Source organism: Psychromonas sp. SR45-3, assembly GCF_014163575.1.
Classification (GTDB): Bacteria; Pseudomonadota; Gammaproteobacteria; order Enterobacterales; family Psychromonadaceae; genus Psychromonas; species Psychromonas arctica.
Window position 1 is genome coordinate 1 of record NZ_JACJDP010000004.1, and the last position, 57,671, is coordinate 57,671.

56 protein-coding genes (1 of these 56 running past the window's edge) are annotated in these 57,671 nt (G+C 37.8%); 26 read left to right on the forward strand and 30 right to left on the reverse strand.

What is annotated here, in order from left to right; all coding sequences use genetic code 11:
* A partial coding sequence (locus tag H5084_RS03510) for a hypothetical protein (protein WP_182689558.1) occupies positions 1-317 on the forward strand: 317 nt, incomplete at its 5' end.
* Between the two features lie 658 nt (positions 318-975).
* Positions 976-1,524: a hypothetical protein gene (locus H5084_RS03515; RefSeq protein ID WP_028869932.1), complete on the forward strand. Its 549-nt coding sequence runs from the start codon at positions 976-978 to the stop codon at positions 1,522-1,524.
* A gap of 436 nt (positions 1,525-1,960) precedes the next feature.
* On the opposite strand, the gene H5084_RS03520 is transcribed toward H5084_RS03515, so the two are convergent.
* Positions 1,961-3,253 (reverse strand): alpha/beta fold hydrolase, encoded by a 1,293-nt coding sequence (locus H5084_RS03520; protein WP_182689559.1) that lies wholly within the window; start codon positions 3,251-3,253, stop codon positions 1,961-1,963.
* Between the two features lie 398 nt (positions 3,254-3,651).
* Here H5084_RS03520 and leuE point away from each other — a divergent pair, with 398 nt between their 5' ends.
* On the forward strand, positions 3,652-4,323 hold the full coding sequence (gene leuE, locus H5084_RS03525) for a leucine efflux protein LeuE (RefSeq protein WP_182689560.1): 672 nt from the start codon (positions 3,652-3,654) through the stop codon (positions 4,321-4,323).
* A gap of 289 nt (positions 4,324-4,612) precedes the next feature.
* Here leuE and H5084_RS03530 read toward each other — a convergent pair whose 3' ends face one another.
* Positions 4,613-6,346 carry a hypothetical protein gene (locus tag H5084_RS03530; RefSeq protein WP_182689561.1) on the reverse strand — a complete coding sequence of 578 codons (1,734 nt, stop codon included), beginning with the start codon at positions 6,344-6,346 and terminating at the stop codon, positions 4,613-4,615.
* Between the two features lie 453 nt (positions 6,347-6,799).
* Here H5084_RS03530 and H5084_RS03535 point away from each other — a divergent pair, with 453 nt between their 5' ends.
* A complete protein-coding gene (locus H5084_RS03535) occupies positions 6,800-7,711 on the forward strand; it encodes a ZIP family metal transporter (protein ID WP_182689562.1) in 912 nt (303 codons plus the stop codon).
* A gap of 251 nt (positions 7,712-7,962) precedes the next feature.
* On the opposite strand, the gene grcA is transcribed toward H5084_RS03535, so the two are convergent.
* Entirely contained in the window at positions 7,963-8,343 is a 381-nt protein-coding gene (gene grcA, locus H5084_RS03540) for an autonomous glycyl radical cofactor GrcA (RefSeq protein WP_028869937.1), read from the reverse strand.
* Positions 8,344-8,716: 373 nt separating this feature from the next.
* Between grcA and ung the strand changes: the two genes are divergently transcribed.
* The 3 genes from ung (at position 8,717) to H5084_RS03555 (ending at position 11,108) form a co-directional block, all read left to right on the forward strand.
* Positions 8,717-9,376 carry a uracil-DNA glycosylase gene (gene ung, locus H5084_RS03545; protein WP_182689563.1) on the forward strand — a complete coding sequence of 220 codons (660 nt, stop codon included), beginning with the start codon at positions 8,717-8,719 and terminating at the stop codon, positions 9,374-9,376.
* A gap of 138 nt (positions 9,377-9,514) precedes the next feature.
* Complete coding sequence (locus H5084_RS03550) at positions 9,515-10,054, forward strand: hemerythrin domain-containing protein (RefSeq protein ID WP_182689564.1); 540 nt, start codon at positions 9,515-9,517, stop codon at positions 10,052-10,054.
* A 304-nt stretch (positions 10,055-10,358) separates the two neighbouring features.
* A complete protein-coding gene (locus tag H5084_RS03555) occupies positions 10,359-11,108 on the forward strand; it encodes a 2OG-Fe(II) oxygenase (protein WP_182689565.1) in 750 nt (249 codons plus the stop codon).
* 175 nt (positions 11,109-11,283) lie between these two features.
* Here the strand turns inward: H5084_RS03555 and H5084_RS03560 are convergent, their stop codons facing one another.
* Positions 11,284-12,195: a 2OG-Fe(II) oxygenase family protein gene (locus H5084_RS03560; protein ID WP_182689566.1), complete on the reverse strand. Its 912-nt coding sequence runs from the start codon at positions 12,193-12,195 to the stop codon at positions 11,284-11,286.
* A gap of 518 nt (positions 12,196-12,713) precedes the next feature.
* On the opposite strand from H5084_RS03560, the gene H5084_RS03565 reads away from it, so the two are divergent.
* A complete protein-coding gene (locus H5084_RS03565) occupies positions 12,714-13,787 on the forward strand; it encodes a Preprotein translocase subunit SecY (RefSeq protein ID WP_259396672.1) in 1,074 nt (357 codons plus the stop codon).
* 14 nt (positions 13,788-13,801) lie between these two features.
* Here H5084_RS03565 and H5084_RS20020 read toward each other — a convergent pair whose 3' ends face one another.
* The 10 genes from H5084_RS20020 to rsmE form a co-directional block, all read right to left on the reverse strand.
* Positions 13,802-14,029, reverse strand: a complete 228-nt coding sequence (locus tag H5084_RS20020) for an alpha-ketoglutarate-dependent dioxygenase AlkB (protein WP_409077626.1) — start codon at positions 14,027-14,029, stop codon at positions 13,802-13,804.
* Positions 14,030-14,350: 321 nt separating this feature from the next.
* Positions 14,351-14,998 carry a peroxiredoxin-like family protein gene (locus H5084_RS03575; protein WP_182689567.1) on the reverse strand — a complete coding sequence of 216 codons (648 nt, stop codon included), beginning with the start codon at positions 14,996-14,998 and terminating at the stop codon, positions 14,351-14,353.
* A gap of 70 nt (positions 14,999-15,068) precedes the next feature.
* Positions 15,069-15,392: a N(4)-acetylcytidine aminohydrolase gene (yqfB, locus tag H5084_RS03580; RefSeq protein ID WP_037072119.1), complete on the reverse strand. Its 324-nt coding sequence runs from the start codon at positions 15,390-15,392 to the stop codon at positions 15,069-15,071.
* A 56-nt stretch (positions 15,393-15,448) separates the two neighbouring features.
* Complete coding sequence (locus H5084_RS03585) at positions 15,449-16,327, reverse strand: DMT family transporter (protein ID WP_182689568.1); 879 nt, start codon at positions 16,325-16,327, stop codon at positions 15,449-15,451.
* A gap of 472 nt (positions 16,328-16,799) precedes the next feature.
* On the reverse strand, positions 16,800-17,429 hold the full coding sequence (locus H5084_RS03590) for a LysE family translocator (RefSeq protein WP_028869944.1): 630 nt from the start codon (positions 17,427-17,429) through the stop codon (positions 16,800-16,802).
* Positions 17,429-17,935 (reverse strand): DUF3087 domain-containing protein, encoded by a 507-nt coding sequence (locus H5084_RS03595; protein WP_028869945.1) that lies wholly within the window; start codon positions 17,933-17,935, stop codon positions 17,429-17,431. The genes H5084_RS03590 and H5084_RS03595 overlap by 1 nt, the downstream gene beginning before the upstream one ends.
* Before the next feature lie 267 nt (positions 17,936-18,202).
* A complete protein-coding gene (ruvX, locus tag H5084_RS03600) occupies positions 18,203-18,676 on the reverse strand; it encodes a Holliday junction resolvase RuvX (RefSeq protein ID WP_037072122.1) in 474 nt (157 codons plus the stop codon).
* Positions 18,676-19,233, reverse strand: coding sequence for a YqgE/AlgH family protein (locus H5084_RS03605; RefSeq protein ID WP_028869947.1), 558 nt, complete (start codon positions 19,231-19,233; stop codon positions 18,676-18,678). Before H5084_RS03605 ends, ruvX begins: the two co-directional genes overlap by 1 nt.
* Positions 19,234-19,605: 372 nt before the next feature.
* Positions 19,606-20,559 (reverse strand): glutathione synthase, encoded by a 954-nt coding sequence (gene gshB, locus H5084_RS03610; protein WP_028869948.1) that lies wholly within the window; start codon positions 20,557-20,559, stop codon positions 19,606-19,608.
* A gap of 36 nt (positions 20,560-20,595) precedes the next feature.
* Positions 20,596-21,324, reverse strand: a complete 729-nt coding sequence (gene rsmE / locus H5084_RS03615; RefSeq protein WP_028869949.1) for a 16S rRNA (uracil(1498)-N(3))-methyltransferase — start codon at positions 21,322-21,324, stop codon at positions 20,596-20,598.
* A 254-nt stretch (positions 21,325-21,578) separates the two neighbouring features.
* Between rsmE and H5084_RS03620 the strand changes: the two genes are divergently transcribed.
* From H5084_RS03620 to H5084_RS03635, 4 genes are all read left to right on the forward strand, one after another.
* Complete coding sequence (locus H5084_RS03620) at positions 21,579-22,535, forward strand: methylenetetrahydrofolate reductase (protein WP_182689569.1); 957 nt, start codon at positions 21,579-21,581, stop codon at positions 22,533-22,535.
* Between the two features lie 12 nt (positions 22,536-22,547).
* On the forward strand, positions 22,548-23,324 hold the full coding sequence (locus H5084_RS03625) for a threonine/serine exporter ThrE family protein (protein ID WP_037072124.1): 777 nt from the start codon (positions 22,548-22,550) through the stop codon (positions 23,322-23,324).
* Positions 23,324-23,800 (forward strand): threonine/serine exporter family protein, encoded by a 477-nt coding sequence (locus H5084_RS03630; RefSeq protein WP_028869952.1) that lies wholly within the window; start codon positions 23,324-23,326, stop codon positions 23,798-23,800. The genes H5084_RS03625 and H5084_RS03630 overlap by 1 nt, the downstream gene beginning before the upstream one ends.
* A gap of 179 nt (positions 23,801-23,979) precedes the next feature.
* Positions 23,980-24,315, forward strand: coding sequence for a PBPRA1643 family SWIM/SEC-C metal-binding motif protein (locus tag H5084_RS03635; protein ID WP_028869953.1), 336 nt, complete (start codon positions 23,980-23,982; stop codon positions 24,313-24,315).
* Positions 24,316-24,460: 145 nt separating this feature from the next.
* Here H5084_RS03635 and H5084_RS03640 read toward each other — a convergent pair whose 3' ends face one another.
* Positions 24,461-25,450 (reverse strand): DUF2333 family protein, encoded by a 990-nt coding sequence (locus H5084_RS03640; protein WP_028869954.1) that lies wholly within the window; start codon positions 25,448-25,450, stop codon positions 24,461-24,463.
* Between the two features lie 402 nt (positions 25,451-25,852).
* Here H5084_RS03640 and folA point away from each other — a divergent pair, with 402 nt between their 5' ends.
* Positions 25,853-26,344, forward strand: coding sequence for a type 3 dihydrofolate reductase (folA, locus tag H5084_RS03645; RefSeq protein WP_182689570.1), 492 nt, complete (start codon positions 25,853-25,855; stop codon positions 26,342-26,344).
* A 170-nt stretch (positions 26,345-26,514) separates the two neighbouring features.
* Here the strand turns inward: folA and H5084_RS03650 are convergent, their stop codons facing one another.
* The 5 genes from H5084_RS03650 to lptD are packed head-to-tail and all read right to left on the reverse strand — an operon-like array spanning position 26,515 to position 32,907.
* Complete coding sequence (locus H5084_RS03650) at positions 26,515-27,327, reverse strand: symmetrical bis(5'-nucleosyl)-tetraphosphatase (RefSeq protein ID WP_028869956.1); 813 nt, start codon at positions 27,325-27,327, stop codon at positions 26,515-26,517.
* 35 nt (positions 27,328-27,362) lie between these two features.
* Positions 27,363-28,178, reverse strand: coding sequence for a 16S rRNA (adenine(1518)-N(6)/adenine(1519)-N(6))-dimethyltransferase RsmA (rsmA, locus tag H5084_RS03655; protein ID WP_028869957.1), 816 nt, complete (start codon positions 28,176-28,178; stop codon positions 27,363-27,365).
* A 1-nt stretch (position 28,179) separates the two neighbouring features.
* Positions 28,180-29,178 carry a 4-hydroxythreonine-4-phosphate dehydrogenase PdxA gene (pdxA, locus tag H5084_RS03660; protein WP_182689572.1) on the reverse strand — a complete coding sequence of 333 codons (999 nt, stop codon included), beginning with the start codon at positions 29,176-29,178 and terminating at the stop codon, positions 28,180-28,182.
* On the reverse strand, positions 29,178-30,494 hold the full coding sequence (gene surA / locus H5084_RS03665; protein WP_028869959.1) for a peptidylprolyl isomerase SurA: 1,317 nt from the start codon (positions 30,492-30,494) through the stop codon (positions 29,178-29,180). Before surA ends, pdxA begins: the two co-directional genes overlap by 1 nt.
* Before the next feature lie 10 nt (positions 30,495-30,504).
* A complete protein-coding gene (gene lptD / locus H5084_RS03670; protein WP_028869960.1) occupies positions 30,505-32,907 on the reverse strand; it encodes an LPS assembly protein LptD in 2,403 nt (800 codons plus the stop codon).
* A 221-nt stretch (positions 32,908-33,128) separates the two neighbouring features.
* Here lptD and djlA point away from each other — a divergent pair, with 221 nt between their 5' ends.
* The 5 genes from djlA (at position 33,129) to H5084_RS03695 (ending at position 38,893) form a co-directional block, all read left to right on the forward strand.
* Complete coding sequence (gene djlA / locus H5084_RS03675; RefSeq protein WP_182689573.1) at positions 33,129-33,944, forward strand: co-chaperone DjlA; 816 nt, start codon at positions 33,129-33,131, stop codon at positions 33,942-33,944.
* 1 nt (position 33,945) lies between these two features.
* Complete coding sequence (locus H5084_RS03680; RefSeq protein WP_182689574.1) at positions 33,946-34,497, forward strand: DUF2937 family protein; 552 nt, start codon at positions 33,946-33,948, stop codon at positions 34,495-34,497.
* A 637-nt stretch (positions 34,498-35,134) separates the two neighbouring features.
* A complete protein-coding gene (gene dapD, locus H5084_RS03685) occupies positions 35,135-36,163 on the forward strand; it encodes a 2,3,4,5-tetrahydropyridine-2,6-dicarboxylate N-succinyltransferase (protein WP_028869962.1) in 1,029 nt (342 codons plus the stop codon).
* A 261-nt stretch (positions 36,164-36,424) separates the two neighbouring features.
* On the forward strand, positions 36,425-38,206 hold the full coding sequence (locus H5084_RS03690; protein ID WP_182689575.1) for a substrate-binding domain-containing protein: 1,782 nt from the start codon (positions 36,425-36,427) through the stop codon (positions 38,204-38,206).
* Positions 38,207-38,230: 24 nt separating this feature from the next.
* Positions 38,231-38,893, forward strand: a complete 663-nt coding sequence (locus H5084_RS03695) for a hypothetical protein (protein ID WP_182689576.1) — start codon at positions 38,231-38,233, stop codon at positions 38,891-38,893.
* Between the two features lie 272 nt (positions 38,894-39,165).
* Here H5084_RS03695 and H5084_RS03700 read toward each other — a convergent pair whose 3' ends face one another.
* From H5084_RS03700 to H5084_RS03730, 7 genes are read right to left on the reverse strand one after another with little or no spacing between them, the layout of a single operon-like run.
* Entirely contained in the window at positions 39,166-39,735 is a 570-nt protein-coding gene (locus tag H5084_RS03700; protein WP_028869965.1) for a septation protein A, read from the reverse strand.
* 39 nt (positions 39,736-39,774) lie between these two features.
* Positions 39,775-40,584, reverse strand: a complete 810-nt coding sequence (gene trpA / locus H5084_RS03705) for a tryptophan synthase subunit alpha (RefSeq protein WP_182689644.1) — start codon at positions 40,582-40,584, stop codon at positions 39,775-39,777.
* Positions 40,585-40,598: 14 nt separating this feature from the next.
* On the reverse strand, positions 40,599-41,786 hold the full coding sequence (gene trpB / locus H5084_RS03710; protein ID WP_028869967.1) for a tryptophan synthase subunit beta: 1,188 nt from the start codon (positions 41,784-41,786) through the stop codon (positions 40,599-40,601).
* A 20-nt stretch (positions 41,787-41,806) separates the two neighbouring features.
* Positions 41,807-43,228, reverse strand: a complete 1,422-nt coding sequence (gene trpCF / locus H5084_RS03715; protein ID WP_037072127.1) for a bifunctional indole-3-glycerol-phosphate synthase TrpC/phosphoribosylanthranilate isomerase TrpF — start codon at positions 43,226-43,228, stop codon at positions 41,807-41,809.
* Positions 43,221-44,243: an anthranilate phosphoribosyltransferase gene (trpD, locus tag H5084_RS03720; protein WP_182689577.1), complete on the reverse strand. Its 1,023-nt coding sequence runs from the start codon at positions 44,241-44,243 to the stop codon at positions 43,221-43,223. Before trpD ends, trpCF begins: the two co-directional genes overlap by 8 nt.
* On the reverse strand, positions 44,244-44,867 hold the full coding sequence (locus tag H5084_RS03725) for an aminodeoxychorismate/anthranilate synthase component II (protein ID WP_182689578.1): 624 nt from the start codon (positions 44,865-44,867) through the stop codon (positions 44,244-44,246).
* Between the two features lie 4 nt (positions 44,868-44,871).
* A complete protein-coding gene (locus H5084_RS03730; RefSeq protein WP_182689579.1) occupies positions 44,872-46,488 on the reverse strand; it encodes an anthranilate synthase component 1 in 1,617 nt (538 codons plus the stop codon).
* 336 nt (positions 46,489-46,824) lie between these two features.
* On the opposite strand from H5084_RS03730, the gene rnm reads away from it, so the two are divergent.
* The 4 genes from rnm (at position 46,825) to galU (ending at position 50,390) form a co-directional block, all read left to right on the forward strand.
* Positions 46,825-47,673, forward strand: a complete 849-nt coding sequence (gene rnm, locus H5084_RS03735) for an RNase RNM (RefSeq protein ID WP_182689580.1) — start codon at positions 46,825-46,827, stop codon at positions 47,671-47,673.
* 67 nt (positions 47,674-47,740) lie between these two features.
* On the forward strand, positions 47,741-48,361 hold the full coding sequence (locus H5084_RS03740) for an L-threonylcarbamoyladenylate synthase (RefSeq protein ID WP_028869973.1): 621 nt from the start codon (positions 47,741-47,743) through the stop codon (positions 48,359-48,361).
* 230 nt (positions 48,362-48,591) lie between these two features.
* Positions 48,592-49,464 (forward strand): 23S rRNA pseudouridine(2605) synthase RluB, encoded by an 873-nt coding sequence (gene rluB / locus H5084_RS03745; protein WP_028869974.1) that lies wholly within the window; start codon positions 48,592-48,594, stop codon positions 49,462-49,464.
* A 98-nt stretch (positions 49,465-49,562) separates the two neighbouring features.
* Positions 49,563-50,390, forward strand: coding sequence for a UTP--glucose-1-phosphate uridylyltransferase GalU (gene galU, locus H5084_RS03750; protein ID WP_037072129.1), 828 nt, complete (start codon positions 49,563-49,565; stop codon positions 50,388-50,390).
* 682 nt (positions 50,391-51,072) lie between these two features.
* Here the strand turns inward: galU and murQ are convergent.
* Entirely contained in the window at positions 51,073-51,966 is an 894-nt protein-coding gene (gene murQ / locus H5084_RS03755; protein ID WP_182689581.1) for an N-acetylmuramic acid 6-phosphate etherase, read from the reverse strand.
* 86 nt (positions 51,967-52,052) lie between these two features.
* Between murQ and H5084_RS03760 the strand changes: the two genes are divergently transcribed.
* A complete protein-coding gene (locus tag H5084_RS03760) occupies positions 52,053-52,529 on the forward strand; it encodes a CidA/LrgA family protein (protein ID WP_182689582.1) in 477 nt (158 codons plus the stop codon).
* Positions 52,529-53,209 (forward strand): LrgB family protein, encoded by a 681-nt coding sequence (locus tag H5084_RS03765; RefSeq protein ID WP_182689583.1) that lies wholly within the window; start codon positions 52,529-52,531, stop codon positions 53,207-53,209. Before H5084_RS03760 ends, H5084_RS03765 begins: the two co-directional genes overlap by 1 nt.
* A gap of 737 nt (positions 53,210-53,946) precedes the next feature.
* Here the strand turns inward: H5084_RS03765 and purN are convergent.
* Positions 53,947-54,600, reverse strand: coding sequence for a phosphoribosylglycinamide formyltransferase (gene purN / locus H5084_RS03770; RefSeq protein WP_182689584.1), 654 nt, complete (start codon positions 54,598-54,600; stop codon positions 53,947-53,949).
* A gap of 4 nt (positions 54,601-54,604) precedes the next feature.
* Positions 54,605-55,645 (reverse strand): phosphoribosylformylglycinamidine cyclo-ligase, encoded by a 1,041-nt coding sequence (gene purM, locus H5084_RS03775; RefSeq protein WP_166372778.1) that lies wholly within the window; start codon positions 55,643-55,645, stop codon positions 54,605-54,607.
* A 275-nt stretch (positions 55,646-55,920) separates the two neighbouring features.
* On the opposite strand from purM, the gene H5084_RS03780 reads away from it, so the two are divergent.
* Both H5084_RS03780 and hda read left to right on the forward strand, forming a co-directional pair.
* Positions 55,921-56,970: a DUF2066 domain-containing protein gene (locus H5084_RS03780; protein WP_182689585.1), complete on the forward strand. Its 1,050-nt coding sequence runs from the start codon at positions 55,921-55,923 to the stop codon at positions 56,968-56,970.
* An 8-nt stretch (positions 56,971-56,978) separates the two neighbouring features.
* Positions 56,979-57,671 carry the 5' portion of a DnaA inactivator Hda gene (hda, locus tag H5084_RS03785; protein ID WP_182689586.1) on the forward strand. 36 nt of this gene lie beyond the right edge of the window, so only the first 693 of its 729 coding nucleotides appear in the window; the start codon lies at positions 56,979-56,981; its stop codon lies beyond the right edge, outside the window.

The following is a 57,671-nucleotide window of genomic DNA, read 5'->3' on the forward strand; positions in this document are numbered from 1 at the left end:
TTACTGCGTGTATGCTCGCAGGTTTAATTGTGGCCGTACCGCCAATGGCAAAAGGTTGTCCTCGACCTATTCGCCTTAGTGTTGGTGTTATTTTACTCGCCGCGGGGTTGTGGAATATCTTTTGGTACGCGAGCCAACACTTTAGAGAGTTTTGGGGGCTGGCAGCCTTTTGTTCCGGTGTATTAATGGTACTGACTTCAATCTACATTATTAAATCAAGCTGGCTACCATTGTTTTTGCGTCGTGCAAAACCTGTTGTGTTATTAATGTTATTAGGCTTTGCTGCACTCTATGCAATAACAATATACCGGCTGTAAGCTATTGTTTTTAAATAAGTTAAATCTTGGGTGAAAACAATAAATCTCTGGGACAAAGTCCTGCGTTTTGCATCAAAAATACAAAGTGCTGTTATATGAACGCCATAATATTAATTCGCGAACGATTAAACCGAATTTCAATATGGCTACATCAACTTCCCATTTTTCTGAATTAATCACCGTCGTTAGCAAGCTTTTAGGTCGAGAGCTATTTATGCGAGAGCATAGTTATATGAGCGAGCTAAGCTCTGTATGCCCTTTGCCGTACTGGTTCAGCTCTGTACTGGGATGTGGCATATAAACGGTGCGTCTAAGAAGGCTGCTATTTATTCAGATGAAGAAACGATATGGGCTATTTTTTAGTGATGTTGTTTGGGCTTATTGTGTTGAGTTATTGTTATAGATTGTTGGTTTGGGTTATCGGTATCTGTTGTTGGTATTCGTTATTGGTATTCGTTATTGGTATAGTGTAGCTCAATACATATAAAACAGTGGATGTCCTATTTTTATCGTTGTTGGCATATTCTTCTGAACACATGTTGTGGGTATTTTGTACATGGTACCGTCCATATTTCTAGACTCTTTGCCTTGGTAAGATACACTGCGTTTAATTCGTGAAAACATACATTAATGAGATGTTATTAAATAGGTAGACTCAATGAGCTCAGCGTTAAAAGAACAGCAAGATATAATTTTACAATACTTAGATACCACCCATTATATCGATACTAATGCGCCAACAGCGCAAGATAAACAAGAAGCAAAGTATAAAATCGGTAAAGCCTGTAACAAGGTAAGAGAAATTCTCTGTAGTGATGAAGTTTTTCTTGATTGGGTTTGGGCAAACGTTATCGATGAATGTCCAATTGATATTGAAGAGGTGACGCCTAATACGCTGAACGCTTGGCGCATGCTGCCTAAATTCGGCACTTTAGAGCAATGTGAAATCGTGGGGTTCACACATATTGCTAAGTTATTACTTGAAAAAAATGCAACCATGAAAGCAGAAGTATTAACGATTATTGAGAATAATGATCCGGATACTGCGAAGAAATTGATCAAAGCGGTATTGAAACCCGTCGTTGACTTCACGCCTATTGTTGCTAATAAAAAGGATCTGGCTGAGACCGTTGCTAAAGCTGATAAGTTATCAAAAGAAGCACTGGTTGCCTTAGTAAAAGCCATGCATCAAAAAATGATTAAGTAGCTGCTAGGTAAAAAATTGCTGGGGAAAACTGCTTTGTAAATAATTTCTAGTAAACAATTGCTAGTAAACAATTGCTTGGCAAACAATTACTAGATAAATAAGCCACACTAAGTTGCAGATACACATTTTTAATCTTAACCCTCTCAATGCGTGAAGCATTAAACTTCACTCAGTGTGTCTGCAATTTTCTCCGCCTTGAACTTTCCTCATTGATGAATTGGAGCAGATAGTTCAACGGTGTTAGTCTTTTTCCTTTCTCAGAATATCTGGGGGTCTTCTACCTAAGAAAAAGGGAAGTCGCGGATAGGTGAAATCCCCGTATTAAATACTCAGCAATGACTGTAGGAGCCCATATCAAAAAGCAGCCTCAAACAAGCTTAGCTCTAAACTCTAAGTCCTAAATCCTAAACTCATGCATTGGTATTAATACAAAAGACTACTTGGGTAAGTTATCTAATGCATTCGCCATTGTAATCAATCGACTGAGAATTTTTTCACCCTCAACCCCAATACCATTATGTTCATATTCATTCGTGATCCAAACGTTAGACATCGGAATGTTGGCCAAAGTCTCGCGCGTATAATCAAACTCAACAAACATATCATCCGCATACGCTACACATGCTAGTGGTACTTTGTTTTGGCTTAATACATTCGTGTCGTACAACTTACTCCAATCGTATTTTTCCGCTAACAAGTTTGCAGCTTCAGATAATGGCTTTAAGGTTGCTAACTGCTCAAACATCCACGGGTAAACCATCTCCCCAGTAAACATAAAGGCCTTACCCGTTTGATAATTAAACTGTGGATATTGTTCACGTACACGATGTGCAGACCAATTTGAAGCAGTGCCTTGGCAATAAATAGATTCATGTAAAATGGCATACAGGGGGTTAGTGAGATAGCCTTGCTCTTGCTGCATCTGATTCAAGAAATTGTAACTCAGTTGTTTGCATCCATTAACGGTTATAAATGCACTTTCTAGTTGATAATAAAGAGCTAAATTTGCATTACAGCGACCCAAATTAATGCCGATTAATTGAAGCTGTTCAACGGTAAATGGCTGCCCGTTAGGTAAAAATACCTCATTATTTGATAGATATTCTGCGATATCACAACACATCTGTTGTGCCGCTGGAAACTGTGCAAAGAACGCATTATTTTTATCAGTTGTACGCTTATAGGTCGCCTGATAAACATCATCAGCAGGTCGAGTAGTCGACGGGATCCCTCCTGTTACATAGCAACGTGATAGGCTTTGTGGGAATAATGACAGGTAAGTTAATATACAAAAACCACCAAAGCTCTGCCCGAAGGTTGCCCATTGTATGATATTTAATTTAACGCGAATCGCTTCAGCATCACGCACAATACTATCTGCTCTAAAGTGTGCCAGATACGCCGCTTGTTCAGTTGCAGAGAGGTGCGCTAAGGTGTCTTGGCTGATTTCTGTGCTTTGACCTGTACCACGTTGGTCTAAGAGCAATACACGATACTCTTGTAGTAAACGCTTTAACCATCCAGATTCACCGCTTACACGTGGTGATTGGAAACCTGGACCACCTTGAAAGAATACCAACCAGGGTAAGTCTTGTTTATCTTTTGTTACATCTACCAATTCACGCGCAAAAACAGCAATTGTCTGTCCATTAGGGTTGTTATGATCGAGCGGTAATTTAAAGTGGTGTTGACGATATAAGGTTGTTCCATCAATAAAACTTGTTTGCAAAGTACGATCCTTTTTATGAATTTTTTATTCACGGTGCCTAACAATAGCCATTTGCTATTAATACATGTATCAACACCCGCCATCAATCTTTCGCTAGCCATGATACTTCAAGATCAAAAAGTCGCAAACAGTCGTTATTTGCTTTTGATGTGAATTTAAGCTCGATGATAGGTGCAAAATTTAACAATGATAGATGTTATTTGCTGGCCTTACTTACCTTACGGTCTTCGGGAAAACCTTCAGTTTAAGTGGTCTAGCTTATACTTTAAAAAGCATCTTGAAATAACATGGGAAAGTTACCTTGAGTAAGGTTGTTTGCTTTACATTTTTATTATACTTTACAGATCAAATGGGTAGTAAATAATTAGTCGTCATTGACATTGGGAGGCGTAAGTTAAATGTTAAATTTAGAGAACCTAGGCGTGTTGAATTATGCGACCTATTTTGTGGGGACGTTATTTATTGTGCTATTACCTGGCCCTAATTCACTTTATGTTCTGGCACTTTCTGCTCGACAAGGAGCACGCCTAGGTTGGTCTGCATTATTGGGCATTTTAGTTGGTGACTCATTATTGATGCTAGCAACCGCACTTGGTGCTGTATCTATTCTGGTGACTTATCCGGCTTTATTTATGGTCATTAAATACGCCGGAGCAGCTTACCTTATCTATATCGGCTATAACTTAATTAAAGATGCCATTACAACGTGGCGCAAAGTCGATACCAGTGATTTACAAAGTTCAATCACTGAGAAGCGGACTACGGGAGCAAAAGCGTTTAAAAAGTCGTTATTAGTGAGTTTATTAAACCCTAAAGCTATTTTGTTTTTCCTATCATTCTTTGCGCAGTTTGTTGACCCTAGCTATCCACAACCCGCGGTACCATTTTTGATATTGGCGCTGACTCTGCAAACATTGAGCCTCACTTATTTAGTGATTTTAGTTTATGCGGGTCAAAAATTGGCAGAAGGGTTTAGAAAACGTCAAAAAGTAAGTTCAATTTCTGCTGGTGGTGTTGGTGTTGGTTTTGTTGGCTTTGCAATTAAGTTGGCATTAGCGAGTGCGAGTTAGTTATATAAAGTTAATTTGAGCTTATTGATCTGGAATAGACAATTGTGAGGCTATTGATTTTTTAATTTTTCAATATGTTAGCTAGCTTGAATTTTGCTAGTTTGTGAATTAGTTATTTATAGCTGCTTCCCCTTGATATAAATCTTTAAATGAAGTCTGTTAATGAATGTTGAGTTACATTAACAGACTTTTAATATTGCATTAATAGGCGTAATTACAAGCCATTAGTATCATTACTTGAATGCAAGGTATAGTTACTGAAGCTACTTAGCATAATTAATCACAATAGCTACTTAGCGTAATACTTATTAATTAACAAAGAAGATGCAGTATTTGATTGCTCTACAATGTTACTGGTTGTTATTTTTTTACTTTCAATAGTATTTATTAATGATCTCGTTGATTGCATAGAAATCGACGATAGTTGAGCAGTTGATGCTTGCTGTAAACTATTTTCATCATTAGATTCAAACTCTTCTTCATCATCTGTTTCTTCAGGCGCGGAGTTTGACCATTCATTAACTGTTGTAACTGTTTTTGTGCCATCTTCAAATACTTCAACTTCGAAAACATGCCACCAACGTTTAGCTTCGCCTGCAGGTGGAACAAAAAGAGTTCTTTGCTCATCAAGAATAAGTTCTACTCGTGTTTCTGATGGCTTAATTGCTGTTTCGTTTGAGAAATTATAAATAGCATATTTATATATCCCGGGTAAGCTGTATTGAGGTACGGTAATTATTTCTGGTCCGTAACTGTCGGTATCATCTACATCGAGGTAAATATTTGAACCATTCACTACTACTGTTTGATTATAATAAGCAATATGAAAACGATTATTTTCATCGCTTGGACCGAAGAAATGACTATCTAGATCATCAGGGTTTAAACCCCATTTAAGCTCTATTTTAGAGGTCGCGTTATCTAGTATTAAACACTCATCGATCGTGGTATTTTGATCCTCAGTGTTAATCGTCAGTGTTCTACTTTGTTGACCTGTATTTGCAGATACAAATACTTGGCTATCCATTTTTGCTGCAATTGAAAAGTAACCATCGGCATCTGAATAAGCAGATGAACGACCATTATAATCTTGCCCTTCGGTGCTAATACGTGCACTACTTATAGCTTCACCTTCCGTGTCAACAACACAACCTCCAATCATAATTGTTTCGTATACTCTATCGGCATTCCAAGTTGTAAAGTGTGATACGGTACCAACATAATAATAAACTGAGTCCATGTCCGTTAATGTCGCTACTCCTTCCTCTACCCAGATCCCATTAATATTATCGTAATAATACAAAGGCATTGTTTCCGGAAGTGGCGACCCTGAAGCTGGAATGCGTACTTCTGCTGTTTTTCCGTCTGCTAATCTTACTGCTTCACCTGAATCATCGGTGAACGTTGCAGTGATTGCGCCAAATGATTCAATTGGCACTTCTGCTGAAGGATCTGTTGCACTGGCTGTGACCATTTCACCTGGCATTAAATCGATATCATTGGTTGGGTCTATAATAAATAGTTCGGATGTAATATTGCCGGTAACAGTCTCACCATTAGCATTAACAAAACTGTCTGCCTCGATCTTCACTAAAGTATTACCATCCACTTGAAGTTCACTGCTTTCAGAAGCTGAAAATACTACTTGAGCATGTATTGGGGGTAAATATAGATTGTTTTCTAAATCAATTTCTGTGCTAGCCACTCTTTTTGATACTTCCGTATAACCCTCTGCATCGGAAGAAAGGATGGCATTATCAAAGATTAAGGTATCTAAAAATTGTAGCTCGAATGAGCCATCATCATTACTCATTGTGCTATCAACTACGACTCCGTTAATAGAAAGTTGTACTGATTTTTGAGCGATAGCTGCATTCGTATAGTAATCTTTTAAATTACCGGTCACGGATGATTTTCCCTCTTCCTGCTGCACTATTTCTTGATTATTAGATGTATCATTACAGGCAACTAAAGTACTAGATAGTGCCAACAACATAGCGACTTTTGAGTATTTAAACTTCATGTATTTTAAATTCCTTTTTTAATTTATTGTTGTATCTCAATGAAGGTACTATTTTTTGATTTGGCATTATATTGTAAATTAAATGTATTTAATATATTGAAGGTCATGTTTTTATCATGATTTTTAATTCTAAGTGCATTATTTAGAAAGGAAAAAATTTATTTTGTAAATACTTTTTTTTGACTGTGATGTGTCGTATGTTTTTACATATAAAAATATAAGTAAAGAATATGTAAAATTAGTGAATGTAATTATTGCTGTTAGCTTTATATTAAGTGATGCAATGCCAACGCTATATTTTCAGTTTAAAATAAACTTCTGGTAACAAAAAAGGTATAACTTCAATTTTCTAGCTGTGATCCAGCAAAGATCAATATTGAGGTGTGATATTATTTGGTTTGATTTAATCATTTATCTCAGACCGCAAAAACTAATATCATATGGGGAACAAATATGGATGTCATTGCACCTTCAAGTTGGAATTCTGAGGTTAAAAAACATTGTAAAAAACATCCTTATTTAACCTTAATTCTCATTACCTCTATTATCTTTATTACCTTGATGATATTGAATTCGGTCTACTCGGATCAGCAAGTATTTATTAAGTATGCCTTAATAGGCGGAACTGCTGGTTTTTTAGCGACGGCAATAGGTACGTTACCTGCTTTGTTTATCAAAGAGATCCCAAGAAAACTATCAGACGCTATGTTAGGTTTTGCAGCGGGGATGATGTTAGCTGCTGCTGCTTTTTCATTATTATTACCGGGTATTGAAGCAGCCATTGATATTTCTGGAAGTGCTTTCTTGGGAGGAATGATTGTGCTGTTTGGCATGATCATGGGTGTTGCTTTGATGATTGGTTTAGATGAATTTGTACCTCATGAACATATAGATTCAGGTCCATGTGGTGCAGGACATGAAGCCTATAGTCGAGCATGGCTTTTTGTCTTTGCGATTGCATTACATAATTTTCCTGAAGGCATGGCGATTGGTGTTGGTTATGCACAAGGAGATTTATCGGTTGGTATCCCATTAACGACCGCTATTGCTTTACAAGATATTCCAGAAGGTTTAGCGGTGGCGGTGACACTTCGTGCAACGGGATTTCAACCGGGATTTTCGGTATTAATTGCAGCAGCAACCGGGTTACTTGAGCCACTGGGTGCATTACTGGGAGTGAGTCTGGCTGGCGGTTATCTTGTTGCTTATCCGATCGGTTTAGGTTTAGCCGGTGCAGCGATGTTATTTGTAGTGTCTCATGAAGTGATCCCTGAAACCCATAGTAATGGTAATAAGACGGTAGCCACCATTGGTTTGATGATTGGCTTTGCTCTGATGATGTTATTGGATACGACTCTAGGATAAATACTAACGGTGTTTATTGACGGTTTATAACTAATAAGGCTTTGTATTCGTTTTACACTTTATAGGAAACCAGGCCATTGGTGATCCAAGTGTAGTTGTAGTGATACAAGTGAATATCTATGCGGGCTAGCGAGCAGGTTAGGGGATCACAGAGCAGGAAAGATGATGAATACTGACTGAATGGTTGTGCTAAAAAGCGTTCTTAATACTATTCAGAACGCTTTTATTTTAAACAAAAAATAACGCTGTAATTATAAGCTTTCAGTGAAAGTACGCGTTAATACATCTTGTTGTTGTTCTGGTGTTAATGAGTTAAAACGTACTGCATATCCTGATACTCGAATGGTTAATTGCGGGTATTTTTCAGGGTGTTTAACTGCATCTTCTAGTGTTTCACGACGTAGCACATTTACATTTAAGTGCTGTCCGCCTTCCTGTGCAGCAGGTGCTTGAACAGGGATTTCTTTATATTCAATATCACCCAACTCAGCTAAAGAAATCACTTGATCTTCAGCGTATGCATTGTCCTTTACACATAAACAACGTGCTTGAGCGTTTTTTTGATCTAATAACCAGAAAGAATTTAATAATGCTGCGTTATCTGATTTAGTAATCTGGATGCCTAAAGCCATGATATTTCCTTAATATTGGTTGAAATACTTAATGTTAATTAAAACGATTAATAGTTATCTTATTTCGTAATAAAATTACGATACTGTATATAAACTATATTTAATATAACGTTTTAATGAATCTACGTCAGATTATATGACTGGATTAGATTGATGTAAATCAATATTCACTTATTTTTTGTATGGTTTTTTTGTATTAAAATTGAGCGATATCAAGGTGATTTTATAACTTGCTGTTTTTAATGAGATCTTAAATGAAATATTATTGGTGTTTCTTTTCAATCTTAATTGTTAAATAAATGTGATTTAAAAGTTAATATTTAACAATTGCTTATGTGTTATTGTGTATTGAAAGTCTTAAAGGGAGGATGCCATGTGCTGGCAAATGTTTATAAAGCAAGAGCAACAAAAAGCGTATTTTAAGAAACTGCAACAATTTATCGATAATGAAGGTGCATTGGGTAAAAGTATCTACCCAGCAGAAAAAGATCGTTTTAATGCTTTTTCATTAACTGATTTAAAAAATACGAAAGTGGTTATTTTAGGTCAAGATCCTTACCACGGAGAAGGGCAAGCTCATGGCTTAAGTTTTTCTGTGCCCAAAGGTATTAAATTACCTCCTTCCTTACGCAATATATATAAAGAATTAACTGATGATTTATCGTGGTCCACTGTGCCTGAAAATGGTGATTTGACTAACTGGGCGAAACAAGGTGTATTATTGATTAATGCCGTTTTAACCGTTGAAAAGAGTAATGCGGGCAGCCATGCAAAACAAGGTTGGGAACAATTTACGAATAATGTAATTCAATATATTAATGACAATAAAGAAGGGGTTGTATTTCTATTGTGGGGCAGTTATGCAATTAAAAAATCGACTTTGATAGATTCAAATAAACATCATATTTTAAGTGCCGTACATCCTTCTCCATTATCTGCTTATCGAGGGTTTTTTGGCTGCCAGCACTTTTCTAAAGTGAATAATTTATTGATTGCGCAAAATAAAACACCGATAGATTGGAAAGTAGAATAATCATGAGAACTTATAGATATTAAGTGGTTTCTTGATTTACTACAGGTATTTAAATTGTCACTTTGATTATAATTTGACCTTGTTATGAGTGATCAAATACCATCCATATGTTGTTCTATTACATTCGAGGCTTAACAAATGATTGCAAAAATTCAACAAGATCACCGCAATATGATGCAGTTATTGCAGGTTCTAGAGGCTAAAGTCAATTTGTTAAAAGAAGACAAAGAAATTGACTATCGACTTATTAAATCCATTATCAGTTATCTGAAAAATTATGCGGACAAGTACCATCATCCGATGGAAGATCTTATTTATGCTTACTATTTAAAATATCGCGTAGTAAAAGACCAAGTTGCTAATCGTTTAGCTGATGATCATCAACATTTAAAAGTGCTGACATGTGAGTTAGATGATATGTTAGATATGATTTTGTTAGATGCAATTATTCCTAAAGCGCTTTTCACTGAAAAGTTGGCTCAATTCGTCAGTAATCAAAAGTCGCATTTGAATTATGAAGAGCAAGATATTCTACCTGCTATCAAAAAAAGTTTAACGGCCGATGATTGGATCCACCTCAGTTTAGAATGGAAGCACAAAGAATATGTTGATCCACTATTCGGGGCTAATATTAGCGATGAGTTTAAATCCTTAGCGACACGTATTAACTTGGCTTAACTTAGAGGGACCATTCTTTTAAGGCTAATTCTTTTAAACCGCTATCTGTAACACTACAATCTTAAGCTCATGGCTAAACATAGATATAAATGTTAGCTTAGATTTAAATGGGAAGTGCTTAGATAACGGTTTTTTACCTCAATTTTATATTTTTCCAATTTCCATCTTAGATGCGCATAATAAAGCTTTTCTTCTGATATAAAACTGGCACTATGCGCTCCCGTTACAAGTGGTTAAAGAGCAGTCAATAATTGCCTAATAGCTTCATGGAAAAGGTGATTTATCACCCCATTTAATGGGGTAAATGCCCTACAACTTATACATTCGTTACTTTTTAGTTAATTTATTATCCATTCATATTTATATTAAGGCCACTACTTTGCTAGCAGCAAAAAAGATTAGAGAAATCGGCAGAAATAAAATAATTGATGAATCTTTATTTGCATTGATTGCAAAAGATATTCATCAACAAGGTTACAGTATTAGGCCAACAGCTTTGCCTGAACACTTAACTGAAACCCTATTTATACATCAACAAGCAATGGAAGCCGATAAGTTTAAAAATGCTGGTATTGGTAGGGGTAAAGAATATTTAAAAAATGAGTTTGTTAGAACCGATGCCATTAGTTGGATAACGGGTGAAAGCCAAGCTGGAAAGGAATGGCTTGAATGGACGGCTAGCTTTCAACGTTATTTAAATCGACATTTATTCTTAGGATTATTTTCATTCGAAAGTCATTTTGCTCATTACGGCCCTGGCGATTATTACAAACGTCATTACGATGCTTTTAAAGGTGAATCGAATCGTATATTGTCGCTAGTGGTTTATTTTAATAGTCATTGGTTACCAACGGATGGTGGTGAATTAGTATTATATAAAAATGATCATGATAGAGAAGGCATTAAGGTTGTGCCATTAATGGGCACTGTAGTGGCTTTTTTGAGTGAAGAGTTTCCACATGAAGTATTAGCAGCAAACCGAGATCGTTATTCTATTGCAGGATGGTTTAGGGTTAATACATCCGTCACTGATCGCGTTGACCCACCACGCTAGCTTTTATTATTCAACGACGTTCTGATAACGCTACTTATTCTTGATATCTAACACCTTAAGTGAGTTAAGGTGTTGTTTTATTTTTTCTCATTTTTGTCTGAATAATATATTTATCTCACCACCTTTGACTCATTGAGGCAGTGAGATAAATAAAGAAAATGAACAAAACATAACCTTAAAATGGCGCATAATTATCGATTGCTGCTGTTGGTTGTGTCCAACGTTGCTGTGCATCAATCTGTGTCGATTTAATGTCTTGCGGTGGCAATTGTCCTTGATTACCAAACAACCAAAATACAAAGTTAGTACGTTGGCCACTGGTGATCGGTTGCGCAGCATGTATCACGTTACCACGATGCAGCATCGCGCTACCTGGTTTAAAAGTAAGTCCTTTCATTTTTCCTGTACCCGAGTTTAAAAAATCAACTGTTGAACCGGTAAATTCCTCACCGGGCAAGTTTAAATTGATATTCAAGGTGACTGACGATGCATCCGTGTGTGGGCGGATTGAATTATCTGTATTAGCTTGGTAATGAATTGAAAAAGCAAATGATTGCGTATCGTACCCCATGACTTCTGGGAAAACGAGACGAGCAATAGGGCGCATATAAGCATTAATTAATTCTTTGTAAAAAGCTTGGAAGTTTGGCGCTGCAAGGTATCCCTCAGAACGACTATCTAACATTGCTCCTCGACGATTAAGTACGATTCCGTAGGGTGGACGCAATGGGATTTTTGCATTCCAAGCACTTTCTAAGTAATCACGTAATACTGATAAACGCTCTGGATTGAAAAACTGTAACTGGTAAACACCTGGTCCCACTTCTTCTAACAAATCATGGATTGCTAACTCTTTTGTTGGATCTTGCCATGCTTCCATTATCGCTTTGTGTAAACGTTTATCCAGTAATGAACTGTCTAGAGGAGACGTATTAGCTTGCACGTTATTATCCCACTCTTGCCATGCATTACTCAGTAAGTCGATATTGTTGTTCCAAAATTGTTGTACCGATGGACTACGGTAAAGCATTGCTTCTCGCGAAGGTAGCGTTAAGGCTTGTGCTTGTTGTAATTGATTAAGTGCCATTGTGTTATTTACTCCAAATATATTACTAAATAATCGCGCTTACCTTGGCGAAAAATGCATTCTATTACACCTGTTTTTCTAAATAAACGGTACTAATAAGGAAACAGAATCAAGTTTTTGTAGATAATCAATAACGGTTAATTATTCATTCGTCATCTCAGGTTTTATAATGTAAATAACATTGCTTGCTATAATGGCACTACCGGCGCTAATGGCATTATTAACGTTAATAATCAAACGGGAAAAATACTTAAGAGAGCGGTGAGCACTTATCATTACTCAAATAATGTCACGGCTGCTCATACTTTTAGAAACTCTGTTGTTTTAAATTGGTATAAAAAATAAACAAATCATTGATAATTTACTTATTTATTCATCTACTGCTTGTCATTGCTGGCTTTTCGATAAAAGCCCCTCTACAATTCGCGCCAATTTCTGTCCTTATTGATCGGCTTTGTTAGCTATTACCAAGGCTTTCACGATTTGAGCAACGATCAACAATCATAAGTAGATAATTCATGACCAATATATCGACCCTATCTAAAAAACGCATTCGCCATGCAAAAGGCCCTTTTGCTATGACCGTTGTTTATGGCTTCACCGGTGCCTCTATATTGGCATCAATCATCTTTTCCTTATTATTGTTTTTATCAATTGATAATGGATTGTGGATGCAGTTTTTATTTGGCTTATTGGCAGTCATCTTTGAACTAGGAAAGTTTTTTGCTTGGTATGAGTTTGGGGAACGTTTAGCAAGGCATAATATTAGTGGTGCATTTTCAGCGTTTATTTTTTACAGTATTTTAGCCATTATTTCCGTTGGTGGCAGTATCGGTGGTATTAATAGTGCAACCAACACCGCACAGAGCCATCTTGATCTACAAAATAATAAAAAAGCTGCATTTGATTTTCAAATCGCCGCCATTGATAAACAGATTGCACTTAATAATGTTGCTGCAGAAAAGTATATAGAATTGAATCGTATTGTTACGGGTGTCGCACGTCTTCAAAAAGAGAACACTGAATTACGTCAACAACAGTTAGCGCTTGCGATTGAACGCGATAAACAACCTGTTGCAAGTCAAGGTTCGGTATTAGGGTTAATTGGTAGTGTGGCGACGGCATTGAATATTGAGACTAAGACTGCGCAATTATCATTGGTCATTTTTCTGTCGGTATTATTAGATTTATTTGCAGCTTTCTTTGTGGGATTAATTGGCGAAGAGTTACGTTTTACTCGCACCTTAAAATTACAGCAAGTTGAGCAAGATAAGCACTCGTCACCTGCCCCCCATTTACTTGATAATGGTCCTAACCTGAAAGCGAGCAACTTGTCCCGCAGTGAAGAGTTATTACAACAAGCCATTCCATTATTAAGTTCTGGTAGTATCCGCTGTTCTAAAAAGGCATTATCCGACAAGCTAACATTGAATGTTGAAGATACGGATCAAGTGTTTAGTGTTCTATTAGCAAAGGGATTGATTAGACAAAAACCGAATCGTCATTTCATTTGGCAAGGTGAAGGTGAGCAAAATAATAATAAACCAAGCGTATCTGACAAACTGTCATCGATGCTTGAGCAGGCAGCCTAATCGATAGCGTGGTTTTAAATAAAAGCCGGTGAGGCTTGCTCAATGATGCGAAAAGTTAGGTTGATCCTTGGCTCGAATACTTTCTTTGCTGGTGGTAAGCAATACCACCAGTGAATTTGAGTGGTATTTTGCATGACTAAAAGGCCTGCGTACTCTAAGACTAATGAGATGGTTTGGTTTGGTTTGTTTTGTTTATGTTTAAAAGAAAACTTCCTTTCTGCGCCTAAACGAATTAATGCAATCGCAGCGTTCTTCTTTAAGTCTTTTTCTGCATCATTATGTCAAGTCATCCCTTCGCTGCCAACGTGATGTAATACCAATCTAAGTAATTATCTAGTCATTTGTGCTTGTTAAAATGAATCCTAGCTGCGTTGTTTATTTTGTAATGAGAATACTCTTTTTGCAAAATGTTTAACGCGGAAATAGTTCCTTTTAACCAGTAAGACTGTTCAGTTAGTTAACGGAGTTGGTATTATTACTCATTTTGATGATAGCGATATTAGATCACCTTTATCCTATTTAATTTAGGATAAAGGTTTTTTTATTTTTCTTAATTGTTTAGCCTATAACTTTTGCAATGCTTCAATAATATCTGCAGGCTCAGAACGAATGCGGTAATCAACATCCACAAAACGCCATGTCACTTCACCGTCACTGTTAAGGATAAAAGTGGCGGGAATAGGAATGATATTAGCATTGCCATTATTGATGGCCTCTAGGTCGAGTTGGCGGTCGGTACGCATATGATCCAGTAAAAACTCTGGCACCTGCCATGCTACGCCATATTCAGCAGCCACTTGTGCATCTTGATCCGACAACACAGTAAAGTCCATATTATGTATTTCATCGGCAGTTAACGACCCATCGGGTACCTGTGGGCTAATTGCGACTAAGGTTGCCCCTAATGCTTGAATATCTGCTAATCGTGCCTGCAATGCTTTTAGTTGTAAATTACAGTAAGGGCACCAACTGCCTCGATAAAAAGTGATCACGACAGGCCCTTTTGTTAGTAAATCTGTTAGTGAAGTGGACTTACCCTGCGCATCAGGAAGTTCAAAATGAGGCGCATTTTTACCCACTTCGAGTGCATCGTTACCTTGTTGAAAAGATTTTGCTTGAGCAATAACCTGATCGACACCTGCCATAAAATCAGGATTTCCTTTACGTCCAGCTTCTACTTTTGCTTCGGTTTGTTGTTTTAAAGTTGTCATATTTGATTCCTGAATAGTAGATATTTGGCTGTGGTATTATCAATTACATTAAGGTTGTTGTATAGAGATCTTAAGGTAATAGGCTGTAAGTGATCATGAATAACTGGTTAGTATTTGGATAGATTTTTTGGATTAAATCTTTAAGCGGTTGTAATTCCATGGCTTCTTGTTGAGCATGAAATTCATTAATATCCTCAAACTTTAATGGTGTCACTGATTCAATTTGTATATTACATACCTTTTGATCTGTTTCTAAGGTAAAGACTTCTACTTCAGAGCCAACGATATAGTGACTCTCAGATTTGTCTCGAATGGTAATAGTTTTTTCACCCGATGCGACAGATGGCGTTAAAAACTCAAAAAACGTAATTTTATTCGTTATCGGGATTGTCATATATATATATCCAGTTTTGCTACGCCTATTGTAAGGGCAGACATTGGTTGTTTTAATTAGCGTTTAAACAGTTTTCTTATTTGCGACCAACGGCTAATGAGCATTGCCATAAAAATGAGGAAACACCCAAAAATTTGCCCTAATGTCATCACTTCTCCAAACCATAACACAGCAAAAATAGCAGCCCATACTGGCTCTAAATTCATGATCACTGCCGCATGACTAACGGGCGTTAAGCTCATGGCGTACATCTGAAGTAGGTAGCGCAAACTGGTTGCGATTAAAGTACTGGCTAGAAACCAAAGGGTAATACTAAACGTAATCCCCTGAGGCATTGCTTCAGTGAATAATGACATGATTAATAATAAGATACCTGCACTAGTTAGTTGAATACTGGTGATCACTAAAGCATGCATACGCATTAAAAAACGAGATAGTAGATTCAGTTGGAATGCCACACCGATGGCAGTTCCTAAGAAATATAAGTGTGCGATTTCAAAACTCATACCATTACTCAGAGCTAAAAAAATTAAACCTGTTACAGCAACGGGTAGCGCAACCCAAATGCTGGTGGCGGGCCTATCACCAAACATAAAGCGCCCAATAATAGGAACAAATACAACTCCAAGGCAGGTAATGAATGCGCCAACACCAAGATTAGAGGCTTGATCTAATCCTAATACCCAGCACATCATCGCTAACCCCATAACGCCACCAATTAATATAATGGGTTTAACATCATCCCATTTCAGGTTTCGAAAATAGCGGGGGCCAATTAAAAATAATACAACGCCACCCACTAGAAAACGCATGGAAACAAAAAATAAAGGTGTCATTCCAGCTAAGGACTCTTTAGAAAAAATCCAGCCAAGGCCCGCTAAAATAGTCACCAGTATTAAAATTAGTTCTGCTCTGAATGCAAATTTTTGTTGCAAAATATACCCTTACTTTTAAGGTTAGACAGTGTTTGAGTATTGATAAGGAAGCACAGTAGAGTAAACTATTTTTTGCAATAATTCAGTAATAAAAACACGGTTTTATTTTTTTAATTTAATAATGTTAATTATGGTAATGGAAGGTCTGTTGCCAATTAAATCATTTAGTTAATTGATCTCATAACCAATCAATATGCATTATTCAGTCATTAATTGGATTTCAAGACAAGGTGTAAGATAACCATCTTCGACCCTGCTTACCTCACTGCTTGCTGATTTTATCTATTGAATAGTAGGGGTTATATACCACATAAATCGCATCAATTCAGTTGAGTAATAACCAGCATAAGAAAGAAAGTAATAACAGAGTGAGGCATTGCAAAGGCTTTGATGAGTTGGTCGTTACAGGTGCAAGTAAGGAAATAAAGGGTTGTCACATTAAAAATGAAAACCCTTTACATTTTAAATGAAATTATTTTTCTAATAATAATTTAACCGCTAATCCAATTAACACCACACCAGTTAAACGTTCCATTATTACTTGTGTTTTACCACCATCAAATCGTTTTTGTGCGGTGACAATCATGCGGCTGATGAATGCTTGCCAACACATTGCAATTGCGAAGTGAATGGTTGCCATCAACAATGATTGCATAAATGCAGAATATTCAGGATTGATGAATTGTGGTAAAAAAGCCAGATAAAAGATAGCCGTTTTAGGGTTTAAAACATTTGAGAGTAAACCTTCTCTAAAACTTTTTGTAAACTTGAAATTACCTTGTGCTGATAGCTTGGCTGGGCCTTTAGTTGAAGCGAAGAAACTGTGTCTTAGCCCTTGAACCCCTAAATATAAAATATACAGTGCACCAATCATTTTGACTGCTTGGAACAACTGCGGTGATTGTGACAACAACAGAGAGATACCTACTGCAGATAAAGAGGCATGGAAAAACAACCCTGTACATATGCCCAGGCTAGTAATGAAACCATCTTTTTCGCCGCCACGACTAGTATTTCGAATCACTAAGGTAGTATCTAAGCCTGGTGTCATGGTTAAAATAGTAATCGCAATCAAAAATGCTTCAATGTGTAAAATAGGCATCAGTAGTCCGTTAATTGTTGTTGGTTATAAAGGCTTACATCTAATGTGACTTGATGTGTTTCAGCAAGCTCATTAAGTTTATTTTCAAGATGAGTTAAGTGATTTATGGTTAGTGTATTATTGTCTAATTGCCAAAGCTGGCGAGAACCTGCGTAACTGAAATGTAAAATTTGCATCGCAATGGGCTCGCCTTGCTGCGCAGCTGATTCTATTTTTTTCATGCGTCGATTAATTTTATTTAAGGCTTGCTTTAAATTCCAAACATAACTGACTTCGTGGAAATAGGCATGGCTTTTAAGTTTATTTAATATAAATAGAAGTGTCGCAGCGATAACAATGACACCCAATAAATTCCAGTGGAAATGACTACCATCGGGTGAAGGCATTAGTAAAATAAGCAATTGACTAATGCCTAAACTGCCAACAGTAAGTATACCAATGCAAGCAAAAATAACTTTGTTTAAGCGTTTACGATAGCGCTCTGGATCTATTTCAATAAGTTGCATTCTGGTTATTTATTCCTTTAACAAAATGGGCAAACATGGCTATCGAATGTTAATCCTAATGTGATGAGGGGATTGACATCGATTATCGACATAGATTACTAGCATAGGTTATTCATAGTGTGAATAATCGCTCATAGATTATGTAATGTAAATAATTGATAGTCTTTTATCGACAACGACTTATAAGTAATTATTAATTGTTAGCCAGTGATTGCGTTTTATTTATTGCTATTTATTGATTGTTATTTATTCATTCATTGCTATTTATTAATAGTAGCTTTCCATCCAGCTCTCTAAAATAAGGGCAGCAGAAACACTATCCACTTTTCCTTTTTCAAGTGCTTTAAATCCACCGCGTTCAAAAATAAATTCTTTCGCACTTGCTGTTGTTAAGCGTTCGTCTTGAAAAGCTACTTTTACGCCAAAACGGCCGTTTAAACGATTACCAAATTTTTTCGCTCTTTGTGTGATGGCTTGCTCAGTGCCATCCATATTTAATGGCAATCCTACGACGACTAAATCCGGGGCCCACTCTTTAATGACAGCGGCAACCGTATCCCAATTAGGAATACCATCATTTGCTTTAATAGCTGCTAATGGCTGCGCAGTCGCGGTGATCATTTGCCCTGTTGCAACACCAATACTTTTTGTACCAAAGTCAAAACCTAATAAAGTACTTGGCGCTTTAGACTCGTTTGATGAAGTCTTCTTTTCTTGTTCTGAATCGTTTTCTGATGTCATTATGCGTGGCCTACGTCGCTACTTAATTGTGATGGGTCGACGCCTAAGCGTTGTAATGAAGTATTCCAACGTTGTTCGACCGGTGTGTTAAAAATAATGTCATTTTCACAATGAATGATTAACCATTGATTCTGGTTTATCTCTTCTTCTAACTGCCCAGAATCCCAACTTGAATAGCCCAAGGCAACCATATAGTGCTCAGGTGCATTATCTGTCCCTAAGCTGGATAGGATTTTATTCGAGTTAGACATCATTAGCTGTTCATTAAGCATGGTACTTTGTGAAATGTCAGGGGTGGGGCTGTGTAATACAAACCCTCTGTCCATGTCTAATGGGCCACCTAAAAAGACGGGGTCAATCAAAGGTGGACTAGGTTCATGGTCAATGCTTTCTGCATTTTCTAATAACTCTTGTAGTGTTAACTTAACTGGGTAGTTAATAATAAAGCCCATCGCACCTTGATCATCGTGCTCACATAAATAAACAACAGATTTTTTAAAGTATGGGTCTGTTAATGAAGGCATCGCGATTAAAAAATGATTCTTTAATGAACTCACTACTTCAGCTTGAGTATTCATTTCCGATGCTTTTTCTTGAACTGTTGATAGAGGAACTGAACGTTCATCGCTAATATCAGAATCAGCAAAAGGGTTTTTAGTTTTATCTATTGTCATTTGATTCTCCATTAGGAATGAATATGTAACGTCACTATTTAAGAGGCAAAAACAGTAAGCCAAGAAGTGAATAGACTTTAGGTATTAAGACTTGTATTTACACCTACCGATACAGGATTAACCTATTAAACCGCTCAAAAGGTCATCATGTTAAATCTTATCTTGATTCGTCAGGTTTATATTACCCGCGATGATTGCGGGTAATATATTCAATCAAATAGCATTCAGTTTTGTTGCTCTTAAATACAATATCTTTTAAGCGCCTTTGATACGTTTTTCAATTGCATCCATTAATTTTCCGCTGATATTAGTACCATAAGCATTATCAATTTCTTGGATGCAAGTTGGGCTAGTCACATTGATTTCTGTAACCTTGTCACCAATAACATCTAAGCCAACAAAAATCAGGCCCTTTTCTTTTAACTTTGGACCTATGGTATTAGCAATATGCCAATCAGACTCAGAAAGAGGTTGAGCAACACCTGTGCCGCCAGCCGCTAGATTACCACGTGTTTCACCTTTTGCAGGAATACGGGCTAATGCATAAGGCATTGGCTCTCCATCCACAATCAGAATACGCTTATCACCGTCTTTAATTTCTGGGATAAAAGCTTGTGCCATGCAGTAACGTTGCTGATGCTCTGTTAATGTTTCAATGATCACACCAACATTGCTGTCATTTTCTTTAATACGGAAGATAGATGCGCCGCCCATGCCGTCTAATGGTTTTAAAATCACATCTTTATGTTGTTGATGGAAAGCACGAATTTTTTCTGCGCTTCTTGTTACTAAGGTGATAGGAGTGAATTCACTAAACCAAGCTGTGAATAGTTTTTCATTTGCATCACGTAAACTTTGTGGTTTATTAACGATTAAACAACCTTCGTCTTCAGCCCGCTCTAATAGATAAGTGGCGTAGATATATTCTGTGTCAAAAGGGGGATCTTTACGCATTAATACCGCATCAAGGTCTGAAAGAGGGTGATCAACTGCATCTTCTAATTGATAAAAATTGCCTGCTTCGCGTTGTACGGTTAATTTTTTGCTGGTTGCAAAACAACGACCATTTTCTAGATATAAATCTTTCATTTCTAAATAATAAAGTTCCCAACCACGAGATTGAGCTTCTAATAACATTGCAAAGCTTGAGTCTTTTTTAATGTTGATGTCTGCGATGGGATCCATCACGATGCCAATTTTTATGGTCATATCTATTCCTGTCATTAATCTATTAAGTAATAAAAGTTATGCTAAATCGCCAAAGCGACATTGCAATGCAGTGATTGCAGTTAATGCTGCTGTTTCTGTGCGTAATACGCGAGGGCCTAATAATGTTTCAGTAAAGTCCAAGTTTTCAGTGAGGCTGATTTCATCATCGCTTAAGCCTCCTTCCGGACCAATTAATAAACGCACATGCTTGATATCGTTGGGTAATGTATTAATTGAATATTTTGCGCGAGGATGCAAGGTTAATTTACAGCAATCAACCTCATATTCACACCATTGTGTTAAAGCTTGTGTTGTATGTATTGTTGGTACAATATTTCTACCCGATTGCTCACAGGCTGCAATGGCTATTTTTTGCCACTGTTGTTGCTTTTTTGCCATCCGTTCAGCATTTAGTTTTACACCACAACGCTCACTGATCAAGGGAGTAATTTCATTCACACCTAATTCGACTGCTTTTTGGATCACAAATTCCATGCGATCACCACGTGAAATAACTTGCCCTAAATGTAAATGAAGCGGGCTTTCATTGTCCGTTTCTTGGAATGAAAGAATATTCGCTTGGCAAGTTCTTTTTTGAACTTCATTCAATTGTGCTAAATACTGCCCACCTTGACCATTAAATAAGGTAATACTATCGCCTACATTTAAACGTAACACGCGAATATGCTGAGTAGCGTCGTCTGATAACGTGATACAGGTGTTTTCGGTCAATAATTGCGGTTCATAAAAACGAGGATTACGCATAAGGTTACTTTTGATTGAAAATAAAAGCTTAGTATAACGCGAAAATTTTTAATATCACTATTGCTAAAGATTGAATTATTACACTGAGTTAGCATAACTTATGTTAATCCGTGAGCATTGATAGCCTTGAAGGGGAACGGGTATAAACTATCGCTAAAGGATATATTGAATTATTGCTTCCTTAATACCAATTAAGCCCAACATATGGGATAATTGTTGCTTTTATTTTTTGTGTGATGTTTCAGGAATTTAATATGTACAGTTCTAAGTTAAAAAGTATAACTACCGACGCTAAGCGTGGCGTTTATTTCATTGGTACCACGCCTCCAAAACATGACACCGATCTTGAACTTGTTTCCGGTATTGCCGATAAATTAGTAGGGCGATTAGAAGAAATTGATTATGACGGTTTTATCGTTTATGACATTCAAGATGAAACCTCTCGTATTGATAAGCCGCGTCCTTTTCCATTTAGATATACTCATGATTCACGTTTATACTCAAAAATATTACATGATAAAGTCGGTAAGCCGGTAATCACTTATAAAAGTGTTTCACAACGTGATGAAGCTGACTTTTCTCGTTGGTTATCCGATGCTTGGCATCAATTTTCAGTGCGAGATATAGTGTTGGTAGGCTCGCCATCATCGGAAGGTGAAATTAAACTCTCACTCTCTGACGCTTATAAAAGCTTAGCGGCACACCCTCAAGATTTTTACCTAGGTGGTGTGACAATTGCAGAGCGGCATGTTGCTAAAGGGGATGAGCATGTCCGTTTACGTGCTAAGCAAGAGCAGGGCTGTGAATATTTTATTACGCAAGCTGTTTATAATGCACAGGCCACTATTGATTTATTAACTCGCTATGCCAGTGAATGTCGACAACAGGGTATACAACCTAAGCGGGTGATTTTAACTTTTTCTCCATGTGGTAGTGCGAAAACATTAGAATTTATTGAGTGGTTGGGGATTTCTGTTCCGGAAGCGACGTCGTTGCGTATTCTTGAGTCTGAAAATCCACTCAAAGAGTCTTTGCAAATTAGTCGAAATAACTTCGAACAGATTTTGCTAGCTGTATTACCGCTAAATATTCCATTAGGTTTAAATATAGAAAGTTTAACCAATCGCAAAGAAGAGATAGATGCTGCTATATTATTATTTAAACTCCTTAAAGCCACGTTGGATTTAAAACTGGCTGAATCACAACTATAAGTCGATGAAATAATGATCTTGTCAAAGGAACAACAAACAGAAATTACACGGATAGCAGTATTTGCTGGGCAAATTTTACATCAACATGGTGCTGAAAGCCGTTTAGTAGAGCAAACAACACAGCGTTTAGGGATTGCACTAGGGGCTGACAACATAGAACTAGCAATCAGCCCCGATGCGATGGTGATCACCAGTTTAGTGAACGGTCACTGTGTTACCACTACTAGACGTTGTCATGACCGCGGCATTAATATGCAAATGGTCTGTGAAGTGCAGCGTATCTGTGTGATGTTGGAAAAAAAACTACTTGACGCTAAAGATGTTAAAAAGCGCTTACAGCGATTAAAACCCTATAAATATAACCGTTGGTTGGTGGTGCTAATGATTGGTTTTGCCTGTGCCAGTTTCAGTCACTTTTTTGGCGGCGATAGAGCTGTGTATTGGACGACTTTTGTTGCTTCTAGTTTAACCATGATCGTACGACAAGAATTAGGGCATCGTCAGCACAATCCCTTTGTGAATTTTGCCATCGCTGCTTTTGTCGCTACAACTATAACCAGTATCGGCGCAATTCTTGAGATTGGGGAAAACCCACAAATAGCAATGGCGGCCAGTGTGTTGTTACTGGTACCGGGTTTTCCGTTAATTAATGCGGTGTCAGATATGCTTAAAGGATACGTCAATATGGGGATCGCACGTTGGGTATTTGCAACGTTACTTGCGGTCAGTGTGTCAATTGGGATTGTAGCAGCCATTAAGGTCACTGGCGTATCAGGGTGGGCAATCTAATGAGCGCATTTTTTGATTTATTAGGCTTGTTAATTATCGATGCATGGTTTGCGTGGATACCAGCGGTTGGTTTTGCCATGGTATTTAATGTGCCGCGTAAAATGTTGATTTATTGTGCTGCGGGCGGTGCATTTGCTCACAGCTTACGATTTTTGTTAATGCATTTTGATTTACCCATTGAATGGGCAACCTTAATTGCTTCAGCAAGTATGGGGTTTTTAGGTTTATATTGGTCTCGTAAACATTTGATTCCGCGTCCTGTTTTTACCGTCGCATCAGTAATACCTATGATCCCTGGTAGTTATGCTTTTTCTGCAATGATTGGATTGGTTGAGATTAATACGACGGGTTATAGCTTAGCGTTAATGCAGGTGGTCATGGAAAATGGTTTGCGCACTTTATTTATTTTAACGGCATTAAGTTTTGGATTAGCGATACCGTCAATTTTAATTTATCGTGGCCGTCCGATTGTTTGATCGTAATTTAATACTAACAGTGAGCATATAATTAGATAGATTAGTTTAATCACACTGTGTAGGTAAATGGAACAGCGAATATTACGCTAGATTGGTCTAAGGAATACTGTACACTGTGCGAAAAATGCTAAGTACAATAAGTGTGCAGAACAAAGTGTGTGGAATAAAAAAGGTCCAATATGTCAGATAAATTTTTCTTTAAAGGTAAAAAAGAGAAAAAACCAAAACATTCAAGTTATGGTTTTAATACAAAGCGTGCTGTAAAAATTGGTACTGAAGAGCTACCTTTACAGGTTGTTGTTAATACCGATGCCCGTGCTGAAGCAGTACAAACATTAGCTGAAGAACATAACTTAGTTATCGCTATTACCGTTGATGCTGAACAAGCAGAGAATACTACCGAATTAGATGTGTTGATTAATAAACCAGTCACTACTCGTTTTGAAAAAATGCCTGCTCGTAACGAACCTTGTGTTTGTGGTAGTGGTAAAAAATATAAAAAGTGCTGTGGTTAATTCGTACTATTAATTTTTAATAGAACAAGAGTAAAGCACACATTAAAAAGCCCCGATAAAGTAATATTTATCGGGGCTTTTTTGTGCCTGATATTTTTGTATTGTTTATTTTAATAAGCGTAACCTTACTCAGTCATCACTTATTTTAACCTTGTTCTAATAAACGCCTTAAATCAATCAGGGCTGCATTGGCTCGAGAAACGTAGTTTGCCATCACCAAGGAATGATTTGCTAAGAAACCAAAGCCATTACCATTTAATACCATTGGGCTCCATACTGCTTGTTGTGTTGCTTCTAAATCACGAATAATTTGTTTTAAACTAACTTGTGCATTTTTCTTTTCGAGCACATCTTGAAAGTCAATTTCTACTGCTTTTAAAAAATGCAGAATAGCCCATGTTGAACCACGGCTTTGATAAAAAACATCATCAATCTTAAACCAATTTGTTTTGATCTCAATTTCGTCAGCGCTGGCCGTTGATTGTTTTGCTGAAGTATCACCTGCTAGGTTCGTATCAAATATATCATTACCGACACTGGCGCTTAAGTTTTGTGAAATAGAGCCTAATCGTTTTTCAATCTCACGTAACCAATCACTTAGATTATCCGCACGCGTATAAAATTGTGCTTCTGTTTGGTCTGTTGCAGAGAGACGAGCACGATAGCGTTTGAATGCTTTAATTGCATCTTTATATTCACTTTCTGCACTAGGCAAAACCCAGTTAGTATGCGAAATATTCATTTTATTCTGTGCTATTTCTAAGTCTTTATCACCCGTCGATTGTGATTGTGAACGGCTGAAGTCTAAACGCATCACTAAAGCTAAATCTCTTACTTGCTCTAATACACCGTATTCAAAGGCAGGCATATTATCCATAAAAAATCCTGGTGGAGTGACATCGTTAGATAAGAAGCCCCCGCGTTTATCTACTAACCAACTAGTTACGTCAATAAGCGTTGTTGTGGTTGCATAACCAGGTACTATTTCACTATTGGATGCAGTTGCTGCTTCTTGTGTTTTTGCTTTCACATCAAATGTTGATGGCATCCAGCCAGACCAAATTGACATTATCCATAATAAGAAAACAATGATCAGCAGTATGGGAATGATGCTTTTTTTAGGTAAAGTAGCCATGATCTGTTCCTTAATATCATGTTGAATGGGTATCAACTTTACCATAACCCTGTTTATTATTTCACCTCAATTGTCGTTAATGGAGGTGTAAAATCATAAAGTTATAAATATTATTCTATTTCACTATATTTCATGGTTGTAGGTGCGTTTAGTTGTGTAAATTGTAAAGAAAATATTGTCGTTACTGCTCGACTACAAATAACGAACACTTATTATGTGGTTAAGATTAAACGTTAACGGGTTAAAGGTTTAAAAAACGTCATTACAAAATCTACAAATATAGCGCTATCCACTTGATTGCCCATCAATAGGGGTATTTCAGGAGAAGGTAGTAATTAAATAGATGAATTTTAAAACGTAATTGATAAACTTATGCTCATTATGTAAAAATTTGGAAAATAAATGAAAATTTCAATGATAGTAGCCATGGCAAATCATCGTGTAATTGGTTTAGAAAACAAAATGCCATGGCATTTGCCAGCAGATTTGCAATATTTTAAAAACACAACACTAGGTAAACCAGTGATCATGGGCCGTAAAACCTATGACTCAATTGGTAGAGCATTACCAGGACGTTTAAATATTGTAGTTTCTCGCGATCCTAATTTAAACATTGCAGGCGTTACTTGTGTGACCTCCGTTGAGCAAGCATTACAAGCTGCTGCGGGGGTTGAGGAAGTGATGATTATCGGCGGAGCCACTATTTATGAACATTTTTTACCTGTTGCTAATCGCCTGTATTTAACATTCATTGATTTGGAAACTAAAGGCGATACGCACTTTCCTGATTATCTTACTCAAGGAAAATGGGAAAAAGTAAGTAGTGAGCATTATTTAGCAGATGAAAAAAATGTGCACAATTTAGAGTTTGTGACCTTAGATAGAATGAGTTAAGCGTTAGTTATACCAATCTAAGTAATTATCTAGTCATTTCTGTTTGTTAAAATGAGTTCTAGCTTCGTTGTTGATTTTGTAATGAGAATAATTAGTTACTGCAATCAACGCCTTGCTATCATCCATTTTCCCTAACGCCTAAATAGACCATTTATTTATCCAGATTGGTATTAACCGTATGCGGGGCAGGATAATGAAAATAGTTTCTTATCTTGCCAACGTATCATGGTAAGACTGTTTCCCCAGACACAACCCGTATCTAATGCATACAAGTTTGGTTGATTTGTTTGGCCTAATAATGCAGCCCAGTGACCAAATAAGATAGGTTGAGTATGATCTCTTGGCGTTATTTCGAACCAAGGTTTTAATACATTGCTATCTGTTTCTGCTGGCGATAGTTTGTTATAAAACTCCAACTCGCCATTTAAAGTGCAATAACGCATACGTGTGAACACATTGATAATGTAGCGTATTCGTTCAATGCCTGAAAGTGAAGGGTGCCATTTAGTCGGGTGGTTACCGTACATGTTTTTAAGCAGTGATTGGTAATCTTCCCCATGCAATTGTTGTTCAACTTCTTTGGCGAATTGTTTTGCTTGTGGAATTGTCCAAGAAGGTAATATACCTGCATGCACCATAATAAACTTATGTTCAGGATGCTCTAATAACAAAGGCTGATTACGTAACCATGTTAGAAGCTGCTGACTGTCATCCGCTTCTAAAATAGGGGATATTTTGTCTTTTTCTTTGGGTTTATGAATGCCCAAAGCCGTCGCTAATAAGTGCAAATCATGATTACCTAGAATCACTTTTGCCTTTAACTTTTTAAGGTAGCGTAATGTTTGCAATGATTTAGGGCCACGAGCGACTAAATCGCCAGCAACCCATAACTCATCATTTTTTGGATCAAAATTGGCCAAAGATAGAAGCTGTATCAATTCGTCATAACAACCTTGAATGTCACCAACTATATAAGTTGCCATCGTTATTTGATCCTATTAAAAATTGTTATTGAGCTCTAAACTTCTTTTTGTAGGCGGTCATAAACATAGTTTGCAACACGCACATACTCTTCAACAGAGATGTTTTCTGCGCGGTGGCCAATATTAATACCAAGGTCAGTTAATTCTTCAGCAGTTAATAGATCTCTCCAACCATTACGAACTGTTTTACGGCGTTGGTTAAAGGCCATCGAACAAACTTGGTTTAATACTTTCATGCTCTTAGCAACAAAAGGTGGTGTATCGTAAGGCTCTAACCTTACTACTGCAGAATCAACTTTAGGTGCGGGTTTAAAAGCCGTAGGCGGCACTTCTAATACAGGAATAACATTACAGTAGTATTGTGCCATTACACTTAAACGTCCGTAAGCTTTACAATCTGGACCTGCACATAAACGGTTAACTACTTCTTTTTGCAGCATGAAGTGCATGTCAGAAATTTTGTCTGCAAACTCAAATAGGTGGAACATTAAAGGCGTTGATATGTTGTACGGTAAGTTACCAAACACTCGTAATTGTTTGTCACCTTGCACTAATTGTCCAAAGTCAAAACGCATGGCATCAGCTTGGGTTATTTTTAATTTATCACGTAACGTAGGGTGCTGTTCTAAACGCGCTGCTAAATCACGGTCTAATTCCACTACATTTAAGCAGTTTACTTTACGTGCCACAGGCTCTGTTAATGCGCCTAAACCGGGACCAATTTCTACAATGTTATCGTCAGGTTGTGGCGCTATTGCTGCCACAATTGAATCGATAATGTAATCGTCGTGTAAGAAATTTTGTCCAAATCGTTTACGAGCGGTATGGCCTAGGTGGGTTTTATCATTCATTTTATTCATTAACCTTGTTGATGTTACTTTGGACCATGGTAATAGCTTCGTTGACTGCACATAATAAACTACCTGAGTCAGCTTTGCCTGTTCCTGCTAGATCTAATGCGGTGCCATGGTCAACCGATGTGCGTATAAATGGTAAGCCTAATGTGATATTAACGGAGCGACCAAAACCTTTATATTTTAAAACAGGTAGACCTTGGTCGTGATACATGGCTAATACCGCATCGGCATGTTGTAAGTATTTATCTTGAAATAAAGTGTCAGCAGGCAGTGGGCCCACTAACTGAATACCTTGTGCGCGAAGGTTGTCTAGTGCAGGTTCAATGGTATCTATTTCTTCTCTGCCCATATGACCTCCTTCCCCTGCGTGTGGGTTTAAGCCACACACATAGATAGTCGGCTGTTTAATACCGTATTTTTCTTTTAATTCAGCATTTAAAATTGTAATAATATTCGCTAATAAGGGTTCTGTTATTGCGCTGGGCACGGCAGAAAGTGGTAAATGCGTGGTTGCTAAGGCAACACGTAAACCCGTTGTTGCAAGCATCATTACTACTAAATCTACGTTAGCTTGCTCAGCAAAAAATTCAGTATGGCCGCTAAAGGTAACACCGGCGTCATTGATAATGCCTTTATGTACTGGTGCTGTAACCACCGCAGAAAACTCACCATTTAAACAGCCTTGGCTTGCAAAACGTAAGGTTTCTAAAACGTATTCACCATTGCGAGCATCAAGTTGTCCCATTTTCACGGGGACGTCAGTCGCAATATGAGCTACGGTTAATTGACCTAAGAGCGGTTCCGCTTGAGGCTTTTCGACATCATATTCAATAAAAGTAATATTTTTATTTAAATGCTGTGCTCGCTCTTTTAATAGTGTTAAGTCTGCACAAATAACCAGTTCAGCGGGCCAAGTCTGTTCCGCTAATTGTAAAACTAAATCAGGACCAATTCCGCTCGGTTCACCAGCGGTGACAATAATACGAGGTAACATTATTCTTCCTCAATAATATAAGCAGGGTTATTAATCTTGATATACGCTTCTTGGCGTATCTCATTTAACCAAGCGTAAGCCTCAGCAGGAAAGCGTTGTCTAAATAACATACTGTAAGCTTTTTGCTTAGTGGCATTTTCAGTCGTATCAGATTCGCGTTTATCAAGTACTTGAAGAATATGCCAGCCATGCATTGTATGGAAGGGTTGACTGATTTCACCGATTGCTTGTTCTTGTGCTAAATCACGAAATTCAGGCACATACATGTTTGGATCTGCCCAACCTAGTTCACCACCTTTTACGGCAGAACCAGGATCTTGAGAATACTCTTTGGCTAATTCATCAAAGGTTTTTGTGCCTGATAATATTTGCTGACGTAAAGTTGTTAACAATAACTTGGCTTTTTCATCACTCAAAATGATAGTGGGTTTAACCAGAATATGACGTGCATTCACTTCTTCTGTGATCACGTTATCATTCCCTTTTTTATCTAGCACTTGAATGATATGTACTCCCATTCTGGTATTGAAAGGGCCAATGATATCGCCTTTTTTATTGCTCTCTTGTAAATTTTCTACAAATAAACTTGGAATTGAATCTAGCTTACGCCATCCCCAATCGCCGCCTTCTAAGGCCTTTGGGCCTTCAGAATTGGCAATCGCTAGCTGTTTGATATCAGCACCATTCTCTATTTTTTGTACTAACGAGTTCGCTTCATTGGTTACCGCAGTTCGTTTCTCTTCAGACGCTTCCGGTGATAACTTAAGTAAAATATGTGCAAAATGAAACTCAGTCGTTTGCTCACCTTGCTCTTTAATACGATCAACAACTTGTTGAACTTCTTGATCAGAGATATTGATACGGCGGCGAACCTGCACTTGACGCACTTCATTAATCGTCAATTCATCACGAATGTTAGCAACGAATGCCTTATAGTTGATGCCCGATGCCTCTATATCGGCACGTAATTCGTTTAATGTTTTATTTTGCTTTTTCGCCATTTCGGTAATGGTTTGATCAAGTTGTGCATCACTGATGCGCAAGCCTATACGTTCTGCAATTTGTAACTGTAATTTATCACTGATTAATTTATCAAGAATTTGCTTATCAATATTTTTTGGATCCGGCAGCGTTTGACCACTCTCTTGATAGCGAGTAATTAAGTCACGCTTAAGGTTACTCATATCACTGCTTAAGATTAGTTCTTTGTTTACTACTGCTTCAATCTTATCTAGTTGTACTTCCGCAGCCGTTGCCAATTGAGGTAAAGTACTCGCTAAGATTAATACACTTAAAAATTGTTTTGTTAATTTCATTTTTTACCCATTACTTTAAATAAAATGGACGACCGTAGTCGAATAAACCATCTTCACTATCTGAATAACCGACACCACCTAACCCCATTAATTCAATCGTTAAGTTAATGCTATTTTCTGTTTCCATATCATCGTTAAAATCAGACTCTGTTCCATAATAAGACTGCATATGTTTATCGTAACTTAAACCAAGAGCCCAACAACAAGACTGGTATTTAATACCGATGATACTTTCATAACTATTTTCAAATTCAAGGTCATAATAATAACTCGCATAGGCTGACCATTGCGTGTTGATTGACCAGTTTACTTTACTACCAAGTTGGTTAACAATTTCATCCCATTCTGCATCTTCATCTTCTTTATAATAACGGTAGCTTAACTGCATAAATGTATTGTAAGCCCAACGTTTCTCAAACGTAGTATTCGCACGTTTAAGGAGGTTTTCATCACTGTCCCACTCTACACCTGCATGCAGGAAATAATCATTTTCAAAGTTAACATCAAACTCAGCAATAATTGAAGAACGGCTGACAGATTGACTGTCATCATCGTCATCGGTTGGTAATACGGTACGAGATTTCGATAAATAATAATTTTGTCCAATAGCAAAACGTAATTTTTCTTCACCTTGTTCATTTAAGAAGCTACTTGAAACCCCCACTGTGATTTGATTCGCTTCGGCAATGCGGTCATACCCAGAATAACGATTATCTCGAAATAAGCCGTAATAATCTTGTTGTAATGTTGTTGTATCGTATAAACCAATATCTGATTGATTTTGGTATGGCACATATAAATACTGCATTTGCGGTACTAATGTTTGTCGGTAATCATTACCAAATACTGAAAAGTCGCGTTCTAAGTTGATACCTGAATGTATTTTAAATGACGGAAGGTAGCGAACAACAGACTCATCTAACTCATCATACCAACTGTACTTTGTTGCGTTTTCTAGATCCTGTTGATAGACGCTAAGCATGTATTTTAGTTCAGTATTGATAAATAGAGAATCGTAATACAGGGGTAAAGATAGCTTTGGTTCAGCATGGATACGCGTACCGGTATACACCTCACTATCACTGTGTTCAAAACGCGTGACTTCTGAATACCAATCAAACTGTAGACTTTTCCAGTTAAGCGGCTGGTATGCATTTATGGCTAATTTAGGTAATACAATATGTGGGGTATCGTCATCGCCTAATATTTGAAAGTCGCGTACTTCCAGCTCACTATTCCAATTACTTTTTGTATAACTTAATTTAGCGGTTTGTAATAATTGGTTATCTGTACTGGTACCGTATTCGGTATCAATATCGGTGAAATAATAATCATCACTGACTTTGTTGTAATCTGCCTCAAAAGCCCAGTCTTGTGAAAAATTAACTTGATGTTCAAAATGAAATAAATAGCGTTTTCCAATTAAATCGCCATCATCGTCTTCGCGTATTCGATCATCCGCAAGATATTCAGTTTGAATTTGACCTGAACCAATATCAAATAAATAACGATATTCAGTCGCTACTAATAGACCCCGGTTTTCCATATAAGTCGGTGTGATGGTTGCATCTTGATTGGATGTTAAATTTAGGTACAGAGGTTGGCTGTAAGAAAATCCATTCACTGATGAAAACTCATATTTTGGAAATAAAAGTCCGGTTTTTCGCGTGTCGGATAAAGGGTAGCTGATATAAGGGAAGTAAAATACTGGCACATCCTTTATTCTTAATACTGCGTTGTAAGCTGTCCCCATATCATTTTCTTTGTCAATGTATAAGGTCGAAGAATCGATGCTCCAAGTAATATCACCCGGTGGGCACGCTGTGTAACTAGAAGAATTTAACTCATAAAAACCTTGACCATTATCATACACGCGATCTGCATTACCACGACCAGACTGCCCGTGAAACTGATACTGTGTCTGTAATAACGATGCTTCATCGGTTTTTAAATTAGTATCTATTTGGTCGGCTAAAAGGGTGATTTGTCCATCAACATAGCGCGCATTGCCGATTGCATTTGCTTGTTCAGTATTGCGGTTATAAATTAATCGGTCTGCATCGAGGCTCTTTTCACCTTGAACCACATTGACATCACCTTGATAAATTATCTCGCCATTAACACCGCGTAATGAATTGGCATTGATGCTGATTGGAATTTGGTTTTTATCTAGATTATTATTACGTGTCGTGACGGGAGGGACTTGGCTATAGCACTGCCTAAAGAACACTTGTACGTCACGTGGCGCTGATTTTTCTTCTAAGCTGGCAATCTTAGTTATTGCATCGCTCTTGGTGCTAGCACTACTATCAGTATTACTTTGCGTTGCAGAGGTGTTTTTATTTTCAATTTCCTGCGCAACGGCACTAGCAACTGGAGATAAGACAAATAATAAGGGGATTAGTTTTAACATTAATAACTCACTACAAGGGCTTAGAAAGAAAAAGGAAACGCTAAGCAGAAACAACAATATAACCCCTTATAATAAAGTAATCTTTTGCTGTCTCCAATCTTTGATTGGCTAATACACGAGTATTTTGGCTATTTATTACAAATAATTGGTAAATCTTCACATAGTTAGTCAAAATAATAGAAAAATTCAATATTTTCTTAATTTAAAGGTAATGATTAATTATGCGCATATGGGGCAAGTTATTAGGTGGTTTTTTTGGATTTATGTTTGGTCACTTCTTTGGCCTGCTGTTAGGCGTTTGGTTAGGGCATCGTTTTGATGTGGCCGTCGGACGTAACTTTAATATGCGCGATGGCATGTTAGGTGGACGAACCAACAGTGCGGATAAACAAAAAGCGTTTTTTGAAACCGCTTTTTCGGTGATGGGACACGTTGCCAAAGCAAAGGGACAAGTCACTCAAACCGATATTCAAGTCGCCAATGCATATATGGACCAAATGAATTTGCACGGTGATGCAAGATCGCAAGCTCAACATGCCTTCACCAGTGGTAAAAGTGCTGACTTTGCACTAGTAGAAACATTGCAAGAATTTGTACGTAAATTGCACGGTGAACGTAATGTCCTACAAATGTTTTTAGCGATTCAAGTACAAGTTGCTTATTCAGATGGTGTGATTGATGATAACGAAAAAGCCTTGTTGTACACCATTGCCGAAAATCTAAATTTTTCACGTTTCGAATTAGACCGTTTGATTCAAATGATTCAAGGGCAGCAACACTTCCATCAGGGTAAGCAGGGTGGTCAGCAATATAATAAAGCAGAAGTTGAAGATGATGCTTATCAAGTACTAGGGGTTGAAAGTACAGCCACGGACAAAGAAGTGAAACGAGCCTATCGCAAGTTAATGAGTCAAAACCATCCTGATAAACTCGCTTCCAAGGGGCTACCGGAAGAGATGATGCAATTAGCTAAAGAGAAAGCGCAAGATATTCAAAAAGCCTATGAAGTACTGCGTAGCAGCCGAGGCTTTAAATAACATGCTATCGGTATTAAAACGTTATAGTTTACAGCTAGTATTTACTATTAGCTTACTATTAGGTTTACAGTTACCGAACTTTTTACAACAATATGAATTGCGTTTGCAGGGGCATTTTGTTGAAGCGCAACAGCAGTTAGCTGAATTTCAATCGCTTGCAGATAAATATTTTGCTAGTGATTTGAACGCACTCATTACAAAACATAAAAGTAGTAAAGATAGCCTGTACCGTGAAGAAGCATTGGTTATAGAAAATACTTATTCACGAGTGCAATTTTTACAACAAAAAATAGATAATTTAAATCAGCCTATTTGGTATCGATTAGGGGAATTATCGCAACAAGTCAAAGATCCTATTGTTAACGAAACGTGGACAGGTTACCAAGCTAATGTGTTACTTAATCAACAGGCTATTTTAGTGGGGGTTGTTGCTGCGGTGTCAATGATGTTGTTATTAGAAATATTATTATCCTTCAGTAAATATGGTTGTTATCGTGCTTTTTCTTATTGTAAAAGAAAGCGTAAAAAACAAACCAGAAAAATAGGTTTATAAACTTTTCTTTTCATTTAATGGCTTTTTTACTTTATGTCATGAAAGCTAATGAATGAAAAGGCACTCGGCTATTTGATTTTAGAAGTCGTCGTTATAAAGGTATAAATGGTGATGAAAATGCTCACTCTCATAACCGATAAGCAACACAACCCTTCTTTTTACCGAATATTATACTTTGAATGGATTAATGAATCTTGAAAAAGCAACCTATGTACACCCGTTACCATTCAAGATGCAAAGTTCAGCAAGTTGTGAGGTGAGTAGCTTCTAGGCAGGAAGTTGAAGATCTAACTAGTTCAATCAATACTTTCTAACAACGAAGATACTTGCCTCACAACTTGCCCTGTGGGTCGTTAGCTCGAAAAGCAATTCAGCGTTGTTACATCCGATAAGGACTAGGCATTGTCATCATGTTACGCCTTGCCTTGCTGTCCAAGCTAACGACTGAATAAAGCATCTCGATTGATAACGGGTATAGATATAACTTCGTTTCTCTATCGTGACTAGACTAATTAATTCGCTTTTATAACATTTTAGTTTTGCATCTATCGTAGTGCTTCTCTATTATTGGCTATTTATCATTTTAGTAATCAATTACGGTGTTTCACCGAATAGACCTTAAATCGGAGCTTAATACATGTCTACATTTTCACTTGCGTTTGGTACAGCGACTAAAAATCGTGACCAAAAAATCATCGAAGCATTTTTTCCAAACCCAATTTTAAATCCAAACGAAGATCTAGTTGCAACTATTGGTGCAATTGCTGGATATGAAGGTGGCAATCAAGTTATCGAAATTAAACCCGCTATTGCAGAACAACTGGCTGCGGCTTTTAATGGTGAAGACGATGCAGATAATGCAGATTTTGCAGTTGCAGCAGCTAAATCAAAACAAACATTAGTGTTAGTTATTTTAGCCACTGACGAAGCACCACAGAGTGTTGCTGAAGGTTATTTGAAACTGCAACTTATCTCTCATCGTTTAGTTAAACCACACGGCGTAGTGTTAGACGGTATTTTTGGTTTATTGCACAATATCGCATGGACAAACAAGGGTGCTATCGACTTACCTGAGCTTAAAGATCGTCAAATGAAAGCGCGCTTAAAAGGCAAAACTATCATTGTAGATTGTGTTGATAAATTCCCTAAAATGGTTGATTACGTAGTTCCTGCTGGGGTGCGTATTGCTGACACTTCACGCGTACGTTTAGGCGCTCATGTTGGTGAAGGTACCACAGTGATGCATGAAGGTTTCATTAACTTTAATGCAGGTACAGCGGGTGTTAGCATGGTTGAAGGTCGTATTTCAGCGGGTGTTATGGTTGGTGAAGGAAGTGATATCGGTGGTGGCGCTTCTATTATGGGTACACTGTCTGGCGGTGGTAAAATGGTTGTCGCTATTGGCGAAAATAGCTTATTAGGTGCTAATGCTGGTTTAGGCTTCCCACTGGGTAACCGTTGTACTATTGAGTCTGGTTTATACGTTACAGCGGGTTCTAAAGTTAAAATGTTAGATAACGAAGGTAATGACGCTGGATTTGTTAAAGCACGAGATTTAGCTAATAAAGATGACTTATTATTCCGTCGTAATTCAACGACAGGTCAAATTGAATGTCTCGTTAATAAAAGCGCTGTAGAATTAAACAGCATGTTACATTCTAACTAATATTCTCATTATTGTTCTGAGCAATATTTTTATTATGCATTGAGTAATCGAGGCTACTATTGAGTAGCCTTTTTTATGTTCGTCTATTTTTTACCTATTTATTTTTTACCCATCTATTTTTAAATTGCTGTATTCCTTTTTATAAAATTCTTCCACTTTCATATACATAGCCTTTTCTCGCGTTAGCATCTTAAAACGTCACATGATTGTCATGCGAGATCTATATCATACTTGCTAAGCAAAGCGCGAGGGGAAGCGTAAATGTCAGCCAATAATAAAACATCATTAACATTGAATGTGGACTTCAAAAATAAACTGATCAAACTCAAGGCAACATTGAGTCGAGCCTTTGATATTCAGTTGCCGATCGATAAATTAGTACATGACACTGTGTATAGGCTAAACGTTTTTGATGAGTTACTGAGCTTAGGTCATGAACAAGTTACCGCACAAGTGAAATCATTGCAGCAAACTGCTGTGTATATCGATATTCAGCCGGTAAGTGGCAATGTAAGTAAGCAAGATGCAACCGTTGAACGTAATAAGCAGCGTATTAAACATGCTATTGCGATAAAAGAGCATACGCTTAATAAATCTTCTTTTGTTATTTTACTGCTGGCGAGTATCATATTTATCTTTATCGTTTTATTGCAGACAAATATATTGCAAGTCACTGTTTTGTCAGGGCCTGTTTCAACTCAACACTCTTCCCCAAATATTTTAGATAGCTTATTAGCTGAAGCCGCTCCTGCTGTTCATTTAGCACCAACTATTCAATTACCTGTTGATAATGCAAAGCTTACTATGCGCTTACATGGTTCAAATACAATAGGGGAGCATCTTGCACCTGCTCTATTAACTGCATATTTAAAAACATTGGGGGTGTCTGAAATGCGCTGGATAAAAGGGGATTCAGAGGTAGATCGCCAATTACAATATATTCATAACAACCAAGCCTATGAAATTGAACTGCAAGCTCACGGATCATCAACTGCATTTAAAGACTTAGCAAATGGGGTTGCTGATTTGGCTATTTCATCTCGGAAAATTAAAGACGACGAAGTGGCGTTATTAAAGGCACAGTATGGCAACCTTGGTTTAGCTGGTAGCGAAGTGATTATCAGTCTGGATGGCGTTGCTATCATTGTAAATAAGAAGAACTCACTGAATTCACTAACCTTATTACAGCTAGCAGACATTTTTTCAGGTGAGATTAATAATTGGGAACAACTAGGTGGCGAGGACCTAAGTATTAATGTTTATGCACGAGATCTGAACTCAGGCACCTGGGATAGTTTTAAAAGTATAGTTTTTAGTGAAGGCGATAGCATCTTATCGTCGAATGCGAGTCGTTATCAGTCTAGTAGTAAACTGTCCGATTTAATTGCACAGGATCAGGCTGGTATTGGTTTTATAGGCTTACCCTATATTAATAACAGTAAGGCGTTATCGATAGCGGCATCCATTACTTCTCCTCCTATTTACCCCACACAATTTACGGTGAGTACAGAGGATTATCCTTTAAGTAGACGTTTGAACCTGTATGTACCTGCTGCTAGTAGTGAATTTATTGAACGTTTTACACATTTTGTGACCTCGGCAGCGGGGCAAAAAATTGTTGAGCAGGTAGGCCTAGTTTCTCAAAATATTCAATTACAAGGTATTTACCCTAATAAGAAAGCCCCACAAATTTATAATGATTACGGTGAGATAGCACAACGCCTTTCCTTGAATTTTCGCTTTCAACAGGACAGTAATCAATTAGATAGTAAAGGCAAAGATGATTTACTGAGGGTCGTTGAATACATAAGACAACATGCTGGTCTTAGAGTGGTATTGATGGGGTTCTCTGATCTATCAGAAGAACAAGACAAGCAATCTTTATTATCGCTAAAGCGTGCCCAAATAGTAGAGCGAGAGCTACAAACTCGCGGTTTAAATATTACTGCGGTGGAAGGGTTTGGTTCACAATTACCTATTGCTTCAACAAAAACGGCAATCGGTCGCAGTAAAAATAGGCGTGTTGAGGTGTGGGTTTTTTAAGCCCATTTTTATAATAGGTATGCGATGAGTATTTTATTAAAAAAATCACAATACTTGATGACATTATTCAGTGATTTAAGTCGCCATGATAATGCCATCATTAATAAAAATATTGATGACACGCTTTATCTTTTAAAAGTCGTCTCTACCAAAACTCGGCAATTAATGGCGGAGCAAAATGTGCCCATTGAGGATTTATTAGCAGATAAGTGCTTACCATTAACACGTTTTTATTTGTCAGATGAACACTCGCAATTAGCTTATTTTTTAAATAGTGAGCGATTAGCTTTATTTTTTAGTGCGTTACCAATGGCAGAAGCCACTATCTTTCAACAATATGTAATACGTGCAAAAAAATCTTTAATCTTACCTGAGCGACAGCCATCTTCAGGAGTAGAAGATCTTACATATTTTTCGACAAGTTTCGAAGAAGATAATGAAGGTTATCATCAACTAACTTATTTACAGTCTTTGCAAAATTTAGTAAAGGTGGTGAGTGCTAATTCAGAAGTTGATTATAAGGCGTTGTTTTATGATTTACAGAGCTTTAAAAAGTCCAATGGAAAAATTGATACAAGACTGCTTGTGTACCTTGAATATCAAGATAACTTATTATTCTACTGTGAATTGTCGCCATTATGGCAATTAAAAGCACAGCAGTTATTCACAGAGCAAACGGCTATGTGATGATTCAGTCATATTAATTTCATTAGCTCTGAGATTAAATATTGGGCTGTTGTAAATAAAATAAGACAAAAATAACGTCAAATAGGTATTACCAGTTCCATTAATTAGCGGAGTTGGTATTACTCCCATTGCAATGTTTCTAAGGCAGATAGGATGTGTTTTTACTCTCAACAAAGGGCTGTTATTTATCGGAATTGTTACCAACAAAAAGCCCGTTGTGTAGTGCTATACAACGGGCTTTTTGTTGACACTCGAAAGTGTTAAAAACGTTTTTATTCCGCTTCTTTTTTAGCGTCGACTTTTTTCTTCTTATCTTCACTAGGCAGGTATTTATAAATATACAAACCACTTAATAAGGTAAAGACTAAAGTTGCTCCTAACAATCCAAACACTTTAAAGTTAACCCAAACTTCTTGTTCTAGGCTAAATGCAACATAGATATTAATTAACCCTAGCGCTAAGAAAAAGACTGCCCAAGCGATGTTTAATGTTGACCATACTTTTTCCGGCAAAGTTATTTCTTTACCTAGCATCTGTTTAAGAATTGGTTTTTTAAAGATAAATTGGCTAGCTAATAATGCAATGGTAAACAACACATATACCACGGTGACTTTCCATTTGATGAATACATCATCATGCAAAATTAGCGTTAATGTGCCAAACACCAACACCATTAAGAAAGTGATGATATGCATTTTTTCAGCTTTGCCGTGCTTAAAGTAATTGTAAGCTAACAATAAGCCTGTTGTTACAATTAATGATCCCGTTGCGGCATAAATGTCGACCATTTTATACACGGCAAAAAAGATAATTAAAGGAATAAACTCAAAAAATTGTTTCATGACACTCTCTTCTTTAAAAAATTAAATAATGATAGTCCGTTATTTGAAGGTTGCGGCCTTCATTGCACTAATAAATTCAAACATTTCTGTTTTCATTGTAGCGGGATCATCAAGGTTACGTTGGATTATTTTCACTACCGCTGAGCCAGAAATTGCACCTGCCGCGCCTGCTTTAATCGCGTTAGCGACCTGTTCAGGTTGTGAAATACCAAACCCTAACAGCGATGGTGGTGCATCATACTCGCCTAATGTTTCAAGCATATGTTCAACGGGCATGCCCGCTTTTGCATCAGCCCCCGTTACACCAGCACGACTTAATAGGTAAGTGTAGCCTTGGCCATACTCTGCTACTTGTTGCAACGTTGCTTTATCACCATTAGGTGGCGCAATAAATATTTGCTGTAAGCCAAATTTCTCTGCAGCTGCACGGTATGGTGCACTTTCATGTAATGGCACGTCTGCAATTAATATTGAGTCAACACCAGCTTCTTTACAGCGCTGATAGAAATTCTCTATACCGTTACAATAGACTAAGTTCACATACAGTAATAATCCAATAGGTATCTGTGGATGTTGAGTACGGATCTCTTTAATTATTTCAAAACAAACCTGTGGTGTGGTGCCTGCCTCTAACGCTCGAATTGAAGCATCTTGAATGACGATACCATCAGCAACGGGATCTGAAAATGGAATGCCTAATTCTAGTGCATCTGCACCAGCTTCTATTAGTGTATTAATAATACTTAATGATTGCTCACGGTTTGGATCACCGACAGTGACGAAGGGAACAAATGCACCTTGGTTCGCACCTGCTAGGCGATCAAATAATTGTGCGTATCTTTGCGTCATTAAATCGTGCGTCATTAGATTATCCCTCTTTTTTCAAAAATATCAGCAACGGTAAAGATATCTTTATCACCACGGCCTGATAAGTTAACAATAATAATTTGCTCTTTATCATCCTGTTCAATAATTTTTAATGCATGTGCTAGCGCGTGAGCAGATTCTAATGCGGGGATAATGCCTTCCTGTTCAGCTAATGCTTTAAACGCCATTAATGCTTCATCATCGGTTGCATTCACATACTGTGCTCGACCTGTTTTGGCCAAATGTGCATGTTGTGGCCCTACAGATGGGAAATCTAATCCAGCTGAAATTGAGTAAGACTCTTCAATTTGCCCGTTATCATCCTGCATCATTAACGACTTCATACCAAAGAAGATGCCCTTAGTACCACAGGCGATCGGACAACCATGTTCACCGGTCTCGATGCCATGACCACCAGGTTCAACACCAATTAACTCGACGTTTTTATCGTCAATAAAGTCTGAAAAAATACCAATGGCATTTGATCCCCCACCAACACAAGCTATCACTTTATTTGGTAGAATACCTTCTTTACGAAGACATTGTTGCTTCGCTTCTTCACCAATCACTTTTTGGTACTCACGTACAATCGTTGGGAATGGATGTGGTCCAGCTGCAGTGCCTAATAAATAATGTGAATTTTCGTAACTACCAGCCCAGTCTCGTAAAGCTTCGTTACAGGCATCTTTTAAGGTAGCTGAGCCGGAGGTTACTGGAATCACTTCTGCACCCATTAAGCGCATTCTGAACATGTTTGGTTTTTGGCGTTCACAATCTACCGCTCCCATATAAACACGACACTTAAGCCCTAGTAGCGCACAGGCTAAAGCCGTTGCAACACCGTGTTGTCCAGCGCCAGTTTCTGCGATGATCTCAGTTTTACCCATGCGTTTAGCCAGTAAAGCTTGACCTAATACCTGATTTGTTTTGTGTGCACCACCGTGTAATAAATCTTCACGTTTTAGGTATAATTTAGTTTTTTTACCTTTGGTTAAATTACGGCATAAAGTTAATGGTGTCGGGCGTCCTGCATATTCAGTCAATAACTCTTCTAGTTCTGCTTTAAATCCATCATCCTGCTGTGCTTTTAAAAACTCTGTTTCAAGCTGTTTTAATGCAGGAACCAATATTTGTGGTACGTACATACCACCAAAATCACCAAAATAAGCGTCTAACGTTTTCATTTTATTACCTTCTAAAGCGTTTATCGTTGCATGTAACGACGAATTGCAGCAAAGCTACGATTTAATTTGTCAGCGTCTTTTTTACCGGGTTCAGATTCAACACCTGAATTAAAATCTAATCCTGCACAACCTATTAAAGCGGCTTGTTGCGCATTGTCTGGATTAAGCCCACCGGCTAATATCAGCTTGCTTTTATCTATCTTGTTCGGTTCGCTTTCATCATGGGTTAACAGAGACCAATCAAAAGCTTGTCCTGTGCCGCCACTTTGCTTACCAACACGTGTATCGACGATGTGTTTACTAACATTGTATTTTTCAAATGCAGGCAAGCTATCACTAATGCCGTGTGCTTTCCATATTTCACAGCTTTTTGGTAATACAGCCAATAGTGCTTTAACATATTTAGGTGTTTCATCACCGTGTAATTGCACTGCGCTCAAACCTAAACTTTTTGCAGTGTAAGCAACTAGTTCGATCTCTTCATCTTGGAACACACCCACATACTTTAAAGGTGCACCTAGCATCACTAAACGTGCTTGTTCAAGAGCGATGAAGCGTGGCGATTTCTCAACAAAAATTAAACCACCATAAACCGCACCGGCTTTGTGTGCATCAGCTGCATCTCTGGCATGTGTTAAACCACAGACTTTATTTTCACCTAGAATCAGCTCTCTACACGCTCGGTCAATATTGTTTTTTGACATGATTGAACTGCCAACTAAAAAACCATTCGCGAATTTGCTTAATTCTTTTACTTGCTGGTGGTTATAAATACCTGACTCAGAAATAATAATTCTATCTTTTGGAATTTTAACTGCGAGTTCTTTAGTACGATTTAAGTCAATAGTAAGATCACGTAAGTCTCTATTATTAATGCCAATTACTTTTGCATTTAAGGCGATTGCACGTACCAACTCTTGTTCATTACTAACCTCGGTTAGCACTCCCATATTTAAGCTATGTGCGGTATCGCGGTATGCTTGGTAAGCATCATCATCTAATACAGAGAGCATTAATAGAATAGCATCGGCTTGGTAATAACGAGCTAGGTAGATTTGGTATGGGTCGACAATGAAGTCTTTACAGATAACAGGCTGTGTTACTTGCTCACGTACTTTATTGATATATTCTAAGTCACCTTGGAAGTACTTCTCCTCAGTGAGTACTGAAATAGCAGATGCATAATTTTTATAAACGTTAGCAATTAACTCTAAATCAAAATCTTCACGGATCAGGCCCTTTGATGGTGATGCCTTTTTACATTCTAGAATAAATACACTGTGCTCTTGATCTAATGCTTGGTAAAAGTGACGGTCACTTTCCACCAAATCATCTTTAAAGGTAATTAAAGGCTGTTTCACTTTACGTGCGGCAACTGAGATTATTTTGTCATCAACAATTTTGCCTAAAATAGTATCTTGTAAACTTTGGTCGTTAAGCATTGCTTTGCTCCGCAAGTTGTTTGAGTAATGTAAGAGGTAAACCTGATTGCATGCTAGCTAATGCTATTTGCGTTCCTTGTTTAAAGTTATCTGCTTTGCCATTTAAGACTAACAGGGCTGAGACATTAATCGCTACAGCGACTTGCTGTGCCTCAGTGCCTTTACCTTGCAATATTTGTTCAATAATGACTTTATTCTCTTCGGGTGTGCCACCAAAAATACTTTCAATAGGATAAGATTCAACACCAAAATCCAGTGGCGTTAATGTGTACTCTTTTATTTCACCATTATGTAACTCGGCAACCTGTGTACTGCCATGTAAGGCAACTTCATCTAAGCCACTGCCATACACAACCATTACGCGTTTCATGCCCAATTGTTGATGGACTTTCGCAATCGGTAATAATAGCTCTGGCGCATAAACACCCATTAATTCAAAGTCAGGGCGAGCCGGGTTAACTAAGGGACCTAACACATTAAATATCGAGCGTGTTTTTAAAGTAGCTCTAACTGGTCCCGCAAAACGCATGCCTGCGTGGTAACTAGGTGCAAAAATAAAGCAAACATTTAAATCATCCAAGCATTGGCGCGCCGTTTGTGGTGACATTTCGAGGTTAATACCAAACGCAGCCAATAGGTCCGATGAGCCTGATTTGCTAGAAACGCTACGACTGCCATGCTTACATACTTTCACTCCGCAAGCGGCTGCAACAAAAGCACTGGCAGTCGAGATGTTGATGGTACCTAAACCATCACCACCGGTACCAACGATATCGGTAAAAGGGTAATCAGGACGAGGAAATACTTTAGCCTGTGCTAATAACGCTTTCGCTGCGCCGGTAATTTCAGTGGGTGTTTCACCTTTAATTTTTAATGCGGTGATCACTGACGATAATACGATTGGGTCAACCTGCCCTGATACAACTTGCTCAAAAAAGGTTTGGCTTTGTTGTTCGCTCAGTGACTGCCCTAAATAAAGTTGTTCTAAAATCGGGTGTACATCATATTGGCTCATTTAATTTTTCTCCGATTCAGTCAGTAAGTTAAGACTGTTTTCTAAAAGCTGTGCACCTTCGCAGGTTAAAATAGATTCTGGGTGAAATTGAAAACCGATCACCTTATCTTGTTGGTGATAAATAGACATACACATACCATTATATTCTGCCACAGTTTGTAAATTATCAGGCACGGTTGTACCCACTAGTGAATGGTAACGAGCAACGGATAAGGGGTGAGATAAACCTTGAAACATTTTATCTCCACAGTGCTGAATGAGAGACGACTTACCATGTTGTATTTCATCCGCTTGTCCAACGACACCACCATACTGCTCTATTAATGCTTGATGGCCTAAACATATACCTAAAATAGGCACTTGACCTTTACATAATGTGATTAAATCTATCATACAACCCGCTGCACTTGGCGTGCCAGGGCCTGGTGATAAGACTAAGACCACTTCACCTACGCAGGCATCAATATGCGCTTTAATGTTCTCCGCACTTTGGTTATTGCGATAAATTTTAACCGGATAACCCGCTGCTTTGAACTGATCCACTAGGTTATATGTAAAGGAGTCAAAGTTATCAAGAAAAAATAAGGTTGCTTTGGCTGCATTTTGATTGCTTTGAATAGTCATGGCCTTATTCTCCTTGCTCGTTGGCATCGTTTGCCGCGGAGGTTACCGCTGCGAGTGTTGTTCCGTGTGCGAGCGCTATCGCATTTAATACTGCGGCTGCTTTACTGCGTGTTTCATCGGCCTCTAATTGCGGCACTGAATCGTAAACAACACCGGCACCTGCTTGTGCTTGTGCAATACCATCTTTTACAAAGGCAGAACGGATCACGATACAACTATCCATATCACCGTTACCATTAACATAACCGACTGCTCCGCCATAACTTCCACGACGTTTTTTCTCTACTTTTCGCACCAGATTAGAGGCACTAATTTTTGGTGCGCCTACTAGGGTACCCATATTCATGCAAGCTTGGTAAGCATGTAAAGCATCTAAATCTTTTCGTAATTTTCCAATAACACGTGACACTAAATGCATCACATGGCTGTAACGATCGACCTGTAAGAGTTCCGCTACATGGCGTGTCCCAGGTTCACTGATACGTGCAACATCATTACGCGCTAAGTCGACCAACATTAAATGCTCAGAAGTTTCTTTTTTATCTAAGCGAAGCTCTAATTCTAAGCGGCCATCTAGGTCTTTATTGATACTACCGTCGGGGTTAAATCCGCGTCGGCGTGTACCAGCAATAGGATAGATTTCGACATCTTGAGAGCTTTGAGTGAACTTAATTGCACTCTCTGGTGAAGCACCGAATAGAATAAAGTCGCTGTCTTTTAAATAAAACATATACGGGCTTGGATTCGTTTCTTTTAGTTTTTGATACGCTGAAATAGGATCTGGACAAGGTAGTGAAAAGCTACGAGAAGGCACTACCTGAAAAATATCGCCTTTAACAATGTTGGTTTTTAATTGTTCAACAATTGCGCAATATTGGGCATCGGAAACATCGACGCTCACTTTTGCATCAATGGTTATTTGTTGATTGATTGGCGCAATAAAGTTATCGCAAAATCCTTGTAATTGAGCAATACGTTTGTTTATTCGCAACTTACTTTCGTCTGAATATAAGCCACCAAAAATACTGCCTAAAATTTCACCCTGTTTGCTTTGATGATCGTGGATCATTAATGTTTCGGCGACATAGAATACATAGTCAGGGGTCGTGTTTTCGCTGTCTTCAACTTCCAACAATTGTTCAAACGTTGCAATAAAATCATAAGCAAAAACCCCACCTAAAAATAACGCCTCAGAATGTGAAGACTGTTTTTTGATGCGGTCAATTAAGCAGCGAATGGCATCCATTGGCGAGGCTGATTTTAAACGTTGATCTTCATCACCGCTGGTATCTGATTGTGGAAAAGTGAGTTGTAATTGGCTAGGACTTTGTGCGCTGATCAATTGTGTTGAGAATTTAGGAGTGATGAAAGTCAGTAAATCTTTGCCATTATCAGTTAGTGTGTCAAGTGTCACGACTAAACCTTGGCAGGTAATCTTCAAACAGGCATCAACCAGTATCAGACTTTTCAAATGCGCTTTACTTTCTATTTCAGCAGAGTCGAACAATAAATGGTTATCGCTATTAGCGCTGATTTGTTGAAATAATCCTAATGAATCTTGAATGTAACTACAGGGTGCTTCAATGGTTTTTAATACGCCGATTGGGTGTTGAGTATTCATGTTTAAATCCTTAATAATGAGTGAGCAAATATTGAAATAGTTGTTATTTAATTTGCCATCGCCAATTAAGGACTGTGTTTAAAATTGTCATTGAATTTACCTGTTTTACTTTTGTTGGTTCCAAATATGAAAAAAGCCCGCAATATGCGAGCTTTAGAATTGGTTTTGCTGGGAAAATTAAATATACAAAAACCTCATTGCTCGCTTATGAGAATGAGTGCCACCAAGAATCTTTAAGAGTAATTGTAGAAAAAATCATATATTATGCGTCCCGTAATAATTAGAAGCTATTTTTTTGCATTCTGCTTTTAATGTCAAGGTGTTTTTAGGATATTCATGTTAATTGATCTTCACTCTCATACGAAAGCTTCAGATGGACAGCTCACCCCTAGTGAATTAGTACAGCGTGCTGAAAATAGGCAAGTTCACTTTTTAGCCATTACTGATCACGATACAGTAGATGGCTTGGTTGAAGCAAGCCAATACATTAAAGATAATAATTTAAAGTTGCAATTGATCAATGGTATTGAAGTGACAACTAATTGGTTGAATCATGAAATACATGTTGTGGGTGTCAATATTGACCCTGAACATCCTGAATTAATTAAATTAATTGAAATACAAAAAGAAAAGCGCGAACAGCGTGCCATGGAAATGGGCCGTCGTTTAGCGAAAGCTAATATAGAAAATGTGTATGAAGGAGCAAAAGCCTTGGCCGGTGATGGTGCTATCACTCGCGCACATTTTGCTCGTTATTTAGTTGAGATTGGCGTAGCACCAACTTTTCCTAAAGTATTCGATAAATATTTAAGCCGCGGTAATACCGGTTATGTCCCCCATGATTGGGTTGATTTAGCGCATGCAATTGAGATAATTCAAGCATCAGGGGGACAAGCAATACTTGCCCATCCTGATGCTTATAGCCTATCGAATAAATGGTTAAGAAAATTATTGATTACATTTAAAGCGGCTGGAGGTGATGCAATGGAAGTGGCTATCGGCCAGCAATCACCACAAATGCGATTGCAATTAGGATTGTGGAGCAAAGAGTACGATTTATTAGCTTCTCAAGGCAGTGACTTTCACTTTGTTGGGCGTTGGCGTGATTTAGGAAAAAGTTTATTTTTACCTGAAATTTGTCAGCCAATTTGGCATAATTGGACGGCTTGTCAGAGTGTTGAATAAAAGGCATTTTTTGTGCCATTTTTAGCGTAATATGAACAATATTGAGATACAAGAGTAGTAGAGACTTATGAGTCAGTTTTTTTATGTACATCCTGAAAATCCCCAAAAACGATTGATGAAACAGGCTGCTGAAATAATAGAGCAAGGTGGGGTGGTTATTTATCCTACCGACTCTGGTTATGCGTTAGGTTGTAGCATTGATAATAAACGCGCCCTAGAGCGTATTTGTCATATTAGAAAAATAGATAAAAAGCATAACTTTACCTTAGTGTGTAAAGATTTAGCTGAGATTGCCATTTATGCACGTGTTGATAATGCGGCTTATCGTATGCTTAAAAGTAATACACCGGGTCCTTACACGTTTATTTTTAAATCTACCAAGGATTTACCTAAACGTTTAATGAATCCAAGCAAGCGTACTATTGGTATTCGCATTCCAGATAATGCTATCGCACTAGCGTTACTGGAGGAGTTGAGTACTCCATTGATGACAACCAGTCTGATTCTACCCGGTAAAACCAGTACTGAATTTGACCCGGAAGATATTCGCGATCATTTAGAACAACAGGTTGATTTGATTATTAATGGCGGTTACTTAGGTGAATCACCCACTACTGTGATTGATTTGTCCGATGATGACGTTACTATTGTCAGAGAAGGCGCTGGAGATTTAACGCCGTTTATTTAAATCTGTTTATTTTGGCTCTTTTGTTTGATTAAAGAAGCAAGTTGTGAATACGTTAATATGGATAATAAGTATTAATGTTTTTACATTAAGAATGTAAAGAAAACCCGCTTGCAGTGTGTTGCTGTTGGCTTTTAATGAAGATATTAATGGTTAGCGATTGAAGCTTAATAGAAGTGTAAATAGCTAACATTATTTATTGGCATAATGTGAATTACCCAAAGGAAAAGAACATGAGTGAAAAATTACAAAAAGTATTAGCCCGCGCAGGATTAGGTTCTCGTCGTAAAATGGAAACGGTTATTGCAGAAGGCCGCGTTAGCCTTGATGGAAAAATTGTTGAGCTAGGCGAACGTGTTACACAAGAGCAAGTGATCCGTGTAGACGGACATGTTGTTAAATACCAAGCGGCAGAAAGTGTTGTTTGTCGTATTCTAGCGTATAACAAACCCGAAGGTGAAGTGTGTACGCGTAGCGATGAAGAAGGCCGTAAAACTGTTTTTGATCGCCTACCACAGTTGAAAGGCGCTCGTTGGATTTCTATCGGACGTTTGGATATTAATACATCAGGTTTATTACTGTTTACCACAGATGGTGAATTTGCTAATAAAATGATGCACCCGAGCCAACAAATTGAACGTGAATATGCAGTACGTGTATTTGGTGATGTAACGGAAGCGATTTTAAACCGCTTACGTACTGGGGTTCAACTTGAAGACGGTGAAGCAAAATTCTTAGATATTAAAGAACATGGCGGTGAAGGTATTAACCGTTGGTTCCACGTTGTATTAACCGAAGGTCGTACACGCGAAGTGCGTCGTTTATGGGAAAGTCAAGGTTTGCAAGTTAGTCGTTTAATGCGTGTTCGTTACGGTAATATTATCCTAAACAATCAATTACCACAGGGTGGTTGGCAGGAGCTTTCTCTGAAAGAAGTGAACTACTTACGTAAATTAGTAAATCTACCACGTGAAACAGAAACGAAAGTTCGTGTTGACACCAATAAAGTCACTAATCCACAAGCAAGAATTCGTCGTGCCGTGAAGAAACATAATCAGCACCGTAAAGCCGGTGAACGCCGTCGAGTGACGCGTACAAGAAGCTAATTCATTAATATATAACACTATTATGGTGCGTGTTTTATCTATAAAATGATGATAAAGTAGATTTAGGTCAAGTAAATGTATTCATTAAGTGAGGGATTATGATTAAAAAATGTTTATTTCCAGCAGCAGGATATGGCACACGTTTTTTACCTGCTACTAAGTCAATGCCAAAAGAGATGATGCCACTGGTTAATAAGCCTTTAATTGAATTTGGGGTTGATGAAGCAATTGAAGCGGGTATGACGGGCATGGGGATTGTGGTTGGCCGCGGTAAACACTCTATCTCAGACCATTTTGATCATAATTATGAATTAGAGAAAGAAATTAGTGGTACACCAAAAGAAGAAAAGTTAAAAGATATTCGTAAAATTATGGATACCGCGACTTTTTCTTTTATTCGCCAGCGCCAAATGAAAGGCTTAGGTCATGCCATTTTAGTGGGGCAAGAGCTGATCGGTGATCAACCGTTTGCCGTCGTACTAGCTGATGACTTATGCATCAACCAAGAAGGTGATGGTGTATTAAAGCAAATGGCAGCTTTATATGAACAGTTCCGTTGTTCAATCGTTGCGGTTGAAGAAGTGCCTGAAGATCAAATCCATAAATATGGTGTGATCAAAGGTTCGGTGATTAGAGACGATATTTATCGTGTTGATGACATGGTTGAAAAACCAGCGCCAGGCACTGCACCAAGTAACCTTGCGATTATCGGACGTTATATTTTAACGCCAGATATCTTTGAAATATTGAAAAATACTAAACCTGGTAAAGGCGGTGAAATTCAAATCACCGATGCTTTATTAGCACAAGCTAAGTCTGGTTGTGTATTAGCTTATAAATTCAAAGGTAAACGTTTTGACTGTGGTAGTGTACCCGGCTATATAGAAGCAACAAATTTCGTATATGAAAACATATACAAAGAATAAACGTTAAATTAACTTATTTAGTCATTATGCATAATGCCGTTCATCAACCTGAACGGCATTTTTTTGCTTTTTAAAAATAAAAATAGAAAGCAATTAACCACGAAGGCACGAAGGGTGGAGAAGGTTAGGTCAAAATGCCATCATTAATTTTAGTCTACAAGTTTTAAACCCCTCGTTTTTTAATTTTTTCTTGGTGTTCTCTGTGCAGGCAGCGGCTTCGTAGTTGCTTTTTTTAAAGTCAAAAGCTATTTAACCACGAAGGCTCGAAGGGAGAAGAAGCGGGAAGGAAACCTTAAAAAATACGAGAACAAATACCTTTTAATATTTTCTGCTTGTTCTTTTCTCCGTGCCCTCTGTGCAGGCAGCGGCTTCGTGGTTGCTTTTGTTTTAAAGTCAAAAGCTATTTAACCACGAAGGCACGAAGGGAGAAGAAGGGAGCCTTAAAACATACGAGAACAAATACCTTTCAATATTTTCTGCTTGTTCTTTTCTTGGTGCCCTCTCTGCGCAGCGGCTTAGTGGTTGCTTTATGTTTTTAAAATCAAAGGCAAAAAGCAATTAACCACGAAGACACGAAGAGGGCAGAAGGTTAAGCCAAAACCAGCATCATTTTTTGCTTCTATTGCTTGGGCGCGGCTTATTTTTCTCAACGTCTACTTTATTAAGTGCGATGAACATTCTACTAAATACATTGACGTATAAAGCCTTGATATTGTTGAAGACTCGCTGTTGCTTGTTCTACATTACTGTCAGTTAAGATCATCACGATTGCTGTTTTACAGTGATGGCCTGATTCGGTTAGCGCCATTTCGGCGATCTCTCTGCTGCAGTCTGTCGCTTCCATTATTATCTTTTTTTGACGCTCAATCAGTTTGGCATTGGTTGCTTGTACATCCACCATTAAATTACCAAATACTTTACCACTTTTAATCATGGCTCCTGTGGTGAGCATATTAAGCACCATTTTTTGTGCTGTACCAGCCTTCATTCTTGAGGAACCAGTGACTACCTCAGGTCCGACAATGACATCTAAAGCAATATCAGCAATTTCAGCCATTTTACTGCCTTCGTTACAACATAAACTGATCACCTTACAACCTTGTTGTTTAGCATATTGCATTGCACCGAGTACATAGGGGGTGCGCCCGCTTGCTGCAATACCAACAACAATATCGCTATCTTGTAAATTGATGGTCTGTAAATCTTGTTGTCCTGCCAGAATATTATCCTCTGCATTTTCAACCGCTTTTAAAATCGCGGGTTTACCTCCTGCGATTAAACCTACCACTTGTTCAGCGGGGCTACCAAAAGTTGGTGGGCATTCACTAGCATCTAAAATACCTAAGCGGCCAGAAGTGCCTGCCCCGCAATAAAGTAAACGACCTCCTGCAGCAAAAGCTGATTGAATTGTATCTACTGCTCGTGCAATAGCTGGTAAAATATTGGCCACTGCAAGTGCGACTTTTTGATCCTCTTTGTTAATAATGGTGAGCATCTCTAAGCTCGATAAAGTATCGATATTAGTACTGGCTTGATTACGACTTTCGGTAGTAAAGTGTTGTAAAGATAAACTCATAATAGGGATTTCACTATAATTGATTGTCACATTAGGTGCGTAAGTTGTTATAATAACAGCTCACTGAAATGAGTTGAATTGATATCATGACCAAGCCCTCGAAGAGACCTTTAACGCAACATAAAATAAATACAGCTCAAACAGAGCAAATAGATAGCTCTGAAAATAATGTGCCTAGTAAAAAAAATAAAAATGTTGAATTATTATTTAACCTATTAACCTTGCTGTTAGGTTGTTTTATCATTTTACTTTTTCTAAGTTTAGCAAAAGCGATCACTACTTACTTTCAAATTACTTTTCCGGCCTCTATCCTGGGTATGTTGCTATTATTTTTAGCGTTGTCTTTAGGCTTAGTTAAATTAAGTTGGATAGAGTTTACTGGTAATCTGGTGCTTAAATATTTGGCTTTATTATTTATTCCGATTGGCGTTGGCTTGGTCAACTATTTTGAATTAATTGCAACACATTGGTTGGTCATTGTTTTTTCATTGTTTTTCACAACATTACTTACATTGTTGATGGTTGGTCATTGTTATCAATGGTTAGTCAAGGAGGGGAAATAATGTTTATTTATATTGCAGCTCCGCTGACATTGTTTTTTTTCTTAGCTTTTAAAAAGTTGTATCAACTAAAACCAACTGCGTTATTAAACCCTGTGCTTGTCACCATATTTTCTCTGATTGCCACGTTATTGATATTTGAGATTCCTTTTGCTGAATATAAGCAGGGGACTTCTATTATTACCGCGTTATTAGAGCCTGCTATTGTTGCGCTTGCTGTGCCATTATATTTGCAACTTAAATTGATCAAAGCTCGCCTTAAGTTTATTTTGATAAGTTGTTTATTAGCTGTTTTTGTTGCGTTTTTCTGTGCATTTTACATTATGCCACTATTGGGAGCTGATTTAGTTACTGCTGCTTCTTTAGCTGGACAATCCGTTACCACGCCTATTGCCATGGAAATTAGTGCGCATCTTAACGGTATTGTTTCTTTGACTGCTGCGATGGTGATCTTTGCGGGCATTATTGGAGCCAGTATAGGCCTTCCATTCTTAAAGCTGTGCAAAATTAAACATCCACAGGCGATTGGTGTTGCAATCGGTTGTGCATCGCATGCTATTGGTACTTCTAAAGCCTTAGAGGAAGGTGAGGAAGTCGGTGCATTTTCTTCCATTGCATTGATTGTTTGTGCGATCCTTTCTGCCTTGATCATGCCGGTTTTATATCATTGGTTAATTGAATAATTTTACTACACCAACTACACCAACTATGCCAATTTCAGCAACTTCGTTAAGTATGTGCTCAAATATTGGGTAGAAAATATCAATCAACTTAAGCCTGAAATTGCCTCAAAAACTGTTATCTTTGTAAAATTTATAACGTAGAAGTGATGCATTCTAAGCCGCAAGATTGCTCTGCTATTTAGTGGGATTGGTATTAATGAATCTTGTATTCCTTTGCTAATTACGATTTGATCTTATACTGGTGTTATATCGCTCCTTGATAAAAGGTGCGATTAGCAGCTAAATCTGAGCTATTTTGTATTACTCTTAATTATTTCTACTGCCTTTCTTTTCTACAAAACCCATTAAAAATTGACCTAATCGATAAAATGTTACGTTAATAAGTCTATTTTCTAGAAAATAAACTGCATTATGGTAGCTTATTTGTCTTACTTTTAGGTGTTCAATAAGAATTAGCCACGTATTAGTGGTTTAAATAAGCAATATTTAATACCTAATAAGTCCTTTATCTATCAATAATTAGGAGTTGAATGACATGGAAAGGCTTAAAAATAAAATTACCCAAGCTGTTTTATTAAGTGTTGGCTTAACGTTGGCAAGTACTTCATGTTTAATTAAGAAAAGAATTAGTTTGTAATTATTTCTAATAATAAAAAACCGAAGCAAGCTTCGGTTTTTTGATAGATGGCAGAGGCATTAATGATTGCCACTACTAAAGTTATTAATTAACTATTTACTTAATCAGCAGCGTAACCAAATTGCTCTAGTTGTTTACCATCTAAATAAGCAAATTGACCTTGCATTTTTAAACGATCACCAACAAACCAAGCAGCAGCAAGTGCATATATTTGATGCTCTTGGGTTAATACGCGATCCGCTAAGTCCTGCGCAGTATCTTCAGCAAAAACAGGTACTTTTGCCTGTAATACTGTTGGACCACTGTCTAACTCTGGAGTCACAAAGTGTACCGTTGCTCCATGCGCTTCATCTCCAGCATCAATAGCACGTTGATGTGTATTGACACCAGGATATTTTGGTAACAGAGAAGGATGAATATTGAGCATCTTGCCTTGATATTGGTTAACAAAATCAGGCGTTAAAATACGCATAAATCCAGCTAACAAAATCAGATCAGGTTGTAACTGCTCCAATTCCGCGGCCAGTAGTGCATCGTATTGCTCGCGCGATGCAACACCTTTACTAGCCACTAAGATAGCTGGAATGTTCGCTTCTCGAGCTCGCTCTAAACCATAGGCATCTGCTTTATTGCTGATTACTGCAACAATTTCAACCTGCTGGTTATTTATTTGCTGTTTATGCAACTTATCCATGAGCGCTTGTAAATTACTACCGCTACCAGAAATAAGTACCACTATTTTTTTGCTGCTCATACTCTTATTTAATCTCTACTTGAGATTCACCTTCAGCTGCATCTTCGATATGACCTAATACCCAAGCGTTTTCACCTTGCGCATTTAAGATCTCAACCGCTTTTTCTTTTTCAGCGTCAGGAACAACAATCATGAGACCAACACCACAGTTGAATGTGCGGTACATTTCTTCTGTTTCAACGTTACCATTTTCTTGTAACCAGTTGAAGATAGCAGGCCATTCCCAGCTCTTACCATCAACAACAGCTTTACTACCAGCAGGTAATACACGTGGGATATTTTCCCAAAAACCGCCACCAGTAATATGCGATATAGCATGAACAGGGCAGTTTTTGATTAGCTCTAAAGTTGATTTAACGTAAATTTTAGTGGGTGTTAATAGCGTATCACCTAACGTTGAATCGCCAAAAGGTGCACTGGTGTCGGCTTTTGATACTTCTAAAATTTTACGTACTAATGAATAACCATTTGAGTGAGGACCACTTGACGCTACTGCAATAAGTGCGTCTCCAGCTGCAACTTTAGTTCCGTCAATCACTTCTGACTTTTCAACTACACCTACACAGAAGCCAGCGATATCGTAGTCATCGCCTTCATACATACCTGGCATTTCAGCAGTTTCACCACCGATTAATGAACAGTTTGATTGTAAACAACCTTCACCGATACCTGTTACCACGTCCGCTGCTACATCAACATCTAGCTTGCCTGTTGCATAGTAGTCTAAGAAAAATAGTGGCTCAGCACCTTGAACGATTAAGTCATTTACACACATTGCAACAAGGTCAATACCGACAGTGTCATGTTTTTTAAGATCAATTGCTAAACGCAATTTAGTGCCCACACCATCAGTACCTGCAACTAATAATGGCTCTTTATAACCCGTTGGTAGTTGACATAAAGCGCCAAAACCACCTAGTCCGCCCATTACTTCAGGACGTTTAGTGCGTTTTGCTACACCTTTAATACGTTCAACTAATGCTGTGCCTGCGTCAATATCGACACCAGCGTCTTTATAGCTTAAAGAGTTTTTTTGGTTGCTCACTTGTATTCCCCACAAAATAGAAGTTAAAAGCGATATTCGCTTTAGAAAGTTAAGGTAAAAAATTGTCGGCATTTTAACATCTATATGACACGGGTCGAATTATTTTTGAAAAGAATTGTCTATTTTGATGAAAGTTAGGCGGAAGTGCCCCTAAATTAAGGAAATATTGTTTAATATTTCTTCCTTTTTACATATTTACTACCGGATACTTGCATTAGTAGAAGATCTGCTTATGATCCGTTGCATAGTAATAAATGAAATGGTTGTATAAGTAGATGAAAATGAATGTCTTGGTACGTTTCTGCGCAATAATAAGTATGCTTTTCTCAATGCATAGTATGGCGTTATCCGAAATAAGCCCATACCAAGGTGTCGTCCCAGCACAAGGTGCAACGGAAACACAATTAAGCGAACAAGCACTTAAGCAAGTATTAATAAAAGTGTCAGGTAATGTAAACATTAATAAACTTGATGATAGTAAATTACTTGCGAAGCACTTAGATGATTTATTGGCCCAATTTGGCTATCAAGAGTTAAATAAAAAACGCTTTTACTATGCTCTGTTTGATAAGCGAAAAATTAATAGTGCACTGATTGCAATGCAACAACCTATCTGGGGAGATACTCGTCCCAAACCATTAATTTGGTTAGTAGATGAAAATAAGCGTTTAACTTCTGAAGACATGATAAAGAGCCAGCAAGATGAAGCATTGGTTAGCGGGCTTCAACAGACTCAATTGGAACGTGGGATTGATACACAATTTCCATTAATCGATTTAGATGATGCATTAGCTGTTTCTGCCTCTGATATTAGCGGTCGCTTTTACCAAACAGTAGCGGATGCTTCTCTGCGTTATGACGCAGAGTATTTTGTAGTTGCTAATTTGAATAAGGTGAACAATCAACAATGGCAACTAAGTTGGGAGTTAGTACAACACCTTACTAAAAATAACAATAATCAAGTCGTGATTAAGCAAACTAATAGCGGTGATAAAGCCGCTGTTATGCAAGCGATGCTTAATCAAATTGCAGATTATTATGCGCAACGATTTGCTATTTTAGAAAATAAAGGCCAGAAATCAACACAGGTTTTAAGTATTAATAATATTCATTCATTAGCGCATTTAATGCGTTTAAACGCACTGCTTGAAGAGTTAAATGCAGTCGATACGTTTGAAATTGTTAATATTAGTGAACAGCAAGTACAAATATCAGTGACATTAAAAGGCGGCTTAAGCAGTTTAAAAAACGCCTTAAATGCACATTCACAGTTAGAGAGTAATGGTTCGACTGTTTCTCCATTTCACTATAATTGGCAACCGTAGAGTACTTAATGCCTCAAGATGAATTAAGATTTCAATACCCTTTATTAGCGTTAAAGTTTCCTGACGATGAAACCTTTGCAAGCTTTTATCCAGGACAAAATGCTGAGCTGTTGACGCTCCTTAAGAATAATGTGGTAGGTATCGGTGAGCCGATACTCTATATGTGGGGAGAATCCGGTAGTGGACGCTCTCATTTGTTGCATGCATTATGTTCTGAAGTCGATGAACGTGGTGATAGTGTCGCTTATATCCCATTACATCATCATCGCAGTATGACCTTAGATATTTTTGAAAACATGGAAAATATCACCTTGGTTTGTATTGATAATGTGGATGCGATTGCAGGTAATAAGGAATGGGAAAAAGCTTTATTCGATTTTTATAATCGCTGGTTGGACAATAAAGATAACCGCACTCCCGGGGCTAATTTAGTGATTGCTGCCAGTGATTTACCGAAACAAATTGGTATTGAATTGATCGATTTAGTTTCTCGCTTAGAGTGGGGCGCTTGTCATCATTTGCAGTCACTTAATGATGAGGAAAAGCTAGGGGCTTTGCAATTACGAGCACAGTTAAAAGGCATGCGTTTACCTATCGATGTCGGACGTTTTTTGTTAAATCGACTTTCTCGTGAAATGTGTATGTTACTGAATACCTTAGATCAGTTGGATAATGCTTCCCTAGAAGCAAAACGAAAGCTG

Coding starts and splice junctions, on each gene's coding strand:
- H5084_RS03515 (WP_028869932.1), top strand. CDS start 976: ATGAGCTCAGCGTTAAAAGAACAGCAAGATATAATTTTACAATACTTA.
- leuE (WP_182689560.1), top strand. CDS start 3,652: ATGTTAAATTTAGAGAACCTAGGCGTGTTGAATTATGCGACCTATTTT.
- H5084_RS03530 (WP_182689561.1), bottom strand. CDS start 6,346: ATGAAGTTTAAATACTCAAAAGTCGCTATGTTGTTGGCACTATCTAGT.
- H5084_RS03535 (WP_182689562.1), top strand. CDS start 6,800: ATGGATGTCATTGCACCTTCAAGTTGGAATTCTGAGGTTAAAAAACAT.
- grcA (WP_028869937.1), bottom strand. CDS start 8,343: ATGGCTTTAGGCATCCAGATTACTAAATCAGATAACGCAGCATTATTA.
- ung (WP_182689563.1), top strand. CDS start 8,717: ATGTGCTGGCAAATGTTTATAAAGCAAGAGCAACAAAAAGCGTATTTT.
- H5084_RS03550 (WP_182689564.1), top strand. CDS start 9,515: ATGATTGCAAAAATTCAACAAGATCACCGCAATATGATGCAGTTATTG.
- H5084_RS03555 (WP_182689565.1), top strand. CDS start 10,359: ATGCCCTACAACTTATACATTCGTTACTTTTTAGTTAATTTATTATCC.
- H5084_RS03560 (WP_182689566.1), bottom strand. CDS start 12,195: ATGGCACTTAATCAATTACAACAAGCACAAGCCTTAACGCTACCTTCG.
- H5084_RS03565 (WP_259396672.1), top strand. CDS start 12,714: ATGACCAATATATCGACCCTATCTAAAAAACGCATTCGCCATGCAAAA.
- H5084_RS03575 (WP_182689567.1), bottom strand. CDS start 14,998: ATGACAACTTTAAAACAACAAACCGAAGCAAAAGTAGAAGCTGGACGT.
- yqfB (WP_037072119.1), bottom strand. CDS start 15,392: ATGACAATCCCGATAACGAATAAAATTACGTTTTTTGAGTTTTTAACG.
- H5084_RS03590 (WP_028869944.1), bottom strand. CDS start 17,429: ATGCCTATTTTACACATTGAAGCATTTTTGATTGCGATTACTATTTTA.
- H5084_RS03595 (WP_028869945.1), bottom strand. CDS start 17,935: ATGCAACTTATTGAAATAGATCCAGAGCGCTATCGTAAACGCTTAAAC.
- ruvX (WP_037072122.1), bottom strand. CDS start 18,676: ATGACATCAGAAAACGATTCAGAACAAGAAAAGAAGACTTCATCAAAC.
- gshB (WP_028869948.1), bottom strand. CDS start 20,559: ATGACCATAAAAATTGGCATCGTGATGGATCCCATCGCAGACATCAAC.
- rsmE (WP_028869949.1), bottom strand. CDS start 21,324: ATGCGTAATCCTCGTTTTTATGAACCGCAATTATTGACCGAAAACACC.
- H5084_RS03620 (WP_182689569.1), top strand. CDS start 21,579: ATGTACAGTTCTAAGTTAAAAAGTATAACTACCGACGCTAAGCGTGGC.
- H5084_RS03625 (WP_037072124.1), top strand. CDS start 22,548: ATGATCTTGTCAAAGGAACAACAAACAGAAATTACACGGATAGCAGTA.
- H5084_RS03630 (WP_028869952.1), top strand. CDS start 23,324: ATGAGCGCATTTTTTGATTTATTAGGCTTGTTAATTATCGATGCATGG.
- H5084_RS03635 (WP_028869953.1), top strand. CDS start 23,980: ATGTCAGATAAATTTTTCTTTAAAGGTAAAAAAGAGAAAAAACCAAAA.
- H5084_RS03640 (WP_028869954.1), bottom strand. CDS start 25,450: ATGGCTACTTTACCTAAAAAAAGCATCATTCCCATACTGCTGATCATT.
- folA (WP_182689570.1), top strand. CDS start 25,853: ATGAAAATTTCAATGATAGTAGCCATGGCAAATCATCGTGTAATTGGT.
- H5084_RS03650 (WP_028869956.1), bottom strand. CDS start 27,327: ATGGCAACTTATATAGTTGGTGACATTCAAGGTTGTTATGACGAATTG.
- rsmA (WP_028869957.1), bottom strand. CDS start 28,178: ATGAATGATAAAACCCACCTAGGCCATACCGCTCGTAAACGATTTGGA.
- pdxA (WP_182689572.1), bottom strand. CDS start 29,178: ATGTTACCTCGTATTATTGTCACCGCTGGTGAACCGAGCGGAATTGGT.
- surA (WP_028869959.1), bottom strand. CDS start 30,494: ATGAAATTAACAAAACAATTTTTAAGTGTATTAATCTTAGCGAGTACT.
- lptD (WP_028869960.1), bottom strand. CDS start 32,907: ATGTTAAAACTAATCCCCTTATTATTTGTCTTATCTCCAGTTGCTAGT.
- djlA (WP_182689573.1), top strand. CDS start 33,129: ATGCGCATATGGGGCAAGTTATTAGGTGGTTTTTTTGGATTTATGTTT.
- H5084_RS03680 (WP_182689574.1), top strand. CDS start 33,946: ATGCTATCGGTATTAAAACGTTATAGTTTACAGCTAGTATTTACTATT.
- dapD (WP_028869962.1), top strand. CDS start 35,135: ATGTCTACATTTTCACTTGCGTTTGGTACAGCGACTAAAAATCGTGAC.
- H5084_RS03690 (WP_182689575.1), top strand. CDS start 36,425: ATGTCAGCCAATAATAAAACATCATTAACATTGAATGTGGACTTCAAA.
- H5084_RS03695 (WP_182689576.1), top strand. CDS start 38,231: ATGAGTATTTTATTAAAAAAATCACAATACTTGATGACATTATTCAGT.
- H5084_RS03700 (WP_028869965.1), bottom strand. CDS start 39,735: ATGAAACAATTTTTTGAGTTTATTCCTTTAATTATCTTTTTTGCCGTG.
- trpA (WP_182689644.1), bottom strand. CDS start 40,584: ATGACGCAAAGATACGCACAATTATTTGATCGCCTAGCAGGTGCGAAC.
- trpB (WP_028869967.1), bottom strand. CDS start 41,786: ATGAAAACGTTAGACGCTTATTTTGGTGATTTTGGTGGTATGTACGTA.
- trpCF (WP_037072127.1), bottom strand. CDS start 43,228: ATGCTTAACGACCAAAGTTTACAAGATACTATTTTAGGCAAAATTGTT.
- trpD (WP_182689577.1), bottom strand. CDS start 44,243: ATGAGCCAATATGATGTACACCCGATTTTAGAACAACTTTATTTAGGG.
- H5084_RS03725 (WP_182689578.1), bottom strand. CDS start 44,867: ATGACTATTCAAAGCAATCAAAATGCAGCCAAAGCAACCTTATTTTTT.
- H5084_RS03730 (WP_182689579.1), bottom strand. CDS start 46,488: ATGAATACTCAACACCCAATCGGCGTATTAAAAACCATTGAAGCACCC.
- rnm (WP_182689580.1), top strand. CDS start 46,825: ATGTTAATTGATCTTCACTCTCATACGAAAGCTTCAGATGGACAGCTC.
- H5084_RS03740 (WP_028869973.1), top strand. CDS start 47,741: ATGAGTCAGTTTTTTTATGTACATCCTGAAAATCCCCAAAAACGATTG.
- rluB (WP_028869974.1), top strand. CDS start 48,592: ATGAGTGAAAAATTACAAAAAGTATTAGCCCGCGCAGGATTAGGTTCT.
- galU (WP_037072129.1), top strand. CDS start 49,563: ATGATTAAAAAATGTTTATTTCCAGCAGCAGGATATGGCACACGTTTT.
- murQ (WP_182689581.1), bottom strand. CDS start 51,966: ATGAGTTTATCTTTACAACACTTTACTACCGAAAGTCGTAATCAAGCC.
- H5084_RS03760 (WP_182689582.1), top strand. CDS start 52,053: ATGACCAAGCCCTCGAAGAGACCTTTAACGCAACATAAAATAAATACA.
- H5084_RS03765 (WP_182689583.1), top strand. CDS start 52,529: ATGTTTATTTATATTGCAGCTCCGCTGACATTGTTTTTTTTCTTAGCT.
- purN (WP_182689584.1), bottom strand. CDS start 54,600: ATGAGCAGCAAAAAAATAGTGGTACTTATTTCTGGTAGCGGTAGTAAT.
- H5084_RS03780 (WP_182689585.1), top strand. CDS start 55,921: ATGAAAATGAATGTCTTGGTACGTTTCTGCGCAATAATAAGTATGCTT.